Below are 57,671 nucleotides of genomic sequence, written 5' to 3'. Positions count from 1 at the left end.
TTGCCTTTGTCCGGCATTTGCCGGCACATCCCATTTTCGCCGCGCGAGAGCCGGCATCGACCGGAGGACTGAAATGACCCGCACCATCGTCGCATCCGCCACCAAGGAAATCATCATCGGTTTCGACCAGCCCTTCTGCGTGATCGGCGAACGCATCAACCCGACGGGCCGCAAGAAGCTCGCCGCCGAAATGCAGGCCGGCAATTTCGAGACCGTCATCAAGGATGCCCTGGAACAGGTCGCCGCCGGCGCCACCATGCTCGACGTCAATGCCGGCGTGACCTCGGTCAACCCGAACGAGACCGAGCCGGGCCTGCTCGTCCAGACGCTCGAAATCGTTCAGGGCCTCGTCGACGTGCCGCTGGCGATCGACAGCTCCGTCACCGCCGCTATCGAAGCCGGCCTCAAGGTCGCCAAGGGCCGCCCGCTGGTCAATTCCGTCACCGGCGAGGAAGAAAAGCTCGAAGCCATCCTGCCGCTCGTCGCCAAGTACAATGTCCCGGTCGTTGCCATCTCCAACGACGAGACCGGCATCTCCCAGGATCCCGACGTTCGTTTCGCCGTCGCCAAGAAGATCGTCGAGCGCGCCATGGATTACGGCATCAAGCCGCATGACATCGTCGTCGACCCGCTGGTCATGCCGATCGGCGCGATCGGCTCGGCCGGCCTCCAGGTCTTCGCCCTGATCCGCCGTCTGCGCGAGGAGCTGAAGGTCAATACCACCTGCGGCCTCTCCAACATCTCCTTCGGCCTGCCCCATCGCCACGGCATCAATGCCGGCTTCATCCCGATGGTCATCGGTGCGGGCATGACATCCGCCATCATGAACCCCTGCCGCCCGCAGGAAATGGAAGCCGTCCGCGCCGCCAATGTCCTCAATGGCACCGACGAGAATTGCTACAACTGGATCAAGACCTATCGCGACTACAAGCCCGCCGAAGGTGGCGGCCATGCAGCCCCCGCCGCAGCCCCGGCCTCTGCCGCCACCGGCGGCGGTCGCCGCGGCGGTCGCGCGGCACGTGTCGGTGGCGGTGCGCCGACGGAGTGATGGGAAAGACCGGTTGAGGCGCCTCTTCTCCCCAGCGGGGAGAAGGTGGCGCGTAGCGCCGGATGAGGGGGTATACCCCCTCCACCAACAAAGAGGGAAACGTCCCTCGAAACCGAAAGACCCTGATGACCGAGACCGCAGATCCCCTCGTCCTCTTCATGACCTCCGGCACCGCCGGAGTTCGTTGTGTGAAGGCAGGTATTCCGCTGAAAGGTAAGGACAGAGCACTGGTCCACGCGCGGGATCCGCTATGCTGAAGCAATTTCTGTATACGACACTATTTGCGGTTATCGTCGTTGCCGTTCTCAGACTGGGCGCGTTTCCGGACAAGCAGCAATTCGCGCAAGCGAGCCAGTCACTGCAGGCGTTTTTGCTTCCTGCCATCCTCCTCGTCGTCACGATCGGCTTGGCATTGGTTGTGATCGTGGCCAAGGCACCCCACTTGGCGACCGCGAGGCGGATCAACCAATTTACTTGGATTTCCGGAGCTGGGCTCGCGGCTGCCCTGATTGCCGCGCTCGCCTATATCAAACTGGCGCCCTGAGAGGACGCGGATAAAGAACATGACAGACGCCACCAACCAAGACCCCCTCGTCCTCTTCATGCCCTCCGGCAAGCGTGGCCATTTCCCCGTCGGCACTCCGGTGCTCGAGGCAGCCCGCACGCTCGGCGTCTATGTCGAGAGCGTCTGCGGCGGTCGTGCCACCTGCGGGCGCTGCCAGATCGAGGTCCAGGAAGGCCAGTTCGCCAAACACGGCATCACCTCGTCCAACGATCACATCTCCCCCATCGGCCCAAAGGAAGAGCGCTATGACCGCGTTCGCGGCCTGCCCGAGGGCCGTCGCCTCTCCTGCTCGGCCACCATCCAGGGCGATCTCGTCGTCGACGTGCCCCAGGATACGGTCGTCAATGCCCAGGTCGTGCGCAAGGCAGCCTCCGACCGCGTCATCGAGCGCAACCCGGCCGTCCATCTGTGTTATGTCGAGGTCGACGAACCCGACATGCACAAGCCGCTCGGCGATCTCGACCGCATGAAGGTCATGCTGGAAAAGGACTGGGGTTATACCGATCTGCAGATCGAGCCCTATCTCTTGGCCCAGGCGCAAAAGATCCTGCGCAGGCAAAATTTCACCGTCACCGCCGCGATCCATCGCGACAGCGTCACCTCGCGCCCGACCGTCATTGCGCTCTGGCCCGGCCTGCACAACGAAGCCTATGGCATCGCCTGCGACATCGGCTCGACCACGATCGCCATGCACCTCGTCTCGCTGCTCTCGGGCCGCATCGTCGCCTCCTCCGGCGCGTCCAACCCGCAGATCCGCTTCGGCGAGGATCTGATGAGCCGCGTCTCCTATGTGATGATGAACCCGGATGGCCGCGAGGCCATGACCAAGGCCGTCCGCCAGGCCGTCTCCGATCTCGTCGACAAGGTCTGCACCGAAGGCGGCGTCGCCCGCACCGACATCCTCGATGCCGTCTTCGTCGCCAACCCGATCATGCACCACCTCTTCCTCGGCATCGACCCGACCGAACTCGGCCAGGCGCCCTTTGCGCTCGCGGTATCCGGCGCCGTCTCCTGCAAGGCTTCCGACATCGAGCTTTCGCTCAATCAGGGTGCCCGCACCTATCTGCTCCCCTGCATCGCCGGCCATGTCGGGGCGGATGCCGCCGGCGCCACCCTGGCGGAAGGCCCGCACCGCCAGGACAAGATGATGCTGATGGTCGATGTCGGCACCAATGCCGAGATCGTGCTTGGTAACCGCACACGCACGGTTGCCGCCTCGTCGCCCACCGGTCCAGCCTTCGAAGGTGCCGAAATCTCCTGCGGCCAGCGCGCTGCCCCCGGCGCCATCGAACGCGTCCGCATCGACCCTCAAACCCTCGAACCCCGCTTCAAGGTGATCGGCGTCGAGCAGTGGTCGGATGAGGAAGGCTTTGCCGAAGCGGCGGAAAAGACCGGCATCACCGGCATCTGCGGCTCGGCGATCATCGAAGTCGTCGCCGAAATGTACCTCTCCGGCGTCATCTCCGCCGATGGCGTCGTCGATGGCGCGATGGCCGCCAAAAGCCCCCGCATCCTCGAAAACGGCCGCACCTTCTCCTACCTGCTGCATGACGGCGCCCAGAAGATCACGGTCACCCAAAACGACGTGCGCGCCATCCAGCTCGCCAAGGCCGCGCTTTATGCCGGCATCAAGCTCCTGATGGAAAAGCTCAAGGTCGAAACCGTCGACACCATCCGCTTCGCCGGCGCCTTCGGCTCCTTCATCGATCCGAAATACGCGATGGTCTTGGGCCTCATCCCCGATTGCGAACTCTCTGACGTCAAAGCCGTCGGCAACGCCGCCGGCACAGGCGCCCTCATGGCCCTCCTCAACCGCGACCACCGCCGCGAAATCGAGGACACCGTCACCCGCATCGAAAAGATCGAAACGGCGCTGGAACCCCACTTCCAGCAACTCTTCATCGACGCCATGGCGCTGCCGAACAAGGTCGATCCCTTCCCGAAGCTGGCGAGTGTGGTGACGCTGCCGGAGCGGAAGGTTCTGGCGGAGGGCGATGGGGACGGTGGCGGGCGGAGGAGAAGGAGGAGCAGGGAGTAAGAGGCGAGGTCGCTCTGTTCTGACTGGGGCGTTGGAGGCTTGAAGGATATAGCGGAAAGCAAATCATGCGGCTTTGAGCCTCTAGATATCAAGTTCGCTCGCAACGCCCCTTTGGGCGCTGTAGTCAGCCGCTACGCGGCTACCAGACAGGGCTGGGATAACGCTCCGAGATTCAATGAGCAGCATCGCCTTCGCGATGCCCCGGCGCCGTATCAGCAGATATAGCGAATTGCAAAGCGGCGACCTTACTCTGATACTGCAGGTGCAACTTTCAAAACTGTTGCAATCTCAGCTGGCTCAGTGCTCCACAACAATTTCTCGGATATCATTGTCACAACACATGGGGTTCGTGCCGATGACTGACATCTATGACTTCGCTAATCTCTCGCCGATTGAATTCGAGGGGCTTTGCATCGATCTTCTGGCTGCGGAAACAGGCCTGCGCTTTGAGCGTTTCGCGGAAGGCGCTGATGGTGGAATGGATGGTCGACATTCGCGTGCCGACGGTGACATCATTTTGCAAGCAAAGCACTACAAAGCCAGCACGTGGTCAAGCCTCCAAACCTCAGCAAAGAAAGAGTCTGTTAAGGTCGCTCAGCTCAAGCCAGTCGAATACTACTTTCTTACCTCGCAGCCACTCACCCAGCCACGTAAATCCAAATTGGCATCTTTGCTGAACTACTCGTCGGCGACGGCGTCGCGAATTTGGGGGCGCACTGAACTCAATGCACTGCTTCGACGGCATTCACAGGTCGAAAAGCGAAACATCAAGCTCTGGCTATCGAGCAGCGCGGTGCTCCAGAGGTTGCTAAATAATGATATTGCAGTTTTCTCTGCGGCCGACGATTACCAGTTGGAGCGAATCCTCAAGGTTTATGTCGCTAATCCCAGTTTGGCGGCGTCAATTCGTATCCTTGAGGACAGACATTGTCTGATTATCTCGGGGCCGCCAGGCGTTGGCAAAACCACGCTATCGCAAGTTATTGCCGCGGACTACAGCGATGACGGTTGGGAGTTCGTGGCTATTGGTTCCATCGAGGACGGGTTTCGAGCCTTCAGAGCCGAAGCGCAGCAAATTTTTGTATTCGACGACTTCCTAGGCAAGATCCAGTTGGACCAGGCCGCGCTTGCACGCCAGGACAGCAAGATTGTCCGCTTCATGGCAATGATCCACCGAGACAAGACCAAGCGTTTCGTTCTGACAACTCGAGCCTATATCTGGGAGGCCGCATTGACCTTTTCAGAAGCTTTGGATGAGAGCCGTGTTCGGATGTCCGAGTTTGTTCTCAATCTAGCCACCTATACGCGCGAGCTGAAGGCGCGCATTCTTTATAATCACCTTTACCACGCAAATATTGATCAGCGCTCGATACAGGCCCTTTTAGCCGGGGATACCGTTCGTCAGATCGTTGATCATCGCAACTATATGCCACGCATCGTCCAGTGGATGACGGACGAGATAGGTCAGCGCGGAATACTACCAGAGCAATATCCAGCTCATTTTCTGGAGACCTTGGAAAGGCCAGACAAAATCTGGGAAAAGGCCTTCAGGCATCACATCAGCGAAAGGGCCAGGGCAATGTTGTACTCCCTCTATTACTGTGAGGCCGAGGTATGGCGTGGCAACGGTGCTTCCGTGAAAAAACTTCGTCCTTTCTTCGAGAACGCCGTGGTCCGTTTCGGGGTTATTTCGGAACAAGGTTTGCGTGAGACCATGTTTGAAGAAGCGATCCGGGAAGTTAAATCCTCGTTCGTGGTAATTGACGATGACCGTGTCAACTTCATCAATCCTTCCGTCCAAGATTTCCTATCGCGAGAGGCAATGGACGCGAATGTTCTGAAGGTGATGGCTGGCTCATTGCCTCGATGGCAGACTGCTGTAAAGTTCTGGGATTTGGTCAAGACTAACGGTTCAGCACCTATGAAATTGGAGGTTGCTGTACTGTTGCTTCAAAACATCGCTGCCACCCGGTTAACAAGTCAGTTGCCGTTACATGAAATGGCAGATCTGGTTGGTGACCTGATCCTGTTAACTGGCGACCTCGAAATCTGCCGAAGGTTGCGGCGGTCCGATTTGTCCAAAGCCTATTGGATAGATCCTGTAAAGCTACCCCAACTTGCTGAAGCGCTGATAGATGGACGATACAGCCATCTGCCACATGCCAGATCCTTTGGCCGGTATCTGCGCCGCGAAGTATACAGGTTCGTATGCGAGGATCGAGACTACGCAATGGAACTTGAGGAACTCGCCAAGCTTGCTCAAAGCCTGAATACCGCCACACTGGATATGCCCGACGTCTTTATGGAGCGATTTGAACAGGCCGTCGAGGAAGCGGTCGATGCTCTCAGCGTAGACACCATTCCACGAAGCACCGACCCCGAACAGGAGATCGCGGACTGGCTTACCCATATCGAAGCGATCGAGAATTATGCGCCGGTTTCGGTACCTTATTCGAAGAAACAGGAATTCACCGAACGGCTTCAACAACTGGAGTGGGCAAGCGAAATGCGCAACCGCGAAGAAAACGAGAATGCCAAACACGCGTATCGCTCACGACATTCAACAGGGCCGAACATTCCGAAACAAGACTTCTCCAATTCTGATTTGGCAGCAATGTTTTCGTCCCTACGAAAGCTAGAATGACTGGCTGAGAGCCGCAGTGAACAGTTCCAATGCTAATTGAAAGTGAAGCCAAAACGAATTGTAGCGTCCGGGACTGTTCAAAAGCAGCTATTAGGCTGATAGTTACTCACACCTTCACCCCAAAATCCCCGAGGGATCCACCACCATCTTCGCCAGCACCTCCGGCGTGGCCCCGCGCACCGGGCCAAATTGCTTCACCTTCAAATCCTTGAAGCCGCGAAAGGCCAGTATCCGCCGCCGCAGCACCTTCACCCAGCCTTTGCCGTAGAACCATTTGCCTTCCAGCATCACCCCGTCCGCCGCCTACTCGCCGGTGAACTTCGCATCGAAGATCGACTTGATCCACTCATATTGCGGGCTGACACGGCCGAAACCGCCCGTCGAGCCATAGACGGCATCGTCGCCCCAGTCGTTGACCCCGGCAATGGCCCAGCCCTCGTCGGTCTCGATCCAGAGCGAGCCGCCGCTGTCGCCCGAGCCCAGCACGCCCTCATACTCATCCACCGGCATGGGATCGCTGTTGTCGAAGACATTGTTGGCGCCATCTTCGCTGTCGAAGTCGACCAGCAGCTGGTTGCCGCCTTTGCCGTCGGGGGCCGGATCCTCGACCACGTCGATGATGTTGCGCGCCGCAGCAGCATCCTCGCTCTTGTAGTATTTGTCATCCTGACCGACCGAGCCGATGCCCCGCGAGCCGAAGCCGACCATGGTGGCGACTTTTCCGAGTTCATCCTTCCCGCCATAGAGGAGCGGTGGCGTATCGCAATCCTCCACCGGTCCGTTCAGTTCCACGATGGCGAGATCATAGCCCGGCGTGTCGTCGCTGTTTGCGTCGTAATTGGGATGGATATGCACGGCCTTGCCGGAAAATTCGGTGCCGGCGCGGGTGTAATAGGTCCAGTTGTCCGGGTCGTTGCCGGTGCCGAAGTTATGCGCCGCGGTCAAAACATAGGCTGTGCCATCCGCGTCATTGCCGATCCAGGTGCCGGAACCGCCGATCTGCTCGCCGTCGTAAAAGCTCATGATGGCGCAGAATTGCGGCTCCATGGCGAGCGCCTTGGCCGCGCCAAATCCCTCGCCTTCCGCCCCGACCGCCCCCCCCTGAGCAGCCCAGGTGCTGTCGAGAATGATCACCGCCCGGGCTGGACCGGCCGCCGCCAATCCCATGAGCGCCGTGCCGGCCAGCACCGATAGGATCCTTGATGTCATGCCTCTCGCCTTGGGTGTCTCACTGGGCATCTGTGCCATGTTCCGCTGTGGTTGGTCTTTGAATTGCAGGGTTGCGTAGGGGTATGCCGGCTTCGCGCGAGACAAGGCCGACCGCCGCGACCACCGCTGCCTTGGAGAAAGGAACGGCTGTCGAAGGTGATCGTCTTACCCGCCTGGCACGCAGCAGGTGCCGCGACACACCCCACGCAATAGCATCGAATCGTCTCTGTTAATTCCAGCTGAATGCCGAGGAGTTTTCACCCCGCGGATTCATCCTCTTGGGTGACTATGTTTGGGAACAACAGCCGTCGAGGCCCGGCACCATGCGGTCGAAAAGGCACGGCTCTTCCCCAACAGGAAACGATGGCGTTCGGCGCCCCCCCCTGTGGCCGAAACGCCGCCCATCATCCGCCTCTGGGATCACCGAGAGAGCGGCATACGCGACGGCCCATTCTCCCCCAGTGTGGGGGAGATGTCGGCGCAGCCGACAGAGGGAGGTACCCCACGGCAAACGCCCTGCCCCCGTCGCCCTGCTGCAATCACCGCCGCCACTCGCGTCAAAGCCCCGCCGCAAACCGCCGCGCGGCCGCCGCCAGAAACTCGGGCTCAAACCCGGAAAACCCCACCACCAGCCCTCGCCGCTCCGTCGGCCCGGCATAAAGCGGCGACAGTGCCTTCACCCCGAAACCCACCGCCCGTGCCTCATGCGCCAGCGCCACATCGTCTTCCGCGCCGTCGAGCTCCGCCACCAGATGCAGCCCCTGCTCCGGCACGCTCACCGTCAGCCTGTTCGAGCGCAGCGCCGCGACCAGCGCATCCCTCGCCGCCTTCACCCGCTTGCGCGCCCGTTTGATATGCGCCGAAAAATGCCCGTCGCGCAGGAATTCGGTCAGCGCATCCTCTGATAGCGTCGAGGGAAAGCGATCCGTTAGCCGGCGAATGGTCAGCACCCCCTCACGCAAGGCCCGGGGCACCACGAGATAGCCGAAGCGAAAGCCCGGCAGCAGCGTCTTGGAAAACGTCCCGAGATAGATCACCCGTCCCTCGCCATCGATGCCCTGCAGGGCGCTCAAGGGCGGCCCGGCAAAGCGGAACTCGCTGTCGTAATCATCCTCGATGATATAGGCGCCCGTAGCCCGAGCCCAGTCGATGAGCGCCAGACGCCTGGCCATCGAAAGCGTCACACCCAGCGGATATTGATGCGACGGCGTGACATAGACCGCCTTCGCCGCAGGCGCAGCCGCAATCCCTGCGGCCACATCGATCCCCTCGCCATCGACGGGAACCGGCGTCACGCAAAGCCCCGTGCCCTCGAACAGTTCGCGGGCGGCGGCATAACACGGGTCCTCGATCCAGACGGGATCGCCGGGTTTGAGCAGCGTCCGCACAGCCAGATCCAGCCCCTGCTGCGTGCCCGCCGTCATGATCACCTGATCCGGCTCGCAAGTCACCCCTCGCGCCGCCTTGAGGTAAGCCGCGACCTCGACACGCAGCGCCAGGCTTCCGGCCGGGTCGTTGTAATGGAAATGCCGCGCCGATGGCTGGGTCAGATGCCGGTTCATCAGCATGCGGAAGATGCGGAGCGTCGTCTCGTCCGCCGTCGAGCAGCCGAGAGCCCCGGGCAGCGGCGGCTTTGCCTCCTCGGCCTCGATCACCTGCGGCTCGGGCGGTGCCGGCAACCGCGGCACGGCCTCGGCCACATAGGTCCCCGCCCCCACCCGCGCCTCGGCAAAGCCGTCCGCCACCAGCATTTCATAGGCCGCAACCGCCGCCCCGCGCGAAATGCCGAAGCGACCGGCAATGTCCCGCGTCGTCGGCAGCTTGTCGCCGGGCTTCATCTGGCCGCTCTCGATCAGCCCGCGCAGCGCGCGATAAAGCGCCAGCCGCCTTGGGCCCTTGGCCGGCAACATCGGCGTGCTGGCAGACCAGTCGGAATTGGTTCGCAGTTTTTGCGTCATGGTGGATCTTCTTTGGACCAATTGATCCGATTATCCCTGCCGCATCAGCCGCAAGGAGGCAAGCATGAACGACAGACCCGACCCGCAATCCTTCCCCGTCACCCCGCGCAACCGGGCAAAGCGCCTGCATGAGCGCGCAGCCTACGACCGCGAGGTCGTCTATGCCGTGCTCGATGCGGCTCTCCTCTGTCACGTCGCCTATGTCATCGACGGCCAGCCCTATTGCACGCCGACCATCCACTGGCGCGACGGCGACTGGCTGTTCTGGCACGGCTCGTCGGCGAGCCGCATGCTGAAGACCCAGAAGTCCGGTATCCCCGTCTGCCTCACCGTCGCCCATCTCGATGGCCTGGTGCTCGCCCGCTCCGGTTTCCACCACTCCGCCAACTACCGCTCCGCCATGTGCTTCGGCACCGCGCACATCATCGATGACCCGGAGGAGAAGGCCGAGGCCTTGGATGCCGTCGTGGACCGCTTCTATCCCGGCCGCACGGGCGTGTTGCGCGAAAACGACCCGCAGGAAGCCAAGGGCACCATGGTCATCGGCATGCGCATCGAGGAGGCCTCGGCCAAGATCCGCTCCGGCGGCGTCTCCGATGACCCCGCCGATGTCGACTCACCGGTCTGGGCCGGCGTCATCCCCGTGGAAACGCGCCTGCGCGCCCCCGAGATCTGCCCCAAGGTGCCCGGCGGTGTCGCCTATCCCGACCACCTCGCCCATTTTCAGGAAGGCCGCCGGCTGGACGAGGTCCTGGCGGAAAGCCAGGCGCTTTATGAGCAGCTCGGCAGCTAAAGGTCGGGCCGTCAGAAGAAGTCCCCGCGGGCACGATCCTTGACGTCTCGGACGACCGAACGAGATGGGATTGTTTCTGTCGGACCTGGACCAGCCCGCGAGCGCCCTCGTGCTTTATCCGGTAGGCTGGCGGTGTGGTGCCATTCGGGCCCGCGCCGCCACGGCCGCGCATGCTACAGGAACAAGGGAATGGCTGAGATCGCAGACCGGAAATGGCTCGGCATTCTGCTGGCGCTCGCCAGCTACGCGCTCTATACGCTCCACTATGCCACCATGAAATGGCTCGGCGGCGACTACTCCCTCTGGCAACTGATCTTTCTGCGCAGCGCCGCCATGCTCGCGATCACTCTGGTCCTGGGGCGAAAGGCGACGCTCCGGGCTTTTGCGGCGAGCCCGCACAAGCTGCCGACAGCCATCCGTGGCGCCCTCCAGTTCCTCTCGGCCCTCTGTTTCTACAAGGCGGCGAACGCGCTGCCTTTGGCCGATGTCACGACACTCTATTCCACCGCGCCTTTGATCATCGTTGTGTTTTCCATGCTCCTGCTCAAGGAGAAGGTGGGGCTCGCCCACGGCCTGGCTGTCGCGCTCGGTCTTGTCGGCACCGTGGTTGCAGCCGGACCGAGCATCGACACTGCCGGGCTCCCGGTTCTCTATGCGCTCGGCTCAGCCCTGTTCTGGGCCTTGACCGTGGTGCTCACGCGCAAGAGCGGCGCGCGAGAAAGCACCGATGTCCAGCTCTTTACCACCTCCCTGGTCTTTCTCGTGTTGAGCCTGGGTTTCCTCGAATGGCGCTCGCCGGTATCCTTGGTCGACCTGGCTCTGATGGCGGCCATCGGCCTGCAGATCTATCTGGCACAACTCTGCTTCTTCGAAGCCTGCCGTTTCGCGCCCGCGTCTGTCGTCGGCCCCATGGAATATTCAAGCCTGGTCTGGGCAGCCCTGTTTGGTTACCTGCTCTTTGCCGACATTCCGACGATTCCGGTCTTTGCCGGTGCCGCACTCGTCATCATCGCTGGCCTTCTGCTGACCCTGGGCCTGCCGTCGAACCGCAAACCATCAGCGATGGCGGCCAAGACCGAAGCCCTGGATGCCGAGGCCTGAAACGACTTATCTGGAACAACCTGGAATCTGCGCGCAATAGTCTACACGCCACTCCGCCCGGTAGAACGCCAGTTGTCCGGCCCAGCCGCACCAGCAGAACGCTAACACGCGGCGAAGATACTGGGGCCGCTCGGCCTCGCCGGCTTGACCCGCCTTCCCTTTCTGTATGAAAAGACAGAACAACCAGAGGGAGAGTGCGGCCGATGTGTACGCTCTATGTCGTCACCCATCCACAATCCGTGCACCATGTCGAAGGCCGCGTTGGCGGTTGGTACGATACACCGCTGACCGATCTCGGCAATCGCCAGGCCCTGACGATCGCGGCCCGCCTTGGTGAACTCACGGCTGGCAGGGCCGCAACCTTGACCTCATCGGACCTCCTCCGATGCCGCGAAACCGCAGGAATCATCGGTCGTCATCTCTCCCTGGCGCCTGACCTGACGTCTGATTTGCGTGAAGTGAGCTGCGGTGTAGCCGAGGGTCGACCACAGGCTTGGCTCACGGACCGCCGTCGGCCTGTCCCTGCCCACGGTGGCCTAGACGATACCGGCGGCATCGAAGGCGCCGAAACGCGGCGGCAGGCTGGCATACGCATTTACCGCGCCATGAACGCGCTGCAGACTGATGCGTCACAGACCCACATCGTCGTCACCCACGGCTTCGCACTGACCTTCGTCATCGCTTGGTGGATCGGCATGCCAATCGAAAGCCTCGGGCGGGTGAATTTTCCCGTGTCCTCGGGCAGCATCACCCATCTGGCCGAACACGCGTTCTGGAAGAGCCGCGCCGTCGTCACGCTGGGCGAAACGGACCATCTCGCCGGCCTCTAGCGGCCGTTTTGCCCTCTGCGCGATCTCTGAGGTCCTGGATCGCGTTCGAGGTCTCTCCCAATTCAATCCGAATGCATGTCGATCTTCCCTAGATCCACTCAAGGAGATCGTGATGCTGAAGTCTCTCTTATCGACAGGCCTTGCCTGGCTGTCGATTGTTTCATTTGCCGACGGCGCCGACCAGGTCGGCTTTCGCGACGTCAAGATCGGCGAGGGCAGCCCTCGCCCGCTGCATCTCGTCATCTGGTATCCGACCGCTGACGAAGGCACGGTCGAAACCGTTGGCGAAAACAAGGTCTTCTTCGGCAATGCGGCGAGGCGCGATGCCGCTCCAGCGCTAGGCGAACACCCCCTCATCGTCCTCTCCCATGGCTATGGCGGCAGTTGGCGCAATCTCGGCTGGCTTGGCCACGCTCTCGCTCGCCAGGGCTACATCGTAGCCGCACCCGACCACCCAGGCACAACCACCTTCGACCGAGACCCCGCGCGTGCCGCAATGCTGTGGGAACGCCCGCATGACCTGAGCCGCGTGATCGATGCGCTGACAACACAAACCGGGCTCGCGGGCGAGATCGACAAAAAGCGCATCGCCGCCATTGGACATTCCCTCGGTGGATGGACGGTTGCTGCGCTTGCAGGCGCCCGGTTCGAAACGCGGCGCCATGCACACGAGTGTGAGGCTAACAGCAGTCCCCGCGCCTGCGCCCTGTCTGGCGAACTGGGCCTTACCAATCGGCAACTGGAGCAAGACCTGGCGGATCCGCGCATCCGGGCCTTCGTCTCCCTCGATCTCGGTTTGGCGCGGGGTTTTTCGCCGCAAAGCCTGGCAGAGATCAAGGCTGACGCTCTGGTCATCGCGGCGGGCACCGATATCGGGGACATGCCGGCAGAACGCGAGAGCGGCTACCTCGCACAAGCGCTACCAAAGCAATCCTCCACCTATGTGACGATCCCCGACGCCATGCATTTCAGCTTCATGCAACTCTGCAAGCCCGATGCGGGGGCGCTGATCGAAGAGGAAACGCCCGGCGACGGGATCGTCTGCAAGGATGGCGGCAGCCGCAGCCGTGAGGAGATCCACGGGCAGATCGCATTCGTCGTCACCGGCTTCCTGGCAGAAGCCCTTTCGGCCAATCCATAATGCATCCGTGAACGGAGTTGGCGCAGCCTTTTGGCGCAGCGCCAACTCCTGATCCACTATTTCGCAGAAATCCACCCCTCGAGCTTCGCCCGTTGATCCTCCGAAAACGCATGCGACTTGCGTGTCGCCTCGTCGAAATGCACCACCACGGTCTCTGCCGAGGCACACAGTTTGCCGTTCTGGAACACCGCCTGTTGCATGGTTACCGACGACCGCCCGACGCGGACCACCCGCGTCCCGATCTCCACCGTGCCTGGCCACAAGACCTCGGCGATATAGTTGATGTCGAGCTTGGCGAGCACGAAGGAAAAGCCCTCGTCCAGCAACGGATCCTGAGGGTTGTAGATCAGCTCTACCCGCCCCGTTTCCATGAATGTGGCAAAGACGGCATTGTTCACATGCCCCTGCCGGTCGGTATCGCCATAACGCAGCTTGTCGTAAGCCTGGCCCGCAAAATCCTGAAGCGTCAGGCCCTTCGTTTCGTCCACCATACGCGCTGAATTCCTGCTGCCTACTGCCTACCGGCTGACAAGCCCGTTCGGCATTTCCCTAATTCTATAAGTTGCCAATCGCTGACCGTTTACGCCGCCATGCCGATCATCTCGGAAAAGGCATAACGCACGCTGTCGGCCACCGCCTGGATCGTCTCCGATGTTTCCTTGCCGGTAAGCAGCCGCACCTCGAAGGACCCGAGCTCCGGCAGCCCGTGCTTGGACCCGAGCGCCGTCATGTCGTCGGTCAGGTAGCTGCGCGGAAGCGGTGCCACCGCAAGATCGGCAATCACGGCCGCACGCTGCGCCATGGTGTGAGCCGAGAGATAGGCGATGCGATACGGCCGCTTGTCCTTGTCGAGCCTCGCCAGCGCATCCGCCCGCCAGCAGCAGCCATCCTCCCAGATCGATACCGGAAGCGGATCGCGCAAATGCGCGGTGCCGCATTTGGCGCCCGCCCAGACCAGCTGCTCCTGGTGGATCACCTCGCCCTCATGCACGACGGCGCCGGGCGCGCAATTGATCAGTGTCAGATCGAGCCGCTGCTCTGCGAGCCGCCGCCGAAGCGCGCCCGAGGTGTCGACCGTCAGATCCACCATGATCAGCGGGTAGAGCTCGGCAAAGCGCCTCAGGATCGTCGGCATGAAACGCTCGCCGATGTCGTCCGGCGCACCGAGCCTGACCACCCCCTTCATCTCGGGCATGCGAAACCGCCCCACCGCCTCGTTCGACAGGGCGAGCATGCGCCTTGCATAGGGCAAGAGCACCTCGCCGCTCTCCGTCAGTGTCACGGAGCGCGCATCGCGCAGGAAGAGCGTCACGTTCAGCTGCTCCTCGAGCTTCTTGATTTGCATCGAGACCGCCGACGGCGTCCGGTACACCCGGTCGGCGGCAGTGGTGAAACTGCCGGTTTCGGCAATCGCCACGAAGGTCCGGAGAACATCGTTGTCGAGAAGCGGAAGCGGCTGGCGCAGCATGAGCGTCATGACGATAGACCTTCAACAAAATTGAACGTGAGAACGATACTATTGCGTTTGATTGAATGTCAATCGGGGTGCATCCTTCTCTTCAGACGACCAGAAAGGAGGATCACCCGCCATGTTTCGCAACCCGCTCCAGATCTTGCAGCTGACCTGTGCCACGCTCGTGGAGGCATCCCGCCGCCGCGCCATGCGTGCCGCCGCGTGCCGCACGCTCGCGCCGCTGGGCCCCGCCCTGCGCGATGATCTCGGCCTCACCCACCATCGCCAATACATCAACTTTCAGAATGACAAGCATCAGAAACATTCGTTTGAGTGATTGATGGGCGTGAGCGATAGAGAAGACAGGCCCCTGCCACCGATGAAAGGCATGGGATGACGAAGGGGCCACACAACCCAAGAGGATAACGACCATGACCATGGTTTGCTGTGATTCACCGACCACCCCGAGCGCCACCGCCGCCCCGACGCTGGCCGGCATCGCGAAGGCGGCGGCCGGCCGCCTCGCAACCAGGTTTGACGTCCTGGCATCAACGCTCGCCGACCACCGCCGCCGGCGTCTGGAGCTTGCAGCCCTCGAAGCCCTTCCCTTCGACCTGCGCAAGGACCTCGGCTGGCCTGCGCACGACACCAGCCGCTGACCGCCCTGGGGCTTCCCCTGGCCCCGCCCCATTTGCGACGCCATCGCCCCAGCGCGTCGCAAATGGGGCAATGGCTATTCTTCCGCCGCCTTCTGCAGTCCTCGGCAAAGCCATGGCATTTCAATCACCTGCAAGCATTGCCCCCAAACTAGCCCGCTGCACGGCGTCGCAGCCTGAAAAAAGTCGGAAAATGTCGTTCTTTAGCGATTGCCGATACGGTCGCGACGCGCGATAGGATGACAATGTCGTAAAACGACAATCGCGCCGATCAATTCAGGCGGAGCATGCCATCAAACAAGGGAACGGCAGCCACACCACGGGGCAACATCATGAGCAAGCAGCAGCCACAGACCAAGAAGCGATCGATCGTCTTCTTCCTCGTCCCGCATTTCACCCTTTTGCCATTCGCCGGCGCCATCGAGACGCTGCGCATAGCAAACCGCATGCTGGGTTACGCCGCCTATGAATGGCGCCTCGCCTCGGTCGATGGCCAGAAGGTCTATTCCTCCTCCGGCATCGGCATCGAGGTGAATTCCTCGCTCGCCGACGAGCGCCGTTTCCTCGGCGGCGAAAACCGCCCGAACATGGCGATCGTCTGTTCCGGCATCTATGTCGAGGAGTTCAACAACAAGTCGGTCAATGCCTGGCTGCGCGAGGCCTATAACCGCAATGTCGCCGTCGGCTCGCTCTGTACGGGCGCCCATGTGCTGGCCCAGGCCGGCCTGCTGAACGGCAAGCGCTGCGCCATCCACTGGGAAAACCTGCCCGGCTTCTCCGAAACCTTCCCGCAGGCGGAAGTCTATGCCGACCTCTACGAAGTCGACGGCAATCTCTACACCTGCGCCGGCGGCACCGCCTCGCTCGACATGATGCTGAACCTGATCGGTCAGGATTTCGGCGAAGGTCTCGTCAACCGCGTCTGCGAACAGCACCTGACCGATCGCGTCCGCTCCGCCAACGACCGCCAGCGGCTTCCGCTCAGAGCTCGCCTCGGTGTGCAGAATTCCAAGGTGCTGCAGATTATCGAGCTGATGGAAGCCAATCTCTCCGAGCCGCTGTCGCTTCTCGAAATCGCCGACGACGCCGGTCTGTCCCGTCGCCAGATCGAGCGCCTGTTCAGACAGGAAATGGGCCGCTCGCCGGCCCGCTACTATCTCGAAATCCGCCTCGACCGCGCCCGCCACCTGCTGGTCCAGTCCTCCATGCCCGTCGTCGAAGTCGCCGTCGCCTGCGGCTTCGTTTCCGCCTCCCACTTCTCCAAGTGTTACCGCGAACTCTACAACCGCTCCCCCCAGCAGGAGCGCGCCGAACGTAAGCTCACGATGTCGAGCAACCGGACGGGCGTGGTGGTGTGAGCCGCAACGCACCAAGGGCGCCGCAAGGTTGAGCCCTCCCCCTTGTGGGGAGGGTTTGGGAGGGGGCTTTACCCGCAGCGTCCACGTCTAACACGATCGTGCGCCAAGCCAAGCAAACCACGTCACCCCTCATCCTGAGGTGCCCGCGAACGCGGGCCTCGAAGGATCAAGGCCAGGAGACCAACCCACCCGCCCTCGTCCTTCGAGGGTCGCTCCGCTCACACCTCAGGATGAGGGCTGGCAATTGGTGCCCCTCCTTCACAGCGGGTGACGGTTTTCGGCAAGCACTCATTAATCGCTGTTCACCCGTGGATACAAAATCTGCTCGCAAAGCGAGCGGAAGCATCACCTCACGCCCCTCACTATCGAGCGCACTTGACGAGATCCACCGTAAGATCTATATCTCACACAACACACGTGAGATAGGTGACGCAAGTGAGAATGTTCTTGATCGAGATTTCCGATAGCCCGGTATTGGCCGGCGCGGTGAACGGAAAAATTGCTTTCGCAGATATGATCAGGAGGCTTCCCCAGACGCAGGCGCAACCACAGCCTCTGTTTTTGGATTTTTCGGGAATTGATGTCGCCACCGCGAGCTATCTTAGGGAGTCAGTATTTGCGCTCAAGGATTATCTTCGTGCGAGAAATTCGTCATACTATCCCGTCGTCGCGAACGCGCTTAGCGAAGTATGGGACGAAGTTTCGGTCATTGCCAGCGCCAAAAATGATGTGATCGTCGCGTGTGAAGTTGGCGATAGTGACGACGTACAAAACATTGAATTGATAGGTAATCTAGATCCGAAACAGCAGATGACATTTGAAATGGTATTGAAATTCGGAGAGGTCGATGCCAATTTTTTGATGAAGAATTTCGGGGATGCGGAAAGGACAAAAAATACAACGGCGTGGAATAATCGGCTAGCAAACCTAGCCGCGCGCGGCGTCGTAAGAGAGCATAGCAGAGGTAGATCTAAATTTTACACGCCAGTAGTCACGGAGAAGTCGAATGGGAATTGAATTCTTAGCTCGAACTCGAGCGACTATTCTGAAATACATAGATCGCAAGCGTGCGGAGCTATCAACTCCGGATTTATTCACCCAACATCCAGATAGCAAACCCCGATGTGCCTTGATAAATCTCAAGGACGGAGTTGTGCTGAATGAGGGCGAACTATTAATTATAGAGCTAGGCAGTAATTCGGTCACTGTGCGGCGCCAAAACAAAATCGTTGGCGACTATCACTCCCCCTCCTCGGACGTGTTAGCTAGCCTTGAAAGCAGCGGCGGGACTGCAGGTGGCGTAGTCCGACGAGTTATGAAGCTGGCTGGAAAAGCGGAGGTCTCGCTTTGCTAGACCCTCGGAGCACAGACGTACTCATACGCTCGCTTTCAGACGATCCCTATAGATACCCGCGGGCTCTAGGATGTATGAATTGCCCGTCACTTAGGTTTTGCGGGGGCTTGGCTGTAAGAGATTCAATCTGGGACTGTACTGACCTTTGTTGCGGCGAGCCCGACTCATGTTCATCTGTTTGCGTAAAAAAGCCAGCGGTGTACATTGAACAGAACCGAGAGATTACCGGATTTGACCTTTCAAATATTCCGCGAGTTTTAGGTAATTATCGCCAAGGCGATTATCAGGTTGTGCCAATGATCTATCATGGTACAAGCCGCCACCGAGCCGCGTCGGGCAGCGTATTCGCATTGCGGCTTCATGATGTCGTGGATTTTTCGCAGGCCAAGTTGCGGTATTCAACACGAGAAGCCCTTACCGCCGCATTTAAGATTGATGTGTCAGCGAAGATCGTACTTAGCGGCGTCGACCACGACGAACGGATTGAGCCCTGGTGGACGCTGCAAGATCGTCGAACCTCCATTTTGGATGATCTGCGCGAATTGGGGATTGATTTGGTTACGGCTCCCAATTTCAGCTTGTTGCTAGATAAACCCAGAACAGACGATCTGCACGCTATCAAGCGGATAGCCATAGTCTGGAGAGAATTTGAGCAAAGCGGTATTGCTTGTGCTCTCCACGTTAACTCGCGGACGCTGCACGACTTTGAACGGTGGAGCAGATTTATACAAGAACGTGATGAAATTGGAATCATCTCCTATGAATTCATTACCGGAGCAGGCAAAAGGGCTCGGCGCCAGTTTCATATTGACGGATTGAGCCGCATTGCGCAGCAGTCAGGCCGTCCTTTGGATATCGTCGTTCGTGGCGACCCAGATGTCGTTACACAGCTTCGACAAAGTTTCCGGCGTGTGGTTTACATCGACACAATGGCATACATGAAAACGATAAAGCGCCGGCGTGCAAGCCGTTCAGGAAACGCGAAGCTGGGCTGGCACCCAGTGAAGACGGCGACGCCCGCAGAGTTAGATGACCTCCTAGATCACAACTTAAGCGAACAGACACTCTTTCTTCGCGACCGCTTTTATGATCAAGCTAAAGCCTCGATCTAAAGGTGTCCCATAGAACGTCTTACACTTGAGCTAGTCGAAGATCTGTCGTTGGCCCTACACTGCGGGGAGTTCAACCCAGAAGAACTTCCCGCGTGCAAAGCGGAGAGTCTTGTTGCATATCTAGAGCTTGCACACGTTTTCCCCGAATTTACGCTGGCGGGCAGCCGCTCATCGTGGCTCGAAGCCCCTCTTTTTTGTCGCTACATAACAGACCGTGATAGAGCTTGGTTTGTTCAAGAGCCTTTTACTCATGGCTATGTCCCAGTTTCTACCATCATCAAAAAACCTTACATCTGGATGGAGCTAATCAACCGCATCAATCGCGTCGGTGCGCAGGCAGGTTTCAGCTATGATCACACTGGGAAGTTCGTGGCCGCTATTGGCGAGCTCTGGTCAAACATCATTGATCACAGCCAAAAAATCGACACAGGATACATCGGCCTTAAGCTAACCCCGGGCTTGTTCGAGTTTGTTGTTGCGGATCACGGCGTAGGCATCCTTGCTAGTCTGAATTCGAACCCGAAGCATGAAAGCTTAAGAGACCACGGGCGCGCCATAGAACTAGCGCTCTCGGAAGGTGTGTCCCGATACGATGATCGTGAGGGACACGGATATGGATTTCGTCCACTGTTTACAGGTCTGGCAAACATAGCGCGCGATTTGAGATTCCGATCAGGGGACCACGCAAGAGTGATTACTCGCGTCGATTCTGGGCAGCCAGAGGCTAGGACATATCAACTGGCACCGCTAACCGGATTTTTTTGCTCCGTGACCTGCACTCTGTGAGTGCGCCTCAATTGGCGGGTGATCGATTAACAGCCTCCCCTCACACCAAACTCCAGAAAAACCTCACCGACACAAACAACAAAAACACCGCAAAACCGATCTCCAGCTGCCGCTTGTTGAGGCTGTGCGCCAGCTGCGCGCCATAGGGCGTGACCAGCATGGCGATCGGAAAAATCACCGCAAAGGCGATCCAGTTGACGAAGCCGGTGGAAAAGGGCGGCAGGCCGGGTTCGCCCCAGCCGGCATAGATGAAGCCGAAAAAGGCCGGGATCGAGATCAGCACGCCGACGCCCGAGGAGGTCGCGACCGCCTGGTGGATCGGCCGGCCAAAGAGCGTCATGAAGGTGTTGTTGAACACGCCGCCGCCAACCCCCATCAGCCCTGAGAACAACCCGATCGCCGAACCGGTGAGGAACCGCCACGGCTGGCCCGGCAGTTCCGTCCCGAGATGCATCCGGTTGGAGAGGAAGGGCATGCGCGCCGCCAGCACCAGGCCCATCACCGCGAAGAACAGCCTGAGACCCGCGCTCGAAACATAGGCGGCAACGACGGTCGCGGCCAGAGCCCCGAGCGGCACCGCGATCACCCAGCCCTTCAAGAGCCCCGTATCCACAGCGCCGCGCGTCTGATGCGCCCGAAACGAGCGGATCGAGGTCGGCACGATCAGCGCCGTCGAGGTGCCGACGGAAAGATGCATGATCACCTCTTCCGGGATCCCGGCATAGCCGAAGACCTGGTAGAAGACCGGCACCAGCACGGCACCCCCGCCAATGCCGAAGACGCCGGCAAGCAGCCCCGCCACGGCGCCGGCCGCCGCCAGCATGGCGGCAAACATCAGGATATCGGCAATCGGCGGCATGGGGGCACTCCGGGAAACAGCGAGCCGGCTTGATGCGGCCCGAAGACGGCAGGATCAGGCGCCCGCTCGGCTCCACGATGTGTAAGCGAACAGGACGACGGACACCCAAAAGCCTCTAGGCCCTGCCCGCCCCACCCGCAAGCCCGCCACAGCCCCAGTCAGTACGGCGCTGCAAAGTCCTGCCCGCGTCCGCTGGTGTCCTTCTCGGCCCCCTCGTCCCGCTTTGCACCGCAGTCAGATCGCCAAACGCGACACTCCGCTCTCCCCCCGTGTGGGGGAGATGTCACGCAGTGACAGAGGGGGGTACCAAATGCTCTGCCGGCAAACCTCCAGCGATCAATCTACAAATCTCAGCGGCAGTTGCGCTTGTCGAGATAAAGCGAACAGTCCTTGCCCGCAGGTGCCGCTTGTGTCGCCGCCCGGCGGGGCTGGACCGGAACCGGATCGCTCATGCCTGAATTGCCGCTGTCCACCGAAAGCGGCAGGATCTGGCCCTCTTCCGGCATCGCGCCGGCCACCTGCGTTCCCTGCGCCACCGCCTGCGGGCCGCGCGGCCCCGTCACGATTTCAGTCGGCTCGTCGAAGCCGATCCCGTCGACCACAGGCTGGCTGGTATTGCCCTCGGCCATCGCCATAGCGCCGTTCGAGGTGACCAGATGCGGCTGAACCCCGACCGGGCTTGTCGCATCCGCATATGTGGCATCCGAGACCTGCGGCGCAGCGCCGATGCCGAGTTCGCCGTCGATGTTGACGCCGCCTTCCGGGATGACCATGGCGCTCGTCCTCTGGTGCGCGCCCCCACCATCGACCGTCGGCTCGGCCGTCGCGAGATAGTCGATCCCTTGGCTGCCGCCGTTGTTTGCACCAGCCGGCGGTGCGAAGGCGGCCGCTTCGGCCTGCGGGTCGCCGATCCGCCCGACAAGCACGCGCCCATCCCGCCTGGAATCCACCCGGCCGACCAACTCGTCACCGGCACGCGGCCCACCGACATCGGCAAGCGGAATGCGATCGCTGCCGGAACAGCCGCCAAGCAGGAGAGCCGAAAACGCGACCACCGTCAGCCGGCGGCCAAGGGACGAAAACACGATACTCATTTCACCCTCGATGGCCCGGAATGGGACAACTTGGGGTATCCTAAGTCATTTCGACTTAATGCGCCATGAACGAGGTGGACTGGAAACCGCCGGAAAGCAAAGGGCCGGCGGATTGCTCCGCCGGCCCCGTCTCTTGTGTCTGGTTCCGCCGTCAGGCCGCCCGGCGGTGACCGCCCAACACCTGGTTCGCGTTGACTTTCAGCCGCGAAAGCAGCTGGCGCAGGTTGTAGCTCTCTTCCGCCAGCGACTGTCCGGCGGCCGAGGTTTCTTCGACCATGGCCGCGTTCTGCTGCGTCATCTGGTCCATGTGGTTGACCGAAGTGTTGATCTCGGCAAGCCCCGTCGCCTGCTCCTTGGCCGCGGTCGCAATCGTGTTGACGCTCTCGTTGACGCGGTTGACCAGCGCCTCGATCTCGATGAGCGCCTCGCCGGTCGAGCGGACAAGACCCACGCCGGTGTCGACTTCCGCCGCAGACGCGCTGATCAGCGTCTTGATCTCCTTTGCGGCATTCGCCGAGCGCTGCGCCAGTTCCCGAACCTCCTGGGCAACAACCGCAAAGCCACGACCCGCTTCACCCGCACGTGCTGCCTCGACGCCGGCATTCAGCGCCAGCAGGTTGGTCTGGAAGGCGATCTCGTCGATCACGGAGATGATCTGGCTGATCTTTTGCGATGAGCCCTCGATCCGGCCCATGGCATCAACGGCATTGCGCACAATCTCGCCGGAGCGGTTGGCGCTCGACTTGGTCTCCGCCACCATCTGCCGTGCCTCGTTGGCGCGTTCGGCCGCCGTGCGCACGGTTGCGGTAATCTCGTCGAGGGCTGCCGCCGTCTCTTCGAGTGCCGCCGCCTGCTGTTCGGTGCGCTTCGAAAGGTTGTTGGTCGCCTCGCTGATATTGCCGGCCGAGGACGTCACGATGTCGCTCGTCTGGTTGATCGCCGCAATGACGCTGCCGAGCGACTCGACCGCACGGTTGAAGTCGTCGCGCAGCTTTTCGTATTCCGAGCCGATCACGCCGATCTGCACGGTGAGGTCACCTTCGGCCAGCCGCTCGAGTGCAAAGCCCAGAGCGTTGATCGCATGGTTCTGCCGTTCGGAGGCTGAGCGCAGATTGAGTTCGTTGCGTTCGCGCTCGCCGTTCAGGTTCGCCTGCTGCTCCACTTCGCGGTCGCGCAGCTCGATGCGATCGCGCACGCTGTCACGCAGCACTTCCAGCGTCTTGGCCATGCCGCCGAGTTCGTCGCGACGGTTTGTGTCGGCAATCTCGATATCGACCTTTTCTTCCGCAATATCGCTCATGGCGGACTTCAGACGGTTGATCGGATTGACGACGCTGCGCACCACGAGATAGGCGAAGAACAGCATGCCGGCTCCGGCAAGCGCGATCAGCACGCCATACTGGATCGCGGTCCCGCGGAACAATGCAGCCAGATCGTCCGAATAGACGCCGGTACCGACGACCCAGCCCCAGGGCTGGAAACCGATGACATGCGAGAGCTTCTCGACCGGCTCCTCGAAGCCCGGCTTCGGCCAGTAGTAGTCGACAAAACCTTCCTTGCCGGACTTCACGGTATTCACGAATTCGACGAATAGGAACTTGCCGTTCGGGTCCTTGTTCTGGCTCAGATCCTTGCCGTTCAGTTCCGGCTTGATCGGATGCATGACCATCGCCGGCTGCATGTCGTTGATCCACATGTAGCCGTCGGGCTCGTAGCGCATCGCGCCGATGACGTCCTTGGCTCGATCCTGAGCCTCCTCGCGCGTCAGCGTGCCTTCCTGCTCCATCTTGTAATACTTGTTCAGGATCGCGATCGAATTGTCATTGATCTGCGCCAATCCCAGACGGCGCTCGTGGACAAGCGAGTCATAGGAATGAAATAGGCTGTAAGTCAGCGCTCCCACGAGCACCGCCAGAGCGAGCGCGATAAGTGCATAGAGCCGCACTGACAGAGACATCGATTTCATTGCTCCACCCCCATAGTGTTTTGAGTGGCTAAAATTTGATATTTATCAGTTCGAAAGTCCTGAATGCCGGCCTATGACTTCTGAGGGGCATTTTTTCGCCCGTAAAATCTAGTAGTGGTGCTTCTCCACGCAGTGGCTTTCCTAGGCCCCGCACCCTTGGAGAATCGAAGATTCATGACCCTAGACAGCAACACGCCCACCGGGGAACTCACCTTGAGAACGCTCGCCATGCCGGCAGACGCCAACGCCGCCGGCGATATCTTCGGCGGCTGGGTCATGGCACAGATGGACCTCGCCTGCGGCATAAGGGCTGCCGAGCGTGCCCGCGGCCGCGTCGTGACGGCTGCGGTGCAGGAAATGGCCTTCGCCATGCCGGTCAAGATCGGCGATACACTCTGCGTCTACACCGAGATTGCCCGCGTCGGGCGCACCTCCATGACCCTGAAGGTGGAAACCTGGGCCCAGCGCTACCTCACCCATGTCATGGAAAAGGTGACGGAAGCGACCTTTGTCATGGTGGCTCTCGACGCCTCGGGAAAGCCCACCCCCGTGCCACAGGCCTGACGGAAAAGGTTCACCGCGCGTCCATGCCGCGGAACAGCGCCTCAGAGCGCCGGCGCAACCGTCAATGTGGTCTTGAACACGGTGCTACTGCTGACCATCGTCATCCCGGCCTGGCGTCTCGGCAAAGTCCAGGACGCCCCGGCACATTAAGCCGGCGGCAGGCAAGCCAGATCGCGAGCATGGCGCGGTCCAACACCGCGCCATCTCTGTCATGCGCGAAACACGAAGGCCGCACCCGCAGCAATCAGCGCAAAGCCGATGACGTGATTGATCGTCAGGCTCTCCTTCAGGAAGAACACCGAGAAACCGGAAAACACGATGAGCGTGATCACCTCCTGGATCGTCTTGAGCTGGGCTGCCGAATAGACTTCGGCCCCGATCCTGTTGGCAGGGACCGCCAAGCAGTATTCGAAGAAGGCAATGCCCCAGCTGGCCAGGATGGCCACCCAGAGGGCGGAGGTCTTGTATTTCAAGTGGCCGTACCAGGCGAAGGTCATGAAGATATTGGACAGGGAAAGAAGCAGGATCGGCCAGAGCGCCGCGGGGGAAAAGCTGGGCATGAGACACTCATAAGTGAGAGGAGCGAGATCAGGGCATCGGGCGAGTCGCCCCTTGACCTCTGGATACCAGAATTACCCGGAATTGACTCGGCGAAGTGGCCTTTGAGCTCAACCGTCAAATGGCCGTCCGGACCTGCCGCTCTCACAACCTGAGGAAGGACTAAAGCACCCGCCAGATCGTGCAAAGCCTCACTTATTTGAGGCAAATGCTCCCCGAGCAACCGACCGCCCCTTCCCGGCCCCGTCTAGTTAAATTGTGCAAAGAGACCGTAACATCCCGTTAAGTTGCTCATGTTATTGAGGATTATTGCGATCGGTATGGGTTTTGTTTTATGTGGTTGACCAGAAGCGTAGAGAGCGGAACGCTGCCGGCGGTTCTGCAAGCTCAGGTGGCGGATATCGCCGCCGGCCATCGTTCCAGCCTGATCCTGAACCTCATCACGCTCACAGTCTGCGTCATCATTCTCTATGGCCAGGCCACGATCCACTGGGGAAACTTCGCCTGGTATGGCACGGCCGTCATGGTGATCGCCGTGCGCGCTTATGGAATTGGCGCACTGGCGCGGCGCGGCATACTGACGTCGCGTCCAAACGCCAGCCTGAAGCTCCTGTCCTCAGGTGCCTTCGTGCTCGGCCTGGTCTGGGCTGCGCTGCCGTGGACAATCACCAACTTTGAGCCGCTCGGCCAGCATGCGGCGGTGCTGATGGTCATGGGCGGCATGGCCTCGGCATCCGTCATCAAGCAGATCGGTTACACGCCGCTCGCACTGAGCTTCTCCATACCCATTCTCGTGTCCCTGATGGTCAATCTCATGACCTATGGCCGCCTCAACGAGATGCTGGTCGGCATCTGCCTCAGCCTCATGGTGATCGTTTTCATTCGTCGCAGTCTCTGGGCTGAGCGCATGTTTGTCGGCAGCCAGATGGCGCGCCATGAAGCCACGGCGCTCGCCGACAGCCTGACACGCGCCAACAGCGACATCCTGCGTCAGAATTCGCGCCTGGAAGCGCTCGCCAACCGTGACACGCTCACCGGGCTTGCCAACCGCATGTTCTTTCACGGCCGCCTCGCCGGCGATCTCGCCCGCGCGTCAGTGATCGGCGAGCAGGTTGCCCTCGTCATCTTCGATGTCGAGCGGTTCCAGTCGATCAACGATACGCTGGGCCACAGTGCCGGCGACGCTCTGTTGCGCGAAATCGCCGCGCGTCTGTCCTCGGTGATCGAAGACGGCAGCCTGATTGCCCGGCTGGGTGGCGACGAGTTCGCCGTGATCGTCAGCGGCGCGGCCGCTCTCGAGCGGGCCCGCGGCCATGCCGCCGCCGTGCTGGAGGCCAGTCGGCAGCCCATCCACTGGAACCAGCGCCAGGCCGTGGTCGGCCTCAGCGTCGGCCTGGCGGCCTACCCCGATCATGCCGAAAATGCAGAGGAACTGCTCGCCTGCGCCGACATGGCGCTGTACGATGCCAAACGCGGGGACCGGCGTCAGTTGCGCGAATTCGATCCCGATCTGCGCCGCAACGCAGAGCGAAAGCGCATCATCGAACAGGATCTCGATCGCGCCATTCAGAGCGGAGCGCTCGGCGCCTGGTTCCAGCCGCAGGTTGATCTCTCGACGCGCCGGATCACGGGGTTCGAGGCGCTGGTGCGCTGGCAACACCCGCAGCTCGGCTTCATCTCGCCGCCGGAGATCGTCAACGCCGCGCGCGCCGTACACCTGTCCGAGCAACTCACGGCCCGCATTGCCCGCGACGCATGTCGTCTTGCCCGTCGACTGCCGGAACTCGGCCTGACCGATGTCACGGTGGCACTGAATGTCTCGCCGCGCGAGTTTGCCCTCTACTCGGTGGCCGATATGCTCCAGCGGATTACCGGGGAACATGAGGTCGCCCCCGCACTGCTCGAAGTCGAGATCACCGAAGAGGCCATCCTCGACCCGGCGCTGGCCGACGCGCAATTGAAGAGCCTGGAAGAGGCCGGTTACAAGCTCGCCGTCGATGATTTCGGCATGGGCCATTCCTCGCTGGCCTATCTGATCGGCCTGAAGGTCGACCGGCTGAAGATCGATCGCAGTTTTGTCAAGGACGTGACCCGCAGCGAGACCAACCAGAAACTCATTGCCGCCATGGTGAGCCTGGGCCAGTCGCTGTCGCTGGAAATCGTGGTCGAAGGGGTCGAAACCCCCGAAGACGCGGCCATCCTCGCCCGTCTCGGCTGCAGCACCGCCCAGGGCTACCTCTTCGCCCGCCCCATGCCCCCGAGCGCGCTGGAGACCTGGATCGCCGACCACCAGTCGACCACACCGCTGAAACGCAAGAGCAAGAGCCAGCATCTGTCGGTGGCATAACCTCCAAACCAGCTGGGTGCAGCTCCCGTGAGCCCCGCCTGCTCACGGGGAGCGACAAGCTTCATCGCCAGACAATGCACGAGCGTCGGCCAAAACAGCCGGCGCCGTGAGCGCTGCATCATGCCTGCGCCTCAAAATGTCATAAAGGTTACATTTGCCTCTGTAATAACGCGCGGCAACAGAGATTTTTCCTCTGTTTCATGACGTTTGCATTTTACGGAGCGATAATAATGTCACAAAAAGTACATTTTAAGGCAGGAAATATTGCCCGGCGCAGCAGCACGTCGATCCTTGCGATCGCGGTCTGCTGCGCCGCCATTTATGGAACGGCTGCTTCGGCGGGCGCGGCAGACGGGACCTTTCGTCTCATTACCATCAATACCTGGAATGATCGTTTTGCCAGCGATCTCACCCGCATCTCCAACTTCCTGAAGAACGGCAACTACGACGTCTTCGCCTGGCAGGAACTGCGCGCCAACAGCGCCTACACCGCTCAGATCCCCGGCATTCTGCGCAATGAAGGTCTCGGCGAATACACCAGTACGCAGACCGGCGACACAGGCATTACCACTCGTCTGGCTGCGACTCCTGGAAGCGTGTCCGGTAGCGGCACCCAGGGCAATCGTTTCGCCTATGTCACGCTCGGCGAACAGAACAAGCTGCCCCAGACAACGCTTGCTTCGGTCCATTTCGACTATGCCGACCAGTCCACGGCACGCATCTCCGAAGCACGCAATCTGGTCAACTGGTCTCGCACCATCGACGGTCCTGTCATCGTAGCCGGCGACTTCAATGCCGGAGATGTCTCGGAGCGCGGCCTCCACCATGTCGACCAGCAGAAGCTTCTGCTTCGGGACTACCTGAAATCGAACAACAGCTTCTACTATCGGCTGTTGACGGAATATGCCCTGGACCGGGCAGCGCTCGACGCCTTCATCGCGGCGAACCGAGGTCAGACTCTGACCAATCAGCAAATTCCGGATGGGATGTTCGCACCGGAAACCTATCCCGTCGCCGGCAACACGCCGCAGACCCTCAATATTCTGAAGAAGCAGTTCATGCTCCTGCAGAACCCCTCGGAGCGCGAGCCGTTCAATCCCCATCCGCTCAAGGACGGCAGCACGACCTGGCCAAGCGCAGGCGAAGACCAGACGAATACCTGGGCGAGCTGGGACCGCGGCAAGATCGATCACTTCCTGGTTTCCCGTCCCTATGGCAAGTGGTGGAAACTGGCCGATGATCCGACGAACCCCTATCTCGGGGTCATCGACAAGGTCGCCTACTCAAATGATGGCAAGACGCCCCTCAGCGACCATGAGCTAACCGCCCATGACTTGAAATGGGTTGGCCCGGCGATCCAGAAATACACAGATGCGCAAGGCACAACTGGGCAGAACCGCCTGGTTTGGGGCGCTGCCGCCAACGTCTTCGCCGAGAAGGGCAAGGTGTTCCACCTGACGCGGAACAACATGCGCACCGATCTCTATCTCGGTCAGATCGCCGACGACAACGGCATGCCAAGCTTGTCCGGCCTGACGCTCGCCGAAAAGAAGACGCTGCTTGATTGTGCCAGCACCGACAGCCGCCTGCGTCAGGCGATCCTGGACTACTGCATCGACGATCACAGCTTCATTGACGAAACGCTGATCACCGACGGCGGAACGGTCATCGTCGACGAGGATGCCGCACTCGGCAATGCCAGCGCCAGACTTCGTCTGGCCGACGGCCGACTGCAGGTGGCGGGTCTCGGCATGAAGTCTCTGGTCCGAGACATCAGTCTGGAAGGCACTGGCGGCACCATCAGCATCGCCGAAGCACAAAACGAAGTGCGTCATCAGGGCGTGATCTCCGGCACGGGGGCACTGATCAAGCAGGGCGCGGGCGAACTCGACCTCCGCGGCACCAACACCTATACCGGCGAGACACGGATCGCAGCGGGCCTCCTCTCGGTGAACGGCTCCATTGCATCCTCGTCACTGACCACGGTGCTCGCCGGCGGGACCCTCGGGGGAGCGGGAACGGTCGGTAACGTCAGGATCGCCAGCGGCGGGGTCCTGGCTCCGGGCAACTCCATCGGCACGCTGAAAGTCAACGGGAATGTCACCTTCGATCCGGGCTCGACCTTCCGGGTCGAGGTGGACAGCAACGGCAACACCGACAAGTTGGTGGCGACAGGTGCCATCGCCCTCGGCGGCCAGCTTTACTTCGTTCCGACCAGCGGCAATTATTTGCCGGCGACCGATTACGACATTCTGACGGCCGGCAACGGCATCACCGGCACGTTCTCCTCCGTCGGCACCAGCGCCGCCTTCCTCGCACCCAACCTCACCTATGGGGCGAATGGCGTGAAAATGCGCCTCGATCGCAACAGCACCGCCTTTGCCGATATCGCCTCCACTCGCAATGGCCGCAGGGTTGCGCCTGTCGTCGAAGGCTTAGGAACCGGAAACGCTGTTTACGACGCGATGATCACGCTTGATGTCAGGGCGGCAGACGCGGGCCTGCGCCAGCTCTCCGGCGAGATCTATCCCTCGCTTGCAGGTGCCTTTGCCGAAGAAAGCCAGTTTGCCCGCAACGCGGTGACCGGTCATCTCCGCACTCTCGACCCAAAAACCTTCGCAGATCCGGTTTATCAGCCATGGATCAGTACCTTTGGCGCGCGCGGCAGCACGCAAATGTCGGGCGTTGCAGATCTCGATCGCAACTCGGGCGGTGCTTTCTTTGGTCTGGATGCCCTCGCCTCTCCGTCCACGCGCCTCGGCGTCATGATGGGGTATGGCAAGACGGCTGTGTCGAGTGGCGGTTACAATGCCTCTGCGGACGCCGATACGGTGACGCTCGGCCTCTATGGCGCGACCGTTCTCGATCGCCTGCGGCTGAGCTACGGCACCTCGGCTGCCTATGGTAAAGTGAACGTATCGCGCAATGTCGCCTTCGGTACGCTGACGGAAAGCCTCGCCTCCGACATCGACGTTCTGACACTGCAGGTCTATGGCGAAGCCGCCTACGGCTTCGAAATGCCCTATGGCACGATCGAGCCCTTTGCGGGGCTCGCCCATGTCCACGTCGATGCAGGCAGCTTTGGTGAACGCGGCGGTGCCTCAGGCCTCCATGGCTCCGGCTTTGATGTCGACACGACCTTCACGACGCTGGGTCTGCGGGCCGGAACCGAGGTCATGCTCGGAGATCAGCAGGTGCGCCTGTCCGGTGAAGCCGGCTGGCGTCATGCCTTCGGCGATACACCCCAGGCGCAGCTGGCTTTTTCCCGTGGCAACGCCTTCGCGGTCGAAGGGACCGGAGCCAACAGGGATGCGGCCTTTGTCAAGGCAGGTGTCGGCTTCGATCTCAAGCCCGGCGCAACGCTTTCGCTGGACTATGTCGGTGCTTTATCGGCGGATGGTGGAACCCATGGCGTGAATGCGGGCCTGAAGGTCCGGTTCTGAGCGCAAGTCTTTACGACAGCCGAACGGGAACAGGACGGAGCGATCCGTCCCGTTCCTGTGTGCTGCCGATGAGATCCATTGCCGCCATCCTGCCGGCGCGATAGCTTCTAACCCGGGATCGGCCGGGGAATGGGATTTGACTTGATAGAGTCCATGGACAAGAAGACGCGGCGCCAGACCGCGCTGCTGCGCCAGTTGGAACTGGCGCGCTATCTCTCGCTTGAGGATATCGCTCGGCATTTCGACGTCACCACGCAGACCGCCCGGCGCGATGTCCAGGAGCTCGAACACCTGGGCAAGGTCCGACGGCTGCATGGCGGTGCGACGCTGGCGCAACCGATCGATCCGCTGGTTCTGCGCGCCCGGCGCGTTGAGAACGCCGAAGCCAAGGAACGGATCGGTGCCGCGGTCGCCGAGCGCATCCCGAACGGCTCAGCCCTCTTCATCGACACCGGTACCACCTGCGAGGCCGTCGCCCGGGCCCTGCTCGGTCACCAGGGTCTGCGGATCGTCACCTACAGCCTGCGGGTCGCAACCCTGCTCGCCGAAGGCAGCGATTTCACCGTGGCCGTACCGGGCGGCTTCGTCCGGCCCGTCGATGCAGGCGTCTTCCGTGCCGAAACGCCGGAATTCATCGGCCGGTTCAAGTTCGATCACGCGGTGATCTCCGTGAGCGGCATCGACACCGCCGGCGACATCGGCGATGACGACCACGCCGAAGTGGCAGCCGTCCAGGCCGCCATGCGTCAGGCAGAACGCACCATGCTCGCCGTCGACGCCAGCAAATACGGCCGCCGAGCCCTGGTGAAACTCGCCAATCTCGCAGATGTCGACGAACTGATTTCCAACGCCCCACCGCCCCCGCCGATCGACCGCCTCATCACCGCAACTGGCCCGCAAGTGACAGTTGCTATTTGAGCGACGTGAGAGACAGCGCACCGATCGTCCCGACCGCGCCACCTGCGCCCGCACCCGCATTATCTCGGCTGGCATCGCGACAACGTGTTCAAGCACTGACGTCTCCATACTCCTGCCACCACGCTGGCAACAACCAGCTCCAAACGTTGCGTTTTTGTTCTGATTATCACAGCCCCGCCCCTTCCCTTTGCCGCCGCCCTTCTCCATATTCCGGGCATGGCCAGATCTCCCAAATCCTCCGCCCCCTCTGATCGTTTCGAGGAAGCCCCGCAAACTCCGTTCGAAGGCGCGCCGCTCTCCGGCTCCGTCTCCGACTGGGTGAAGCAATTGGAGGCCGAGGCCGAGGCCTCGACGGTCGAGAGCCAGCGCGAACTGGCCTCCAAGGCCGGCAAGCACCGCAAGAAGATCGAGGTAGAGGCGCGCAAGCACGCCGAGAAGGTGGCGCTCGAAAAAGCGCAGAAATCCACCACGGCGAAAAACACCACCGCCTCCAAAACCTCCCGCGGCGTCTCGATCGGCGCCTCCTCGGACCCGAAGACCCGCGCCGCGGCCGGCCTCAATCCGATCGCCGGCATGGACGTCTCGCTCGAGGAAGCCCAGTCGCTCGCCACCGGCGCCGTCACCGCCACGGTCGAGGCCCTCTCGAAGCTGATCGAGAGCGGCAATCCGCTCTTCAAGAACGGCGAGCTCTGGGTGCCCCACCGCCCGCATCGCCCGGCGAAATCCGAAGGCGGCGTCGCCATCCGCATGGCCTCCGACTACAAGCCCGCCGGCGACCAGCCGACCGCCATCCGCGACCTTGTCGAGGGCCTGAATTCCGGCGAGCGGTCCCAGGTCCTGCTCGGCGTCACCGGCTCGGGCAAGACCTTCACCATGGCCAAGGTGATCGAGGAAACCCAGCGCCCGGCCGTCATCCTGGCGCCGAACAAGACGCTCGCCGCCCAGCTCTATTCCGAGTTCAAGAACTTCTTCCCCGACAATGCGGTCGAATATTTCGTCTCCTATTACGACTACTACCAGCCGGAAGCCTATGTGCCGCGCTCGGATACCTTCATCGAGAAGGAGAGTTCGATCAACGAACAGATCGACCGCATGCGCCACGCCGCCACCCGCGCCATCCTGGAGCGCGACGACTGCATCATCGTCGCCTCCGTCTCCTGCATCTATGGTATCGGCTCGGTCGAAACCTACACCGCCATGACCTTCCAGATGCAGGTCGGCGACCGCATCGACCAGCGCCAGCTGCTCGCCGACCTCGTCGCCCAGCAATACAAGCGCCAGGAGATCAACTTCGTCCGCGGCTCCTTCCGGGTGCGCGGCGATACGATCGAAATCTTCCCCGCCCACCTGGAAGATGCCGCCTGGCGCATCACGCTGTTCGGCGACGAGATCGAGAGCATCACCGAATTCGATCCGCTCACCGGCAAGAAGACCGGCGAGATGAAGTCGGTGAAGATCTACGCCAACAGCCACTACGTGACCCCGCGCCCGACGCTGAACGGCGCCATCAAGTCGATCAAGGACGAGCTCAGGCACCGCCTCGCCGAGCTCGAGAGCGCCGGCCGCCTGCTCGAAGCCCAGCGCCTCGAACAGCGCACGAAATACGATATCGAAATGCTCGAAGCCACCGGCTCCTGCGCCGGCATCGAGAACTATTCCCGCTACCTCACCGGCCGCAAGCCCGGCGAGCCGCCGCCGACGCTCTTCGAATACATCCCCGACAACGCCCTGATCTTCATCGACGAGAGCCACGTCACCATCCCGCAGATCGGCGGCATGTATCGCGGCGACTTCCGCCGCAAGGCGACGCTCGCCGAATACGGCTTCCGCCTGCCCTCCTGCATGGACAACCGCCCCTTGCGCTTCGAGGAATGGGACGCCATGCGCCCGCAGACGGTCGCCGTCTCCGCCACCCCCGGCAATTGGGAGATGGAAGCGGCCGGTGGCGTCTTTGCCGAACAGGTCATCCGCCCCACGGGCCTGATCGACCCGCCGGTCGAGATCCGCTCGGCCAAGACCCAGGTCGACGACGTGCTCGGCGAGATCCGCGAAACCGCGCAGAAGGGTTACCGCACCCTCGTCACCGTGCTCACCAAACGCATGGCCGAGGACTTGACCGAATACCTGCATGAACAGGGCGTGCGCGTCCGCTACATGCATTCCGACATCGACACGCTGGAGCGCATCGAGATCATCCGCGACTTGCGCCTCGGCGCCTTCGACGTGCTCGTCGGCATCAACCTGCTGCGCGAGGGCCTCGACATCCCCGAATGCGGCTTCGTCGCCATCCTCGATGCCGACAAGGAAGGTTTCCTCCGCTCGGAAACCTCGCTCATCCAGACCATCGGCCGCGCCGCGCGAAACGTCGACGGCAAGGTCATCCTCTATGCCGACCAGATCACCGGCTCCATGCAGCGCGCCATGGACGAGACCGCCCGCCGCCGCGAAAAGCAGATGGCCTACAACATCGAACACGGCATCACGCCGGAATCGGTCAAGGCCCGCATCTCCGACATCCTCGACTCGGTCTACGAGCGCGACCACGTCCGCGCCGATATCTCCGGCGTCTCCGGCAAGGGTTTCGCCGATGGCGGCCACCTCGTCGGCAACAATCTCCAGGCCCATCTCAACGCGCTGGAAAAGGACATGCGCGACGCCGCCGCCGACCTCGACTTCGAAAAGGCCGCCCGCCTGCGCGACGAAATCAAACGCCTCAAGGCCGCCGAACTCGCCGCCATGGACGACCCGATCGCCAAGCAAGAGGCGAAGGCGGTGGAAGGCGGCAAGGGCCGCAACACCGGCCCCACATCGATCTCCCCCCTTGAGGGGGAGATGTCCGGCAGGACAGAGGGGGGTACCCCAACCTCAAGCGCACCCCGCATCTCCCCCTCCGGCCGCAACAAATCCGGCGCTCCGCAGGGCAAGGGCAGCTATTTCTCCAAACCCCATCTCGACGACATGGGCGCCGACGGCGCGGTCCCCATGCCGACATCCGGCGCGGGAAGCTCCTACTTCCGCAAGAACACTCTCGACGAAATGACCGTCGGCCGCACCGAAAAACCGGTCACCGGCAAGATCCCGGAAAAGCCGAAGCCCGAGCCGGCCCGCAGCCCGCTCTCCCCCCCTGTGGGGGAGATGTCGCCGCAGGCGACAGAGGGGGGTACCCCAGGCTCAAGGGTTTCCGACGACCCCCGCCCCATCATCCGCGCCCGCGCTGGCGCCGGCTCCTACGAGGATCCGATGGACCTCAAGCGCAAGGGCCGCACCAAGGGCAAGACGGGACGGCCGGGGCGCTGACCCCTCCTTCTCCCCGTTTACGGGGAGAAGGTGCCCGAAGGGCGGATGAGGGGCATCCCCTCCCCCTTGTGGGGAGGGTTAGGGAGGGGCAGAGTGCAACTTCAACGGACACCACTCGCGGATCCCAATGCAAGACCTCGCAGCCCTGCTTTCTGATATCCTCAGTTACATGACCGCCGGCTGGCGCAGCCGCTCCCGCAGTGTGAGATGGCTTGTGCGGGGTGTGGCGGTGGCGCTGGTGGTCGGGTTGGTGTGGCTGTTGTCGCGGACATAAGCAGATATCCAAGAACTCACGACAATCTATTCTTTAGGTGTGAAGGCAACCAACCAACTACGACGATCCCGTCGCGCGGGCTCCAAAAGAAGTATATTCGTAAGCAGTAGCGCTCCTCGCGAGAATTTCCCTTTTGCACATGGCCGTGCAGGAACTCTTTTTTTCCTCCCCACTGGACATAATATTCGTCGCCATATTCTCTTGCCCTACTCTCACTAATGGAACCGCTCATATCAAGGTGTTTTTCACGCAGAATTTGCTCAAATTCATCTTTTCTCATCTGCCCCAAGCAGACTTGACGATACTCGTTTGCAAGCAAGGATAAGGTGTCACATACGATATTCAGATCCTCAAAGACGGCTGATTTCAATCCCCGCTGCACACGTGAATGTAGAATCAACTTACCTGCAAAATTGGTTTCGACCCACTCGGGGATGTCCGAGTAGCTGCTTGGCCGCTCCCCAATCTCCGCAAGTTTTCCCGCTGAAACCAGCCGAGCTTCCAAAGCTTCAATACGACTCTGTGCGGCAAGTAATTGCGACCGATAACTATCACGCTGCAGCTCCACCTCTGCTCGAAGCTCTTCTTCTTGAACAGCAAGCGAAAACGATTGTTCCGCCTGAGTTTCGGCAGCCATTCTAGCTCTGCGCTCGGCGGAAATAACCTCCTCCGCTTTGGCGCCTCCTGCTCCAGTTAGAGAATTAAGGTGTACCATGGAAGCGGCAAGCCGAACATCGACAAAGCTCGGGACCCTTTGAGCAAGGTCCTTTCGCTCTACTGAAGCCTGAAAACATAGCTCCTTGATCCAGTACTCATACCCGCCATGCTGAACATCTGACGCACTTACTAGCTGACGCCGCAGCACCAATGGGTGCTGCGACTTGTCATCAAAGTCAGAAAACGCGGGGCGGTATATGCGCAAACCTCTATCGAATACAGACAGCTCTCTACCGATGACTGCGGACAATAGATAAGATGCCTGTGGAGTGATGGTGTAAACGTGCGCGACTCCACTCATGCTCTTCGCCAGCCGATCCGCATCGACAAGCGTTCGATTACCCTCGTCACTGGAGATCACTACGACGTTTCGCCATCTTGCGGGGTTCTTGATTAACTTAGTTAGGAAGCCCACGTCCGCTTCAGTTTCGATCTTTGCGGCTACAGACTTAAGCGACACACCGTACTCCGATAAGCCGATGCTCTCCACAATCGCGCGAACCCCGCGCGGGACGGATCGCTCAAAGTCGAAATCGTAATTGCGAGAGTAGCAGTACAACCGGCACCCTAGCAGCACCTCGCTATCAAACATCCCAACGCTGAGTTCCACGACCCAAGAGCGCCCTGGGGTCCCTTCATCGGGCTCGCTGAAACGCACTATCCAAATTGATCCCGCATCGGTTGCAAGCGACGACGTCGTGACACTGCCGTCAATGTTCTCGTAAGATTCCAATAGTTTAAGGTCTTGAGGAAGGCCGCTAATTTTACGAGAAACATAGCGCATGATGTGATGCCGCACATTCTCGAATGTCTCAATCGGAGTGGCCTTCTGCTTTACGCATCCGCCTGTCGCAAGCACTAGGCGCGACTTAGTAACCTGAGCCACTGAAAGCATGCCAAAGACCTCCTCCATCATTGGGAGAAAGAATAATGCTATTCAACCCAATTGCGAGCCGTTCCATTCTTGGCGGGATCAAGGATCGGCGACTTTTTTTGTTCTCCAGTGCATCGTGTTTCGGCAGACAGTGGAACTTTCTGCCTTTGAGGTTCTGGCAAGGGGGATGAATTCCAAAAATCCTCCAACAAAATCAAACCCCCACACATTTTTTCATCCCCGCCCATTTCCACCCTCTTATCCTAATCCCCGTCCCGCCCTCGGATACACCTGACGATGCGATGTCAGGCGAGGCGGGGCCGGCGCCGGGGTGGAGGGTTGTCGCAGACCTGAAGTCCCGGCCCGCTGCAACGGTCTCCCTCCGGACGAAGGGCTTGACGAGGGTGATGGGGTCGGATGTCCCCAGAACCTGGATACCCTGATCGGAAGGACGTGCCTCAGAGGCACACAGACAAGGCGCCCGCGCTGTCGCGAACACCCAGACAGCGGGGCGAAACAAACGGCGGGGATGAGGACCGAGGTCGCCAATGACCATGGCCGCATCCCCCGGGCGAGGGTCCCGGTCGGAATGGTGCACCATCCGGCGGGAACCTCCCGGGCCACCGGCCAGGCTCTGGCAGACACTTCTTCGAGGGGACTCTGTCAAAGCCGGACCCTACGCCCGGTCATCCTCGGGCCTGACCCGAAGACCGTCGCCGCCTTGCCAGAGAGACGCATGCAGCGGGAATAGACGCCGAACGAGGCGCCGGAAGGAGCCACATAAACTACTTAGACAGGTTGCTTCTGGCGCCTCGTCCGAGACTTGAATGCCCCACCCGGAGGATGAAGATCCGACCGGTGGCGAAGCATGCGAGGCTTTATCTCCCCCCTTGAGGGGGAGAACGGAAAATCGAAGGCTTAGGCGAGCGCAAGCCGCCTAAACTTCAGATTTTCCAAGAGAGGGGCCCAGTTTCGTGGGCACTCCCCTGACCGAGCCCCCCTCTTGCGATTTCTGATGTTTGGCCCTGATCGGGCCAATTCATCGAAATCGCTTTCTCCCCCGCAAGGGGGGAGATGGGCCCCGCCCCTTCCGAATTTCCCTATTTCGCCAATTCCCTCATCACCGAAAGGAGCCCGACATGCCAGACCGACAAACCCGAGATACCCCCGGCCCCGAACCACTCACGCTGCGCCTGCTGCGCGAAACCTTCGACAAACGCGGCCTGCCGCGGCGCTGCCCACGGCGCCAATGCCGGCGCAGCCGATACTGCAGCGGCCCAGCGCTTCGGCCTAACGACCCGCTGAACGCTGACGAAAGGCTGCCACCTTGCGCCCTCCGCGCCAAACCCGAGGCACGCCGGCAGTTCCAGGCCCTGGCCGCCGACCTGCTCCCGCCCCTGGACGACAGCACCGCCCCCGGCACATGGCCCGAGGACAGAGAGGCGGCCAATCACCTGCGCCAGGCGCTGGCGATCGTTGCGCGCATCCACACCCGCCCCGGCCCGCATCCGGCGAGCGAAAGGGCGGCGCTCGCCGCCTGGCATGCCAGCGACCCCGCCCCGGAAGTGACCGCCCTCTGCGACCGCCTCTGGCGCCAGCCCGAGCCCGAGAAGCGCCCGGCCGCAAATCCCCCCGCCGCCGTCCGGCCCGTGGCGCAGGATGCGTCATGCCAGGCTGCCCAGGGACCGCACGCATGACGCCGCACACCCACCTCCCCTTTGAGTGGGGAGGTCGCCGCAAAGCGGCGGGTGGGGGCGAGACGAGGCTGGGCGACAGCGGATCTCCGGACAGGTGGTCACCCCACCCCGGAGCTGCGGCCCGACCCTCCCCCTCAAGGGGACGGTGGCACCCGTCGAAGCACGAGGCCTCCACTTTCCCCACCTGTGGGGGAGATGTCGGCGCAGCCGACAGAGGGGGGGATGCCGCAGGCAAGGGCACCCGCGATCAGGGCCGGCGGGTTAAGCCCTCCCCACACCCGTGGGGAGAGTTGTGGGGAGGGTTTGGGAGGGGAAAAGCTTCTCTACTCCGCCGCCTTCGGCAGATCCTCGGCCTCGATCTCGGCCGGCAACGGCTCCATCTCGTAGGAATAGCCCTCGAGCATGGAATAGGCCCGCTCGATCGCGGCGATCTGCGCATCCGAAGCCTTGATCGCATCGGTGATCGATTGCGCCCGCGCCCGCAGCATCGAGCCGAGCACGTCGGTGTCGGGCCGGCGGCCGAGCCGGTCGAGATGCTTGCGCACGCGGGCCCGGTGGCGCTCCAGCTCGAGAATGTGGAAGCGGCATTTGAGGATGTCGTCGGTGAGCTTGCGGCGCAGCCCGGCGACCGGATCGAAACTGCCCGGCTCGCGCTCGTCGAGGATCATGTCGTTGATCAGCGTTTCCAGCACCATCAGCCCCTTGAGGTCGGCGGGCTCGGCAAGCTGCGGATCGTAACCGGTGTCGTCGAACACCCGGCGGCGCACGGGATCCTTGAGCAGCTCGTAGCAGGCGGAGATTTTGGCAAAAGCCTCGGCATCGCCGCCGGCATCCGGATGGGCGGTCTTCGCCACCTTGCGATAGGCGGCCTTGATGGCGGCCTCGTCGGCATCGCGGGCCACGCCCAGGAGCTCGTAAGGGTCGATCACTGCGGCACCCGTCTTCGCCATACTCATCCACTCCCGCGCCCAGCCACCTCTCCCCTAAACCCGGATGGCGGCTGCTTCAAGACGGAACACGTCTCTGTCCCCGGTCGCGATTGTGGCGGCGGTCAGGCTCGGGCTGCACGACCGGGCTCGGCATGGAAACGGTACCACCCCTTAATTCCCAAGGATTTCAGCCCGTTGAGACGATTTTGTCGGCCAGACTGTGACTTTTCGTACTTGCCAAGATTCCGAAATGACCCTACCTCTTTCGACGTTCGGGCACCACTGATCCCGGAGACTGGACTGACTTGTATCGACCGCCCGCGCGGTCATTGGGGGCTTTCTCCCGCCGGTAGACGTTCTTTCCCCGTTATCGCGACCACTCGACGGTTCCGTTTCGGCGGAACTTTACCTTGCCGCTTCCGGTCCGCCGGCCGCGGCGCAGACGACAACACGGGAATAAGGAACTCTCCCATGGCCACCAAGGGCACCGTTAAATTCTTCAACCAGGACAAGGGCTTCGGCTTCATCACCCCGGAAGGCGGCGCAAAGGACGTCTTCGTCCACATCTCCGCGCTGCAGGCATCGGGTCTCCAGACCCTGAAGGACGGCCAGCAGGTCACCTTCGACACCGAGCCGGACCGCATGGGCAAGGGCCCCAAGGCCGTCAACATCCAGGCTGCCTGATCAAGATTTCGAATGGCGTCCCCCGGGACGCCATTTTCGTTTCCAGGACCAGAAAAACGCCGTCCAGAAAAACGCCGAAATGCCGCGCTAGGACTTACTCCGCAGCGGCAGAAGCGCTGGACGTACCCTGTGTCTTAGGCCCGCTGGCAATGTCGACCGCCGCAAAGGCCTCGGCGATCAGATCCGGCGAAACACCCGGCTTCGTCGCCTCAGACGACAGGATCTGCCGGTAGCGGCGCGCCCCGGCATAGCCCTGGAACAGCCCGACCATATGCCGCGTCACATGGTTGAGCCGTCCGCCCGAAGCGATCACCCGCTCCGCATAACCGATCATCGCATCACGCACCCGGTCCCAGTCGACCGAAACAGCCGCTTCGCCATAGATGCGGGCATCGACCTCGGTCAAAAGCGTCGCATTGTGATAGCTCGCCCGCCCGAGCATCACCCCGTCCATGACGCTGAGATGGGAAACCGCCTGATCGAGATCGGTGATCCCGCCATTGATGCCGAGGAAAACACCGGGATTTTCCCGCTTCATCCGGGTGACGAGTTCGTAATCCAGCGGCGGAATTTCCCGGTTTTCCTTCGGCGAAAGCCCCTTCAGCCAGGCCTTGCGGGCATGGATCCAGATCGCCTCGGCGCCCGCCCCGATCATCCGGGCCAGAAAATCGGGCAGCACCTCCGACGGCTCCTGCTCGTCCACCCCGATCCGGCACTTGACGGTCACCGGCACCGTCGCCACCTTTTTCATCGCGCCCACACAGGCCTCGACCACCTCCGGCGTCTGCATCAGGCAAGCCCCGAAGGTCCCCGACTGCACACGGTCCGACGGGCATCCGACATTGAGGTTGATCTCGTCATAGCCGTAATCGGCCGCGATCTTCACCGCCTCGACAAGCTTTGCCGGATCCGACCCGCCGAGCTGCAGCGCCACCGGATGTTCGGCATCGCTGAACGACAAGAGCTTCTCCCGCGGCCCATGAATGATCGCATCGGCCACCACCATCTCGGTATAGAGCAACGCGCGGGCCGAAAGCTGGCGATGGAAGAAGCGACAATGCCGATCCGTCCAGTCGATCATAGGTGCAACGGCAAACACCGCCCGCCCATAGGGGGCGGGACCGGGAATGGCGCGGGTCAGGAAGTCGGGTACCGTCGTCATGGCCGCGCCCATAGCACGCTTTTGCCGTAAAGGACACCATCGACCCACAAGGCTTCGGATCAGCTTAGAGGCGCACAATTTGAGGCGCTCGGCGCTTCAACGCGCCAAACGCAGCCTCACTCCCCGGCTGAGAACTGCAGCGGCCATTCGGATGGCTCGCTTTGCACGCCGTCGCATTCGATTTTCTCGCGATACTCCATCAGCTGGAATTCGAAGGTCTCGCCCGGCGCATCCATCAGGCGGAAAACCTGATAGGTGCCGCAATCCCCCTCGCCGCGCCCGAGCGAGGTCGAGAGAAACACGCCCTTCTCGGCAAAGACCTCCGGGTTCATCATCTGGGCATTGTTCTCGCCCTCGAGCGCCGGCGGATTGGGCAGGCTCAGCATCGTCGCCCAGTCGGAAGGCGGATCCTGGGTGATCGCGAAGATGCTGGTCCCCTGGTACGCACCGAGGAAACACGGTACTTCCCAGAGAATGAAACTGCCGGACAGGCCATAGCGCTGGCCGGGATAGGCCAGCGTATCAGGCTCGCTGCATTGATCCGGCGCATAGGTCGCAATCTCGCGCCGCACGGCAGCAGGTACCTCATTTGTCGAAGCAAGCAGGACCGGCGGCGCAAGCGGCAGACCGACAGGTCCGGTATAGGGCGACGCACCGCCCGCGGCGGCGCCCTCATCGGAAACCTGTTCGGCAGGCGCCGCAGCCGTCTCAGGTTCAGATCCTCCAGGGCAACCGATCACTCCCTTGGCGCCCGCAACAAATGGGGGAAGATCCGGCCGCACCACGGTCACCGTCGCCTTGCCGATCGTCTGCAGCGAGCCGGTGACAACGGCCTCCTCGATCCGCACAAGCACATGCGTCTCATGGTCGACACTGGAATAGAGCCGGTAACCGAGCCGCGACGGCGGATCGAAATCGCCGCGTGCACTTTCATTGAGCGCGATCTTTTCCTTGCCGATTTCGACGACCGCCTGCATCTCGACGCCATCCTTGTCGTAGGGCATGTAGATCAGATAGGCGTATTTGTCGGTGTCGGGATCCTTGTTGCTCTGCCAGAAGGCGAGATGGCAGGTGCTCAAGCCGCCTTCGATCTCGTGTTTCCCAAAAAGCTTCAGATCGATGGACGGCTCCTCCGCGCGAACGGAAGAAGCGGCGGTCGCAAGAAGCGAAAACGCCAGGCACGGCAACAACAGAAATTTCATGATCCCCCCGGATCCCGGATCACACGTCTGGCCCCAGCGGCACGGCGATCCCCGATGGCGAGGCTAGCGGGCGAGCCTGATTTGCACAAGCAGCCTGAGCGCGTGTCGGCTTCAGAGCAGGCCGAGTTCCGCGAGTTCCCGCTTCAGATCGTCGGGCATGTTCTCGATATTGGCGCCGGAGGCTGACAGGTCGCGGGGCGCCGCATCCGCCTCCAGATAGCGCCAGCCCTGGAACGGGCGGCGCGGTGCCGGCGCCACCTCGATGACTTCGGGTCCGAGGATCAGCTCACAGCGCGTAATGCCATCGCCACCGGTGAAGGTCTTGATATCAAGCAGCTTCTGACGGGCCGAAAGCTGGCCCTTGATGATCCAGTAGAGCGATCCGCCATCAAGCAATTCTTCCGTTCGCTTCGGGACCATGCGGGTGACATGCGAGGAATGCGGCTCCAGACCCGCTGCAACCGCCACGAGGCAGCGTTCGGCGACCCAGTCGCGCAGATCATCGATGGAGTCGGCTCCGACGCAGAGCTTGAGGAGATGCAGTGCCATGACATCCGAGATAGCCTGTCCCTGCGGCGGGTCAAGGGCCGGGGTGTCGCAGAGGTGATGTGCTCAACAGATTCGGTGGCGTAAGGGCCGCGGGGAGAATGTCTCACATGCTGTTGAGAATGAAGCCCTGGAAACCAGCACGAATCTGGATCTGGAGTGCGATCTCGATTGCTCCTCGGACCGATCTCCAGCTCCTTTACGCAACGCCGGATTGAAGCATTGCCACTTCGTTTACCCCCCCAAACAGATGCAACCTTATAGTACAACACGATTACGCCAAAAACCACCAAAGCATAATCCAAAGCCACCCTGCAATTCACGCAGTCGTTTAAAATTCTCTTATCAATAAAATCATTAATTTTGCTTATCAAGACGAATATTGCATGCATCATCCCTACTCTAATTCTCAGAGGTTTCACGAATCTGCTTTGTACGATTCAGACCGACAGACCGCCGAGAATTCTCTCACGACTCTAAAAATCTATAGACTGCGAAATACATTCCGAGAATTCCGAGGCATATCCAAACAAGATCCAACAGCAGTCTGCAGGCGTAACAGTTTTCAAAGAGCTTCCCATCCAGAGAGGCTCTAAGCTTGCTCAGCAAGACAATCATCGCATGCATCAGTTTTCACCGAAGATCGAGTGACTCCGTATCAACATTCGACAACGTTGACGGCCAACCCGCCGAGCGAGGTTTCCTTGTATTTCTCGTTCATGTCGTTGCCGGTCTGGCGCATGGTTTCGATCGCGGCATCCAGCGGCACGAAATGCTGGCCGTCGCCCTTCAAGGCCAGGGACGCGGCGGTGACGGCCTTGACGGCGCCGAGCGCGTTGCGCTCGATGCAGGGTACCTGCACGAGGCCGGCGACCGGGTCGCAGGTCATGCCGAGATGATGTTCGAGCGCAATTTCGGCAGCATTTTCAATCTGCTCCGGCGTGCCGCCCATGACCGCAGCCAGACCGGCGGCGGCCATGGCCGAGGCCGAACCGACCTCGCCCTGACAGCCGACTTCCGCGCCAGAAATCGAGGCATTGTGCTTGATGATCCCGCCGATGGCTGCTGCCGTCAGCAGATAGTCCCGGATGCCTTGCTGGTCGGCATCGGGATGGAAATGCAGGTAGTAGCGGATGGTCGCCGGAACGACACCGGCTGCCCCATTGGTCGGCGAGGTCACGACACGGCCACCGGCGGCATTCTCCTCGTTGACCGCCATGGCATAGACGGAGAGCCAGTCATTGGCGAGAACGGGATTGAGGCGGTTGGAGCGCCATTCTTCCTGCAGCTTGTCGTGGATCGATTTGGCCCGGCGGCGGACCTTCAAGCCACCCGGTAGCTGGCCTTCCTGGCGCAGACCGCGATCGATGCAGCTCGACATGGCATCCCAGATCCGGTCGAGACCGGCATCGAGCTCCTCGGGGCTGCGGACCACTTCCTCATTCGCCCGCTTCATCTGGGCAATCGACAGGCCTGAGGACGCAGCCATGGCCAGCATCTCCTTTGCCGACGCAAAGGGATAGGGCACCTTCTGGCTAGAGGCCTGCTTCTTCTGCTTCTGCATGGCGAGAAGCTCGGTATCGGTGACGACGAAGCCGCCGCCGATGGAATAATAGATCTGGGTGAGCAGGACGCGCCCGTCCCTGTCGAGTGCAGACAGTCGCATGCCATTGGCATGGCCCGAGAGGGGCGTCTTCTTGTCGTAGACGAGATCGTCCTTCGGCTGGAAGATATAAGGCGGATGGCCGGGCGGCGTCACGCGGCCGGTCCGTTCGACCTCCGCGATGATCGTCTCCATGCGATCGGGATCGACACGATCAGGCGCCTCCCCCATCAGGCCGATGATGACGGCATTGCCGGTGCCGTGACCGATGCCGGTATAGGCGAGCGATCCATGCAGACTGGCCTTCAACGCGGCGACATGCGTACCTGCCGGACGTGGCCACTGGTCGGAGAGAATGAGCTCGAGAAACCGGTTGGCCGCCGTCATCGGACCCATGGTGTGGGAACTCGAGGGGCCGACGCCGATCTTGAACACGTCGAAAACCGAAAGAAACATGGGGCTCCTCGCATGCGGGATAAGAAAGCACAAAGGCTAGGGTCGAAACCCAATCAGGATAGTGGTTATGCAAGCTCACTCTTGTGACTGAGCAGGAGGAAAGGTGCAGGAAATGCTGATCATTTTCAAACCTTTCCGACGCCCGCAGGCACAAGAGCGAGCTTGTCCGAAGGATTGGCAATGATGGGCCGACTGATCGCAATCAATGCTCGACAAGACCTATGGGTCTTGCCTTGCGCTTGTTTGCTTCCATTCAATCCCATCATCGCCAACAGAACCGCTATCCTGGTTGGGTTTCGACCCTAGAGCATCGCGTAACACGAATGCTCCTTGCAATCGACATCGGCTTTCATGGCCGCGACATGGTGGAGATGGTATCGAAAGCGCCGAAACGCAAACAGCGCGGCCGTGAGGACCGCGCTGTTTGATCAATCGCCTGTGGCGGATGTCAGATCGTGCCGAAAAGGTAGGCCAGGCACATAACGCCGGCAAAGCCCATCAAGGCACGGAATGTGACACCCCAGCACGACTTCTGGAAACTGCCTTCCATGAAAACTCCGTGTGAGAACACATTCACAGGAAAGCCGTCCCCCGACCGCTTTCTGACGCCTGATCTATTAAAATCGGAGCCGGTTCGCAACTGCAAAAATGGCAAAAGGAAGGCGCAGATTGCGTAGCAGGCATGCACAGGCTGCATGGATTGTCGAAATTTCAATGAGATAGCGGAACTGTGGATTTCGGACCACCGGCAAAGCCCCGCCCCAATTCAGGCCAATATCTTTCAATTGGTTAATTCTGATTGTGGAGAAGGCGCTCCACGGGATAATGCCGCACGCCATCGGACCTTGAGGGATTCGCTGACATGACCATCGTCGACTACTGCGCCATGGCGCTCTTCATCCTGCTCTGGGTGGCCTATGCGCGCATCACGGGCGAGCAGGTCATCTGGCAACGCACCAGCCTGACCAAAGCCATGGCGGAGCGGCGGCGCGAATGGATCCTGAATTCCATGAATCGCGATCTCAAGATGATCGATACCCAGATCATGGGCGGCCTGCAGAATGGCACGGCTTTCTTCGCGTCGACGACGATCTTCGCCATCGGTGGCTGCTTTGCGCTGCTCGGGGCGACCGAACAGGTCGATGCGATCCTGAAGGACATCCCGTTTATCGTGCAGGGCGGCCGGGCGACATTTGAACTCAAGGTCTGCGGGCTGATCGCGCTGTTTGCCTATTCCTTCTTCAAGTTCGGCTGGTCCTACCGTCTGTTCAACTATTGCACCATCCTGTTCGGCGCGATCCCGATGAGCGAGGAGGCCAAGAAGGACCCGAAGCGGGCCATGGAGGCGGCGGAACGCACGATCCAGATGAACATCATCGCCGCCAGCCACTTCAACATGGGCCTGAGAGCAATCTTCTATTCCATCGGTTATCTCGGCTGGTTCGTGAGCCCCTGGGTCTTCATGATCGCGACCGTGCTGGTCTTCATCGTGCTGTTGCGCCGGCAGTTTTTCTCCGAGGCGCGCCTTGCCCTCATCAACAGCAGCGATACCTGATCACGGGGCGTCGCTGGCCAAGGCCTTGAATTTGCCGTCTTTGGTGACGACCCCGCCGAACCGCAAGGCGATGACACGGACGTCGCTGAAGAGCTGAAGGAAGACGACGTGGCAGACCAGACCGATCCCCGAGCCGCCCCGCCCCGACCGCGCCTGCTCGCGCTCGACGCGGCCCGCGGTCTCGCGCTGATCGCCATGGCGACCTATCATTTCAGCTGGGATCTGGAATTCTTCGGCTATCTGGCGCCCGGAACTTCGACACAGGGCTTCCTGAAGCTCTATGCCCGGATGATTGCATCGAGCTTCCTCTTCCTTGCCGGCTTCAGCCTCGTGCTTGCCCACTATCCGAAGCTCAGACTGCAGCCCTTCCTGCGACGGCTGGGCGTCATCGTCGCTGCTGCAGCGGCGATCTCCGTGGCCACCTACTGGTTCACACCGGACAGCTGGATCTTCTTCGGCATTCTGCATGCCATCGCCCTTTCGAGCCTGATCGGCCTCCTCTTCCTGCGCGTGCCCCCGCTGTTAACGCTGGTGGCCGCCGGGATAACGATCATATTGCCCGAACTGCTGCGCTCGCCGACCTTCGACGCGCCCTGGTTCTTGTTCCTCGGTCTGTCGGAGACGCTGCCGCGGTCCAACGACTACGTGCCCCTCCTGCCCTGGATCGGTGCGCTGCTGACCGGCATCGCGGTTGCACGCCTCATGGTTGACCGCCACCGGCTCGCATGGATCGACCGGCTGCCGGCGGGTCCGCGCTGGTTGCGCTGGGGCGGCCGCCATTCGCTCACCGTCTATCTGCTGCACCAGCCGGTGCTGATCGCCGGACTTTACCTGTTCAGCCTGGTCGTGCCGCCACCGGCGGCCGATCCCATCGCAGGCTATATCGGCAGCTGCGAGGCCAGTTGTCTCGACCAGGGGAACGAAGCTCAGCTCTGCCAGCGCTTCTGCGCCTGCACGCTCGAGCGGCTCCAGGCGGAGAACCTGTTCGAGCCACTCCAGTCCGGCGCAATCTTGGGCGATCAGGATCAGCGCATACAGACTCTGGCGCAAGAGTGCACGTTGACGAGCCAGTCTGCACCATAGGATCAAGTCTCGACGAGAGGACGCATAGGATCGAGATTTGGCAGAGGGGGGAGTTCTTCAATGAATGCCTACCGTACGAAGCCTCTGAGATATCCCTGGCCACCCCTGCTCTATTTGACGGGCATTCTGATGGCCATCGTCGCCGGCCGCATGGCGGCCCTTCAGCCCATGCCGTCGCCGCATCCGCTTCTCTTGCCTTCGATCGGGTTGACCATTGCTCTGTTTGCGGTCAGCCTCGACATATGGGCCGTGCGCACGCTGATGGAGCGCCAGACGCCGGTGCTCGACACGGGATGCGCCCGTCACCTCGTGACCTGTGGCCCCTTCCGCTTCAGCCGCAATCCGATCTATCTCGGCTACACGCTGTTCACGCTGGCGCTCGGTCTGATGTCGGGTAACAGCTGGTTTTTCGTCGCGGCTTTCGTCTCTGTCACGGCCACACGGCTGGTGGCGATCCCCAGCGAGGAACGCCACTTGGAGGCCCGCTTCGGCTTCGACTATGAAAGCTACCGCAAGCGGACGCGGCGCTGGATCTGATTCGGATGAAGTGTGCGCGCTTGTCTCAGGTGCCGACGCCGATTTCGACCAGGCGGGTGAGACAGGCCTCCTCGGCCTGATCGAGTTCCGACAGGGTCTCGTCGATGTCACGACGCTTCTGCCGCAGGTCCTCGCGCTTCTCGTCGATCTTCTTCATCATCAGCTTGAGCTGCCCGATTTCGCCCGGGGGCTCCTTGTAAACATGGACGATTTCGCGGATTTCGGCGATCGTGAAGCCGATACGGCGGCCGCGCAGGATTTCCTGCAGCAAACGGCGATCGGCAGCGCGATAGAGACGCGTGCGGCCCCGACGCTCCGGATGCAGCAGACCTTCGTCCTCGTAGAAACGCAAGGTGCGCGTCGAAACACCAAATTCACGCGTGAGCTCTGTTATGCTATAAAATTTCTTCACGGCCATCCGATCCTGTCTGACCGTGCATGATATTGACTTTTACGTACAAGTCAATTTTTCGCCTGCCGGGCAGCGGTGCCTTAACAAGCGCGCCCCGCATCCGCTGTGCCGCTTGTCACATGAACCACCAGGTCGCAAGGCCGAGGAACGAGAAGAAGCCGGTCATGTCTGTGATCGCGGTGACGAAGACCGCGGATGAAACGGCGGGGTCTGCCCCGGCGCGGTTGAGGATCAGCGGGATCGTGATGCCCGCCATAGCGGCTGCGAACATGTTGATCAGCATGGCGGTGGTGATGAGACCGCCGATCGAGATATCCTGGAACCACAGACCGGCGACAAGCCCGACCGTACAGCCGAAGACGACGCCGTTGATCAGACCGACGCCGGCCTCGCGGCGTACGACCCGGAACGCATTGTGGATGTCGAGATTGCGGGTCGCGAGCGCCCGCACCGTCACCGTCATCGTCTGAGAGCCGGCATTGCCGCCCATGCCGGCGACGATCGGCATCAAGACCGCCAGCGCAACGATCTCCTGGATGGTTGCCTCGAAGAGGGAAATCACCGAGGCCGCCATGAAGGCGGTGACGAGATTGACGGCAAGCCAGGGCACGCGCGAGCGCGAGGTTTCGATGACCGTGTCGGAAAGTTCTTCATCACCGACACCGCCAAGGCGCAGCAGGTCCTCTTCGGCCTCCTCCTGGATCACGTCGACCACGTCGTCGATCGTGAGAACGCCGACCAGGCGCTCGTTCTCGTCCACGACGGCCGCCGACAGAAGGTCATACTGTTCGAAGAGCTGGGCAGCCTCCTCCTGGTCCATTTCGGCCGGAATCGGATGGTTGGTCGGATGCATGATCGTTTCGATCTTCACCGCGCGTTTGGTGCGCAGGATCGCATCGAGATTGACGGCGCCGAGCAGCTTGAACGTCGGATCGATGACGAAGATCTGGGTGAAGCTCTCGGGCAGATCTTCCTCGTCGCGCATGTAGTCGATCGTCTGGCCGACCGTCCAGAAGGGCGGCACGGCGACGAACTCGGTCTGCATGCGCCGTCCTGCCGAGCTTTCGGGATAGTCAAGCGCCCGGCGCAGGCGGACCCGCTCGGTAAATGGCAGTTGCGCGAGGATCTCCTCGCGGTCTTCGTCGTCGAGGTCTTCGAGGATGTAGACGGCGTCGTCCGAATCGAGATCGCCGATCGCCGCGGCGATCTGCTCGTTCGGCATCTGGTCGACGATCTGCATGCGGATCGCTTCGTCGACTTCGGTCAGCGCCGTCATGTCGAAGTCGTCGCCGAGAAGGCGGATCATCGCAAGACGCTGGTCGGGCTGGATCGCCTCGATCAGGTCACCGAGTTCCGATTCGTGCAGCTTGGCGACGTTCTGGCGCAGGAAGAGCACGTCGCGATCGGCGATCGCCGCACCCACCATCGTCAGGAAGTCGTGACGGATGGAGCCTTCCTCGTCGTAGATATCGTCATGAAGCTCGTCTGCCACCGGGCGGTCGAGGTGCTCGTCTTCGTTCTCAGTCATTTGAACCTCACCTCCTGGCGGGATGCCTCGACGCCCGGAGAATGGCCGCAAAAACCTTCAAGTCAACAAGCAGATAGCGGAAAATTGCCAAGCCCTGTGCAAAGCCCTGCCGGGCCTGATAGCCTGGCCGGGGACACGGCAGTCCACCGCCCATCTCATGCTTCCAGACACGAGCCCATCATGACCCGCCTGACCATCCGCCGCTATCCGGACCCAGCCCTGAAAACCGTGGCGGAAGCCGTCGCCGATTTCGGACCCGCACTCGCCACTCTTGCCGACGATCTCTACGAGACGATGAAGGCTGCTCCCGGGGTCGGCATCACCGCCCCCCATTGCGGCATCGCGAAACGGCTGACCGTGATCGAGCTCCCCGAGCTCGGCGGGCGGCGCGACTATGTCAATCCGGAGATCCTATGGTCCTCGCCGGAGATGATCACCCAGACCGAAGGCAGTGTCTCCATGCCGGGCCTCACCGACGAAGTGACGCGACCGAGGGCGATCCGTATTCGCTACCAGACCCTGGATGGCACGGTCGCCGAGGAGGATCTCGAGAATTTTGCCGCGATCTGCATGCAGCATGAGATCGACCAGCTCGATGGCGTCTTCTGGATCCAGAAATTGTCGCGGCTCAAGCGCGAACGCCTGCTCAAGAAATGGGAAAAGTCGGCGCGCTGAGCGCCACGTCGAACAAAGCCAGTCACCGGGCGTTATCTCCGTCAGACAGAGACATGAAGGAGCCCTCCATGGCCAAGGACGACCGCAAGACCGAGTTTTCCCGCGAGGACGACTACCGCGACTACGATCAGCGCAACATCGGAGACGGCTGGCCCTATGCCGACGGCCCAGGGGCCACCGCTAGCCCGGTCGAGAATCGCGGTTACGGCGAGACCGGCGCCAACTTCGACCGAGACCGCAATGAGGGTTTTCGAGTGGATACCGTTGACGCGGAAGGCTTCGAGCCTGACGTCGCGACGCCGGTTCTGCCCACCACGCACGGGCGCGAAGACGACGATCAGTTGGAATCCGATATCGCGACAGCACTTGACGGGCTGGACGACACCCTGCTGGCCGGTCTCGACATCCATGTCGACGGTCATGTCGTGACGCTGCGCGGCTCGGTCGACACGGCCGAGGAGCGACGCATGATCGAGTTGAAGGTCTTGGGCGTGAAGGGCGTCAGCGACGTCAAGAACTTCATCACCACGCTCGGCGTCGACAGTCACATTCCCAGTGACACCAACTGAGAAGTCGTTGAAATCACGGCAACAAAAAACCCGGCACGAAGGCCGGGTTCTTTTTTGGTGCGGTCGAGAAGACTCGAACTTCCACGGGTTGCCCCACAGCGACCTCAACGCTGCGCGTCTACCAATTCCGCCACGACCGCATCGTGGTAGGCGCCGAATTGCTCCGGCGGGGCTGCATGTAGCAAAAGCCTCTGGGGTCCACAAGCCCGGCGTGACAGATTTTTGAAAATTCGTCATGCCCGGTGGAAAAGCCGGGCAGACAGCAGCGCGGACTGCCCTTGAAACCCCGGGCTTTTCTTGCCAAATACAGGGAAAACAAGGCTTTTCGCCAATCCACAGCCGAAGGCAGAATTCATGCTCCGCACCGAACTCGACCACGCCATGCATGCCAGCGAGGGCTCGCACCCGGTGCGTTGGCGGGTCTCCGACGGGCTCGTCGGCTATGAGGAAGCAGTCGCCGAAATGGAGCGGCAGGTGGCGCTGATCGCCGATGGAAAGGCCGATGAACTGGTCTGGCTGGTGGAGCACCCTCCCCTTTATACGGCGGGTACCAGTGCCGATTCCAAGGATCTGATCGAGCCGGACCGATTCCCCGTCTTCGCCACCGGCCGCGGCGGCGAATATACCTATCACGGGCCGGGACAACGGGTGGCCTATGTCATGCTCGACCTGAAGCGCCGGCGACAGGATGTGCGCGCATATGTGGCAGCGCTCGAGGAAGTGGTGATCCGCACGCTCGACAGTATGAACGTCAAGGGCGAACGCCGTGAAGACCGAGTCGGTGTCTGGGTGCGCCGGCCCGAAAAGCCGCTTTTGCCGGATGGCACGATGAGCGAGGACAAGATCGCCGCACTCGGGATTCGCCTGCGCCGCTGGGTCAGCTTTCACGGCCTGTCGATCAATGTCGACCCCGATCTTGGCCATTTCACCGGGATCGTGCCCTGCGGGATCTCCGCCTATGGCGTCACCAGCCTCGTTGACCTTGGCCTACCCGTGATGATGGCCGATGTCGACATGCGGCTGCGGGAAGCATTCGAGGACGTGTTCGGTCCGACAGCGCCGGACCAATCCGCATGAGCGCTCAGGCGCGCCCCATCACCGGCCCGTCGAAATCGCCGCGCCCGCTGTGACGCTCGTCCCGGCTTTCATAGATCTCGATCTGCCGCGAGATCTTTTCGATCAGTCGTCCGCATTCCCGATGCGCATCCGTCAGGCGCTGAAGTTCGAGCTTCAGGGCTTCGAGCGGCAAATCGCCGGCTTCCTGGACCGGCCCGGATCCCACACCCGTCATCAGCCACATCGGCGAGACACCAAGGATTCCGGCCAGATCGATAAGGTTGGAGGGGCGCGGCTCCGATCGGTCGGCCTCCCAGGCAAGCAGGTTTTCCCGTTTCACGCCGATCCGGTTTGCCACGTCGGCGAGAGACAGACCGGATGCGTCACGGGCGGCCGACAGGCGCCCTCCCAGCGTATCGTCGCTCGAATCGGTCATCCGGGGGATGGGTCTGCCTTTGGGCATGCGTGCTCTCCTGATCGTTCAGAGCCGCCGGGTTCGTTGAAACCGGCGGGAGGAACCGCTCCGCTCTTAAACGTACCTTAGCACGGACAAGAACCGAGGGGCTTTCTGCAGACGCCACTGACAAGTGCGAAACCGCCGTCACCCGAAACCAGCAGACGCTGCGCAAACGCTCAGAAAACGCGCAAGGTCGGAAAAGGTTCCAAATCTCTTTTGCTTGATCACGCGCCTGCGCCGTGCATGGTCTGCTCAATCCGTGCCCTTCGTCATGCATGAGTCTCCCCGCCATGAACAACGCCTCTTCCACTCCCCTCCGCGGCATGGTCCTGATGGCGGGCTGCATGCTGGTGCTCCCGGTGATGGACGCCATCGCCAAGTACATGGCGACGGTCGAAGGCATGTCGCCGGGCCAGGTCACCTTCTATCGCTTCTTCTTCCAGCTCGCTTCGGTCCTGCCGGTGCTTATCGCGCTGAACGGCCTTCGAGCCTTCTCGGCCAAACGTCCCTGGATGAACCTCCTTCGCGGCGCCATCCACGGTGCGGCGAGCCTGATGTTCTTCATGGCCGTCAAATACATGCCGCTTGCCGATGTCTTCGCCATCTATTTCGTTGAGCCCTTCATCCTGACGGCCATGTCGGCACTCTTCCTCAAGGAGAAAGTCGGCTGGCGCCGCTGGCTGGCAATCGCTGTCGGCTTTGGCGGCGCCATGATCGTCATTCAGCCGAGCTACCAGGTCTTCGGTGTAACGGCGTTGTTGCCGGTCGCCTGCGCCTTTCTCTATGCGCTCTACATGTTCCTGAACCGTGCGATCGGCGAGGCCGACACGCCGATAACCATGCAGACCATGGCCGGGATCGGCGGAACCCTGTTCATGGGCGCAGCCCTGCTCATGGGAACGGCAGCCGGCGAGGCTGACTTTGAGATTTCGTTACCGTCATCGTCCCTGGGCCTAGGATTGTTGATCCTGCTCGGTGCCATCTCGGGCTACATCCACCTGCTGGTCGTGCGTGCTTTCCGCATGGCGACGTTGTCCGTGCTGGCCCCCTTCCAGTATTTTGAAATCATCGCGGCCGTCGCACTCGGCTATGTCCTCTTCGACGAATTCCCGACCCCTTCGAAATGGCTCGGCATCCTGATCATCGTTGGATCCGGCCTCTTCATCCTGTGGCGGGAACAGAAGCGTGCAGCGCCAAAACCTGAGATTGTCGAAGCCGGCTGACGCCAGTCTGGGATACACGGCATTTTAGCGATTTCGTCGACGAAATTCTAACGCCTCTCGCCTAGTTTGGGTCTGCATTTCAGCACCTTCGGGAGAGAGTTCTTGGCGACGCATCAGGCCGCAGTGTTTCTGGCCGCCTTCAATCTCGGCCTGCTGTGGCTCCTGATGGCGGCACCGCTGGGACGCAGAACGATCCGCGTCAGCCGGCTCGTGCATGAGAGACCGGAAGAGGTCTGGAACGTCACACGCCCTGCCGGCAACCAGACGGCCTGGCACCCCAATGTGATCTCCGTCACCCCCGTAGACGGCAAGCCCGATCTCGTGGAGTTCGCCTACCGCCATCTCGACCGTTACGGTCAGCCGGCGCGTCGAACCATGATCGTCGACCGGACCGCGATGACGGCAACCGGCAGTTTTTCCTGCGATCTCAGGGTCATCGGCGACAGCACGCTCGATCCCTCCTTCTGGGAGGGCTATCGCGAGAGCCGGAAGGTGGAGCGAACCCCGTTGGGCAGCCGGGTAACCTTCGTGCAGACCGACAATTATCGCGGCCTCGCCTTCTACCTGTTCCGACGCATGGCTCTCGCCCGCGAACTCGCCTCGCTTCGCGACCATATCGAGGAGCGGCCCAGTTCCAGCCTCCTGCATTTCGAGCATCCAGCATGGCAGACGGTCCTCGTGATCGTCTCGACCCTGATGCTCTGGCCGTTCTTCGGCCTGACGGCGACCGGCCTGATGATGTCCGTTTTTCTCACTCTGGTCATCCTGCTGCATGAACTCGGACACATGGTCGCCTACCGGGCCTTCGGTCACCCGAGCGCCAGGATGATCTTCGTGCCGCTTCTCGGAGGCGTCGCCATTGGAGGACGGCCCTACAACAGCCATTTCGAGATCGCGACCTGCGCCTTGATGGGCGCCGGCTTCTCCGCCCTGCTGGTCCCAATCCTGGTTGCGGCCCATCAGTCGGTGGCAGGCATCCCGCACCCGGTCGGCATGGATGGTCCGGCGCTGGTCTTTCTCGTCATTCTCGGCGCCTTCAATCTTCTCAATCTCCTGCCGACCTACCGATTCGACGGGGGGCAGGTTCTGCGCCAGGTCTTTGAGGGGCAGAGAGCGCTGGCGATCACCAGCTTTATCGTGACGGGCGTGATCCTCTGGGTCGGATGGCGGATCGGCCTCCAGGCACCGATGCTGATCGGAGGGCTCGCCATCTTCATTCTGCTGAGCATGATCCGGACGAAGTCGGTGAAGCCGCGCGAGGCGCTCCTGCCGATGAACGCGTCGGAGCGCCTGATGACCGGCTTCGGCTATTATGCGGCACTGGCCATGCATGCCTATGCGGTGATTTACGCCTGCGACCGCCTGTTCCTGTGAGTGATGAGAGCAGGCGCGCTTGACAGAGCCACGCCGTCGCGGTCCAAAAGCCGCATGGACACAGAAAACAACACGCTCGCTGCCGGCTTTTTCGACGTGCCGGACAACATGGTTGCAACCATCGTCACCTGCCTTGAAATGAAGGCGAAGCCGGCTCCCCGGCCCAACCCGCCGGCGGAAGGACTTTCGGTCGAACGATGGCCGAAGCCGACGATCGATGACTATCGCGCACTCTATAGCCGGGTTGGCGAGGACTGGCTCTGGGTCTCTCGCGCCGTGATGGCCGAAGACGCGCTGAAGGCAATCATTGAGGATCCACTGGTCGAAATCTACACGATGGCCCGAGATGGCGAGAGGCTCGGGCTGCTGGAGCTCGACTTCCGCGAACCCGGCCAATGCGAGCTGGCCTTCTTCGGCCTGGACCAGAGCCTCATTGGCGCCGGCGCCGGGCGAATCCTGATGAATGCGGCGATCGAGACGGCCTGGGCGAAGCCGATTACGCGCTTCTGGGTGCATACCTGCCATCTCGATCATCCGGCAGCACTGGCCTTCTACCAGCGCTCCGGCTTCACGGTGTACAAGCGCCTGGTCGAACTCTTCCAGGATCCCCGGCTGACAGGCAGGTTGCGGCCGGAAGCAGCACCGCATTTCCCCGCGATCCGAACCAAATAGGCAATAAAAATCAGACTTTTGAGAAATTTGGCGCGAGCTCTTGAGCCCGATGGTGCTGCCGTGCCAAAGTCGCCGCCAACGATTTGTCAGGGAGAAAAACCATGGATGTTCGCGCCGCCGTTGCCGTGCAGGCTGGAAAGCCGCTTGAGGTCATGACCGTTCAGCTCGAAGGCCCGCGCGCCGGCGAAGTGCTGATCGAGGTCAAGGCCACCGGCATCTGCCACACCGACGATTTCACGCTTTCGGGCGCCGATCCGGAAGGTCTGTTTCCGGCGATCCTCGGCCATGAGGGTGCAGGCATTGTCGTCGATGTCGGCCCGGGCGTCACCTCGGTGAAGAAGGGCGATCACGTCATTCCGCTCTACACGCCGGAATGCCGCGAATGCTATTCCTGCCTTTCCCGCAAGACCAACCTGTGCACGGCGATCCGCTCGACCCAGGGCCAGGGCCTAATGCCGGATGGGACAAGCCGCTTCTCGATTGGCAAGGACAAGATCCACCACTACATGGGCTGCTCGACTTTCGCCAATTACACGGTCCTGCCGGAAATCGCTGTGGCCAAGGTCAATCCCGAGGCGCCCTTCGACAAGATCTGCTATATCGGCTGCGGTGTGACGACCGGCGTTGGCGCCGTGATCAACACGGCCAAGGTTGAGATCGGCTCGACGGCCATCGTCTTCGGTCTCGGCGGCATTGGTCTGAACGTGCTGCAGGGTCTTCGCCTGGCGGGTGCCGACATGATCATCGGCGTCGACATCAATCCGGACCGCAAGGCATGGGGCGAGAAATTCGGCATGACGCATTTCGTCAATCCGAAGGAAGTCGGCGACGACATCGTTCCCTATCTCGTCAACATGACGAAGCGCAATGGTGACCTGATCGGCGGCGCCGACTACACTTTCGACTGCACCGGCAATACCAAGGTCATGCGACAGGCACTCGAATCGGCGCATCGCGGCTGGGGCAAGTCTGTTATCATCGGTGTGGCCGGTGCCGGCCAGGAGATTTCAACCCGTCCCTTCCAGCTCGTCACCGGTCGCCAGTGGATGGGCACCGCTTTCGGTGGCGCACGCGGACGCACCGACGTGCCGAAGATCGTCGACTGGTACATGGAAGGCAAGATCCAGATCGATCCGATGATCACCCACACCATGCCGCTCGAGGACATCAACAAGGGCTTCGACATGATGCACAAGGGTGAATCGATCCGCGGCGTCGTGGTCTATTGATGCCTGTGCCTTACACTGTCGACGTGCGGAGGCTCGACGAGTTCTCCGCCGCAGACCTCTACGAC

The 57,671-nt window shown here is 61.3% G+C and carries 51 protein-coding genes and 1 tRNA gene (1 of these 52 only partly in view); 32 read left to right on the top strand and 20 right to left on the bottom strand.

Translation table 11 applies throughout. The annotated features are described in order from the left end of the window. Positions 1-73: 73 nt before the first annotated feature. The 4 genes from H6M51_RS11005 to H6M51_RS10990 all read left to right on the top strand — a co-directional run bounded on the left by H6M51_RS11005 (position 74) and on the right by H6M51_RS10990 (position 6,295). Positions 74-1,048, top strand: coding sequence for a methyltetrahydrofolate cobalamin methyltransferase (locus H6M51_RS11005; protein WP_185809891.1), 975 nt, complete (start codon positions 74-76; stop codon positions 1,046-1,048). Positions 1,049-1,298: 250 nt separating this feature from the next. Continuing rightward, entirely contained in the window at positions 1,299-1,592 is a 294-nt protein-coding gene (locus H6M51_RS11000) for a hypothetical protein (protein WP_185809890.1), read from the top strand. 19 nt (positions 1,593-1,611) lie between these two features. Next, on the top strand, positions 1,612-3,651 hold the full coding sequence (locus H6M51_RS10995; RefSeq protein ID WP_185809889.1) for an ASKHA domain-containing protein: 2,040 nt from the start codon (positions 1,612-1,614) through the stop codon (positions 3,649-3,651). Between the two features lie 175 nt (positions 3,652-3,826). Next, positions 3,827-6,295: a restriction endonuclease gene (locus H6M51_RS10990; RefSeq protein ID WP_185809888.1), complete on the top strand. Its 2,469-nt coding sequence runs from the start codon at positions 3,827-3,829 to the stop codon at positions 6,293-6,295. A 114-nt stretch (positions 6,296-6,409) separates the two neighbouring features. Here H6M51_RS10990 and H6M51_RS10985 read toward each other — a convergent pair whose 3' ends face one another. From H6M51_RS10985 to H6M51_RS10975, 3 genes are all read right to left on the bottom strand, one after another. Further along, positions 6,410-6,583, bottom strand: coding sequence for a hypothetical protein (locus H6M51_RS10985; RefSeq protein WP_185809887.1), 174 nt, complete (start codon positions 6,581-6,583; stop codon positions 6,410-6,412). Positions 6,584-6,598: 15 nt separating this feature from the next. Continuing rightward, positions 6,599-7,504, bottom strand: a complete 906-nt coding sequence (locus H6M51_RS10980) for a trypsin-like serine protease (protein ID WP_185809886.1) — start codon at positions 7,502-7,504, stop codon at positions 6,599-6,601. Positions 7,505-8,061: 557 nt separating this feature from the next. After that, positions 8,062-9,462: a PLP-dependent aminotransferase family protein gene (locus tag H6M51_RS10975; protein WP_185809885.1), complete on the bottom strand. Its 1,401-nt coding sequence runs from the start codon at positions 9,460-9,462 to the stop codon at positions 8,062-8,064. 64 nt (positions 9,463-9,526) lie between these two features. Here H6M51_RS10975 and H6M51_RS10970 point away from each other — a divergent pair, with 64 nt between their 5' ends. The 4 genes from H6M51_RS10970 (at position 9,527) to H6M51_RS10955 (ending at position 13,327) form a co-directional block, all read left to right on the top strand. Then, positions 9,527-10,255 carry a pyridoxamine 5'-phosphate oxidase family protein gene (locus tag H6M51_RS10970; protein WP_185809884.1) on the top strand — a complete coding sequence of 243 codons (729 nt, stop codon included), beginning with the start codon at positions 9,527-9,529 and terminating at the stop codon, positions 10,253-10,255. 189 nt (positions 10,256-10,444) lie between these two features. Continuing rightward, on the top strand, positions 10,445-11,356 hold the full coding sequence (locus H6M51_RS10965; RefSeq protein WP_185809883.1) for a DMT family transporter: 912 nt from the start codon (positions 10,445-10,447) through the stop codon (positions 11,354-11,356). A 203-nt stretch (positions 11,357-11,559) separates the two neighbouring features. Further along, positions 11,560-12,186, top strand: a complete 627-nt coding sequence (locus H6M51_RS10960) for a histidine phosphatase family protein (RefSeq protein ID WP_185809882.1) — start codon at positions 11,560-11,562, stop codon at positions 12,184-12,186. A 112-nt stretch (positions 12,187-12,298) separates the two neighbouring features. Next, the gene (locus H6M51_RS10955) at positions 12,299-13,327 is read left to right on the top strand and encodes an alpha/beta fold hydrolase (protein WP_185809881.1); all 1,029 of its coding nucleotides are present in this window, start codon (positions 12,299-12,301) and stop codon (positions 13,325-13,327) included. 56 nt (positions 13,328-13,383) lie between these two features. Here H6M51_RS10955 and H6M51_RS10950 read toward each other — a convergent pair whose 3' ends face one another. Next, a complete protein-coding gene (locus H6M51_RS10950; protein ID WP_185809880.1) occupies positions 13,384-13,818 on the bottom strand; it encodes a thioesterase family protein in 435 nt (144 codons plus the stop codon). 89 nt (positions 13,819-13,907) lie between these two features. Continuing rightward, positions 13,908-14,804, bottom strand: coding sequence for a LysR family transcriptional regulator (locus H6M51_RS10945; RefSeq protein WP_185809879.1), 897 nt, complete (start codon positions 14,802-14,804; stop codon positions 13,908-13,910). Between the two features lie 112 nt (positions 14,805-14,916). On the opposite strand from H6M51_RS10945, the gene H6M51_RS10940 reads away from it, so the two are divergent. From H6M51_RS10940 to H6M51_RS10915, 6 genes are all read left to right on the top strand, one after another. Further along, a complete protein-coding gene (locus tag H6M51_RS10940; protein ID WP_185809878.1) occupies positions 14,917-15,117 on the top strand; it encodes a hypothetical protein in 201 nt (66 codons plus the stop codon). A gap of 94 nt (positions 15,118-15,211) precedes the next feature. Beyond that, entirely contained in the window at positions 15,212-15,439 is a 228-nt protein-coding gene (locus H6M51_RS10935) for a hypothetical protein (protein ID WP_185809877.1), read from the top strand. A 329-nt stretch (positions 15,440-15,768) separates the two neighbouring features. Then, the gene (locus H6M51_RS10930) at positions 15,769-16,794 is read left to right on the top strand and encodes a GlxA family transcriptional regulator (protein ID WP_162547954.1); all 1,026 of its coding nucleotides are present in this window, start codon (positions 15,769-15,771) and stop codon (positions 16,792-16,794) included. Between the two features lie 447 nt (positions 16,795-17,241). After that, the gene (locus H6M51_RS10925) at positions 17,242-17,811 is read left to right on the top strand and encodes a hypothetical protein (RefSeq protein ID WP_185809876.1); all 570 of its coding nucleotides are present in this window, start codon (positions 17,242-17,244) and stop codon (positions 17,809-17,811) included. Between the two features lie 534 nt (positions 17,812-18,345). Next, on the top strand, positions 18,346-19,260 hold the full coding sequence (locus H6M51_RS10920; RefSeq protein WP_185809875.1) for a DUF4417 domain-containing protein: 915 nt from the start codon (positions 18,346-18,348) through the stop codon (positions 19,258-19,260). 48 nt (positions 19,261-19,308) lie between these two features. Next, entirely contained in the window at positions 19,309-20,046 is a 738-nt protein-coding gene (locus tag H6M51_RS10915; RefSeq protein ID WP_185809874.1) for an ATP-binding protein, read from the top strand. 40 nt (positions 20,047-20,086) lie between these two features. Here the strand turns inward: H6M51_RS10915 and H6M51_RS10910 are convergent, their stop codons facing one another. From H6M51_RS10910 to H6M51_RS10900, 3 genes are all read right to left on the bottom strand, one after another. Next, the gene (locus tag H6M51_RS10910) at positions 20,087-20,905 is read right to left on the bottom strand and encodes a sulfite exporter TauE/SafE family protein (RefSeq protein ID WP_185809873.1); all 819 of its coding nucleotides are present in this window, start codon (positions 20,903-20,905) and stop codon (positions 20,087-20,089) included. Positions 20,906-21,255: 350 nt separating this feature from the next. Then, positions 21,256-21,999 (bottom strand): hypothetical protein, encoded by a 744-nt coding sequence (locus tag H6M51_RS10905; protein WP_185809872.1) that lies wholly within the window; start codon positions 21,997-21,999, stop codon positions 21,256-21,258. A gap of 151 nt (positions 22,000-22,150) precedes the next feature. After that, positions 22,151-23,965 carry a methyl-accepting chemotaxis protein gene (locus tag H6M51_RS10900; protein WP_185809871.1) on the bottom strand — a complete coding sequence of 605 codons (1,815 nt, stop codon included), beginning with the start codon at positions 23,963-23,965 and terminating at the stop codon, positions 22,151-22,153. Between the two features lie 174 nt (positions 23,966-24,139). On the opposite strand from H6M51_RS10900, the gene H6M51_RS10895 reads away from it, so the two are divergent. After that, complete coding sequence (locus H6M51_RS10895) at positions 24,140-24,529, top strand: acyl-CoA thioesterase (protein ID WP_162547959.1); 390 nt, start codon at positions 24,140-24,142, stop codon at positions 24,527-24,529. 209 nt (positions 24,530-24,738) lie between these two features. Here H6M51_RS10895 and H6M51_RS10890 read toward each other — a convergent pair whose 3' ends face one another. Next, complete coding sequence (locus tag H6M51_RS10890; protein WP_162547960.1) at positions 24,739-25,089, bottom strand: DMT family protein; 351 nt, start codon at positions 25,087-25,089, stop codon at positions 24,739-24,741. Positions 25,090-25,421: 332 nt separating this feature from the next. On the opposite strand from H6M51_RS10890, the gene H6M51_RS10885 reads away from it, so the two are divergent. The 4 genes from H6M51_RS10885 to uvrB all read left to right on the top strand — a co-directional run bounded on the left by H6M51_RS10885 (position 25,422) and on the right by uvrB (position 35,092). Then, positions 25,422-27,434 (top strand): bifunctional diguanylate cyclase/phosphodiesterase, encoded by a 2,013-nt coding sequence (locus tag H6M51_RS10885; RefSeq protein ID WP_246780474.1) that lies wholly within the window; start codon positions 25,422-25,424, stop codon positions 27,432-27,434. A gap of 230 nt (positions 27,435-27,664) precedes the next feature. Continuing rightward, positions 27,665-30,877, top strand: coding sequence for an autotransporter domain-containing protein (locus H6M51_RS10880; protein WP_185809870.1), 3,213 nt, complete (start codon positions 27,665-27,667; stop codon positions 30,875-30,877). Between the two features lie 153 nt (positions 30,878-31,030). Beyond that, the gene (locus H6M51_RS10875) at positions 31,031-31,795 is read left to right on the top strand and encodes a DeoR/GlpR family DNA-binding transcription regulator (protein ID WP_185809869.1); all 765 of its coding nucleotides are present in this window, start codon (positions 31,031-31,033) and stop codon (positions 31,793-31,795) included. A gap of 216 nt (positions 31,796-32,011) precedes the next feature. Continuing rightward, the gene (uvrB, locus tag H6M51_RS10870; protein ID WP_185809868.1) at positions 32,012-35,092 is read left to right on the top strand and encodes an excinuclease ABC subunit UvrB; all 3,081 of its coding nucleotides are present in this window, start codon (positions 32,012-32,014) and stop codon (positions 35,090-35,092) included. A gap of 165 nt (positions 35,093-35,257) precedes the next feature. Here the strand turns inward: uvrB and H6M51_RS24845 are convergent, their stop codons facing one another. Together H6M51_RS24845 and H6M51_RS10865 are read right to left on the bottom strand one after the other, a co-directional pair. Then, positions 35,258-35,386 (bottom strand): hypothetical protein, encoded by a 129-nt coding sequence (locus H6M51_RS24845; protein ID WP_281418949.1) that lies wholly within the window; start codon positions 35,384-35,386, stop codon positions 35,258-35,260. Next, positions 35,383-36,978, bottom strand: coding sequence for a hypothetical protein (locus tag H6M51_RS10865; RefSeq protein WP_185809867.1), 1,596 nt, complete (start codon positions 36,976-36,978; stop codon positions 35,383-35,385). Before H6M51_RS10865 ends, H6M51_RS24845 begins: the two co-directional genes overlap by 4 nt. Positions 36,979-38,096: 1,118 nt before the next feature. Between H6M51_RS10865 and H6M51_RS10860 the strand changes: the two genes are divergently transcribed. Beyond that, positions 38,097-38,654, top strand: a complete 558-nt coding sequence (locus tag H6M51_RS10860) for a hypothetical protein (protein WP_185809866.1) — start codon at positions 38,097-38,099, stop codon at positions 38,652-38,654. A 323-nt stretch (positions 38,655-38,977) separates the two neighbouring features. On the opposite strand, the gene H6M51_RS10855 is transcribed toward H6M51_RS10860, so the two are convergent. Beyond that, positions 38,978-39,604: a J domain-containing protein gene (locus H6M51_RS10855; RefSeq protein WP_407073573.1), complete on the bottom strand. Its 627-nt coding sequence runs from the start codon at positions 39,602-39,604 to the stop codon at positions 38,978-38,980. Between the two features lie 450 nt (positions 39,605-40,054). Here H6M51_RS10855 and H6M51_RS10850 point away from each other — a divergent pair, with 450 nt between their 5' ends. After that, positions 40,055-40,267: a cold-shock protein gene (locus H6M51_RS10850; RefSeq protein WP_113378816.1), complete on the top strand. Its 213-nt coding sequence runs from the start codon at positions 40,055-40,057 to the stop codon at positions 40,265-40,267. A gap of 94 nt (positions 40,268-40,361) precedes the next feature. Here H6M51_RS10850 and dusA read toward each other — a convergent pair whose 3' ends face one another. From dusA to H6M51_RS10830, 4 genes are all read right to left on the bottom strand, one after another. Then, positions 40,362-41,429, bottom strand: coding sequence for a tRNA dihydrouridine(20/20a) synthase DusA (dusA, locus tag H6M51_RS10845; RefSeq protein ID WP_281418948.1), 1,068 nt, complete (start codon positions 41,427-41,429; stop codon positions 40,362-40,364). A 116-nt stretch (positions 41,430-41,545) separates the two neighbouring features. Next, a complete protein-coding gene (locus H6M51_RS10840; protein ID WP_185809864.1) occupies positions 41,546-42,631 on the bottom strand; it encodes a DUF1176 domain-containing protein in 1,086 nt (361 codons plus the stop codon). Between the two features lie 111 nt (positions 42,632-42,742). After that, positions 42,743-43,180, bottom strand: coding sequence for a DUF1489 family protein (locus H6M51_RS10835; RefSeq protein ID WP_185809863.1), 438 nt, complete (start codon positions 43,178-43,180; stop codon positions 42,743-42,745). 655 nt (positions 43,181-43,835) lie between these two features. Next, positions 43,836-45,236 carry an L-serine ammonia-lyase gene (locus tag H6M51_RS10830; RefSeq protein ID WP_185809862.1) on the bottom strand — a complete coding sequence of 467 codons (1,401 nt, stop codon included), beginning with the start codon at positions 45,234-45,236 and terminating at the stop codon, positions 43,836-43,838. A gap of 862 nt (positions 45,237-46,098) precedes the next feature. Here H6M51_RS10830 and H6M51_RS10825 point away from each other — a divergent pair. From H6M51_RS10825 to H6M51_RS10815, 3 genes are all read left to right on the top strand, one after another. Next, positions 46,099-46,791 (top strand): DUF599 domain-containing protein, encoded by a 693-nt coding sequence (locus H6M51_RS10825; protein ID WP_185809861.1) that lies wholly within the window; start codon positions 46,099-46,101, stop codon positions 46,789-46,791. Between the two features lie 108 nt (positions 46,792-46,899). Then, complete coding sequence (locus H6M51_RS10820; RefSeq protein WP_348644455.1) at positions 46,900-47,874, top strand: DUF1624 domain-containing protein; 975 nt, start codon at positions 46,900-46,902, stop codon at positions 47,872-47,874. A gap of 60 nt (positions 47,875-47,934) precedes the next feature. Further along, positions 47,935-48,411 carry an isoprenylcysteine carboxylmethyltransferase family protein gene (locus tag H6M51_RS10815; RefSeq protein WP_185809860.1) on the top strand — a complete coding sequence of 159 codons (477 nt, stop codon included), beginning with the start codon at positions 47,935-47,937 and terminating at the stop codon, positions 48,409-48,411. Positions 48,412-48,436: 25 nt separating this feature from the next. Here H6M51_RS10815 and H6M51_RS10810 read toward each other — a convergent pair whose 3' ends face one another. Together H6M51_RS10810 and mgtE are read right to left on the bottom strand one after the other, a co-directional pair. Next, positions 48,437-48,829 carry a MerR family DNA-binding transcriptional regulator gene (locus H6M51_RS10810; RefSeq protein ID WP_185809859.1) on the bottom strand — a complete coding sequence of 131 codons (393 nt, stop codon included), beginning with the start codon at positions 48,827-48,829 and terminating at the stop codon, positions 48,437-48,439. 109 nt (positions 48,830-48,938) lie between these two features. Beyond that, on the bottom strand, positions 48,939-50,351 hold the full coding sequence (gene mgtE / locus H6M51_RS10805) for a magnesium transporter (RefSeq protein ID WP_185809858.1): 1,413 nt from the start codon (positions 50,349-50,351) through the stop codon (positions 48,939-48,941). 180 nt (positions 50,352-50,531) lie between these two features. Here mgtE and H6M51_RS10800 point away from each other — a divergent pair, with 180 nt between their 5' ends. Both H6M51_RS10800 and H6M51_RS10795 read left to right on the top strand, forming a co-directional pair. Beyond that, on the top strand, positions 50,532-51,026 hold the full coding sequence (locus tag H6M51_RS10800; protein WP_185809857.1) for a peptide deformylase: 495 nt from the start codon (positions 50,532-50,534) through the stop codon (positions 51,024-51,026). A gap of 68 nt (positions 51,027-51,094) precedes the next feature. Beyond that, positions 51,095-51,595, top strand: coding sequence for a BON domain-containing protein (locus H6M51_RS10795; protein ID WP_185809856.1), 501 nt, complete (start codon positions 51,095-51,097; stop codon positions 51,593-51,595). A gap of 55 nt (positions 51,596-51,650) precedes the next feature. Here the strand turns inward: H6M51_RS10795 and H6M51_RS10790 are convergent. Next, positions 51,651-51,735 (bottom strand) — tRNA-Leu (locus tag H6M51_RS10790). A 214-nt stretch (positions 51,736-51,949) separates the two neighbouring features. Here H6M51_RS10790 and lipB point away from each other — a divergent pair. Further along, entirely contained in the window at positions 51,950-52,672 is a 723-nt protein-coding gene (gene lipB, locus H6M51_RS10785; protein WP_185809855.1) for a lipoyl(octanoyl) transferase LipB, read from the top strand. A 4-nt stretch (positions 52,673-52,676) separates the two neighbouring features. On the opposite strand, the gene H6M51_RS10780 is transcribed toward lipB, so the two are convergent. Next, complete coding sequence (locus H6M51_RS10780; RefSeq protein WP_185809854.1) at positions 52,677-53,114, bottom strand: helix-turn-helix domain-containing protein; 438 nt, start codon at positions 53,112-53,114, stop codon at positions 52,677-52,679. A gap of 284 nt (positions 53,115-53,398) precedes the next feature. Here H6M51_RS10780 and H6M51_RS10775 point away from each other — a divergent pair, with 284 nt between their 5' ends. The 5 genes from H6M51_RS10775 to H6M51_RS10755 all read left to right on the top strand — a co-directional run. Then, positions 53,399-54,331: a DMT family transporter gene (locus H6M51_RS10775; protein WP_185809853.1), complete on the top strand. Its 933-nt coding sequence runs from the start codon at positions 53,399-53,401 to the stop codon at positions 54,329-54,331. Positions 54,332-54,433: 102 nt separating this feature from the next. Next, the gene (locus H6M51_RS10770; protein WP_185809852.1) at positions 54,434-55,705 is read left to right on the top strand and encodes a hypothetical protein; all 1,272 of its coding nucleotides are present in this window, start codon (positions 54,434-54,436) and stop codon (positions 55,703-55,705) included. Positions 55,706-55,759: 54 nt separating this feature from the next. After that, a complete protein-coding gene (locus H6M51_RS10765) occupies positions 55,760-56,377 on the top strand; it encodes a GNAT family N-acetyltransferase (protein WP_185809851.1) in 618 nt (205 codons plus the stop codon). Positions 56,378-56,478: 101 nt separating this feature from the next. Continuing rightward, positions 56,479-57,606: an S-(hydroxymethyl)glutathione dehydrogenase/class III alcohol dehydrogenase gene (locus H6M51_RS10760; RefSeq protein ID WP_185809850.1), complete on the top strand. Its 1,128-nt coding sequence runs from the start codon at positions 56,479-56,481 to the stop codon at positions 57,604-57,606. Further along, positions 57,606-57,671, top strand: the 5' portion of a protein-coding gene (locus H6M51_RS10755; protein ID WP_185809849.1) for a GNAT family N-acetyltransferase. Its footprint extends 387 nt past the window's final position; only the first 66 of its 453 coding nucleotides appear in the window; it begins with the start codon at positions 57,606-57,608; the stop codon falls past the right edge of the window. Before H6M51_RS10760 ends, H6M51_RS10755 begins: the two co-directional genes overlap by 1 nt.

Origin of the sequence: Rhizobium sp. AQ_MP (assembly GCF_014237835.1) — a bacterium.
Lineage (GTDB): Bacteria > Pseudomonadota > Alphaproteobacteria > Rhizobiales > Rhizobiaceae > Allorhizobium.
This window is presented reverse-complemented; position numbering and strand designations above follow the sequence as displayed.

Coding starts and splice junctions, on each gene's coding strand:
- H6M51_RS11005 (WP_185809891.1), top strand. CDS start 74: ATGACCCGCACCATCGTCGCATCCGCCACCAAGGAAATCATCATCGGT.
- H6M51_RS11000 (WP_185809890.1), top strand. CDS start 1,299: ATGCTGAAGCAATTTCTGTATACGACACTATTTGCGGTTATCGTCGTT.
- H6M51_RS10995 (WP_185809889.1), top strand. CDS start 1,612: ATGACAGACGCCACCAACCAAGACCCCCTCGTCCTCTTCATGCCCTCC.
- H6M51_RS10990 (WP_185809888.1), top strand. CDS start 3,827: ATGAGCAGCATCGCCTTCGCGATGCCCCGGCGCCGTATCAGCAGATAT.
- H6M51_RS10985 (WP_185809887.1), bottom strand. CDS start 6,583: ATGCTGGAAGGCAAATGGTTCTACGGCAAAGGCTGGGTGAAGGTGCTG.
- H6M51_RS10980 (WP_185809886.1), bottom strand. CDS start 7,504: ATGACATCAAGGATCCTATCGGTGCTGGCCGGCACGGCGCTCATGGGA.
- H6M51_RS10975 (WP_185809885.1), bottom strand. CDS start 9,462: ATGACGCAAAAACTGCGAACCAATTCCGACTGGTCTGCCAGCACGCCG.
- H6M51_RS10970 (WP_185809884.1), top strand. CDS start 9,527: ATGAACGACAGACCCGACCCGCAATCCTTCCCCGTCACCCCGCGCAAC.
- H6M51_RS10965 (WP_185809883.1), top strand. CDS start 10,445: ATGGCTGAGATCGCAGACCGGAAATGGCTCGGCATTCTGCTGGCGCTC.
- H6M51_RS10960 (WP_185809882.1), top strand. CDS start 11,560: ATGTGTACGCTCTATGTCGTCACCCATCCACAATCCGTGCACCATGTC.
- H6M51_RS10955 (WP_185809881.1), top strand. CDS start 12,299: ATGCTGAAGTCTCTCTTATCGACAGGCCTTGCCTGGCTGTCGATTGTT.
- H6M51_RS10950 (WP_185809880.1), bottom strand. CDS start 13,818: ATGGTGGACGAAACGAAGGGCCTGACGCTTCAGGATTTTGCGGGCCAG.
- H6M51_RS10945 (WP_185809879.1), bottom strand. CDS start 14,804: ATGACGCTCATGCTGCGCCAGCCGCTTCCGCTTCTCGACAACGATGTT.
- H6M51_RS10940 (WP_185809878.1), top strand. CDS start 14,917: ATGTTTCGCAACCCGCTCCAGATCTTGCAGCTGACCTGTGCCACGCTC.
- H6M51_RS10935 (WP_185809877.1), top strand. CDS start 15,212: ATGACCATGGTTTGCTGTGATTCACCGACCACCCCGAGCGCCACCGCC.
- H6M51_RS10930 (WP_162547954.1), top strand. CDS start 15,769: ATGAGCAAGCAGCAGCCACAGACCAAGAAGCGATCGATCGTCTTCTTC.
- H6M51_RS10910 (WP_185809873.1), bottom strand. CDS start 20,905: ATGCCGCCGATTGCCGATATCCTGATGTTTGCCGCCATGCTGGCGGCG.
- H6M51_RS10905 (WP_185809872.1), bottom strand. CDS start 21,999: ATGAGTATCGTGTTTTCGTCCCTTGGCCGCCGGCTGACGGTGGTCGCG.
- H6M51_RS10900 (WP_185809871.1), bottom strand. CDS start 23,965: ATGAAATCGATGTCTCTGTCAGTGCGGCTCTATGCACTTATCGCGCTC.
- H6M51_RS10895 (WP_162547959.1), top strand. CDS start 24,140: ATGACCCTAGACAGCAACACGCCCACCGGGGAACTCACCTTGAGAACG.
- H6M51_RS10890 (WP_162547960.1), bottom strand. CDS start 25,089: ATGCCCAGCTTTTCCCCCGCGGCGCTCTGGCCGATCCTGCTTCTTTCC.
- H6M51_RS10885 (WP_246780474.1), top strand. CDS start 25,422: ATGTGGTTGACCAGAAGCGTAGAGAGCGGAACGCTGCCGGCGGTTCTG.
- H6M51_RS10880 (WP_185809870.1), top strand. CDS start 27,665: ATGTCACAAAAAGTACATTTTAAGGCAGGAAATATTGCCCGGCGCAGC.
- H6M51_RS10875 (WP_185809869.1), top strand. CDS start 31,031: ATGGACAAGAAGACGCGGCGCCAGACCGCGCTGCTGCGCCAGTTGGAA.
- uvrB (WP_185809868.1), top strand. CDS start 32,012: ATGGCCAGATCTCCCAAATCCTCCGCCCCCTCTGATCGTTTCGAGGAA.
- H6M51_RS10865 (WP_185809867.1), bottom strand. CDS start 36,978: ATGCTTTCAGTGGCTCAGGTTACTAAGTCGCGCCTAGTGCTTGCGACA.
- H6M51_RS10860 (WP_185809866.1), top strand. CDS start 38,097: ATGCCAGACCGACAAACCCGAGATACCCCCGGCCCCGAACCACTCACG.
- H6M51_RS10855 (WP_407073573.1), bottom strand. CDS start 39,604: ATGGCGAAGACGGGTGCCGCAGTGATCGACCCTTACGAGCTCCTGGGC.
- H6M51_RS10850 (WP_113378816.1), top strand. CDS start 40,055: ATGGCCACCAAGGGCACCGTTAAATTCTTCAACCAGGACAAGGGCTTC.
- dusA (WP_281418948.1), bottom strand. CDS start 41,429: ATGACGACGGTACCCGACTTCCTGACCCGCGCCATTCCCGGTCCCGCC.
- H6M51_RS10840 (WP_185809864.1), bottom strand. CDS start 42,631: ATGAAATTTCTGTTGTTGCCGTGCCTGGCGTTTTCGCTTCTTGCGACC.
- H6M51_RS10835 (WP_185809863.1), bottom strand. CDS start 43,180: ATGGCACTGCATCTCCTCAAGCTCTGCGTCGGAGCCGACTCCATCGAT.
- H6M51_RS10830 (WP_185809862.1), bottom strand. CDS start 45,236: ATGTTTCTTTCGGTTTTCGACGTGTTCAAGATCGGCGTCGGCCCCTCG.
- H6M51_RS10825 (WP_185809861.1), top strand. CDS start 46,099: ATGACCATCGTCGACTACTGCGCCATGGCGCTCTTCATCCTGCTCTGG.
- H6M51_RS10815 (WP_185809860.1), top strand. CDS start 47,935: ATGAATGCCTACCGTACGAAGCCTCTGAGATATCCCTGGCCACCCCTG.
- H6M51_RS10810 (WP_185809859.1), bottom strand. CDS start 48,829: ATGGCCGTGAAGAAATTTTATAGCATAACAGAGCTCACGCGTGAATTT.
- mgtE (WP_185809858.1), bottom strand. CDS start 50,351: ATGACTGAGAACGAAGACGAGCACCTCGACCGCCCGGTGGCAGACGAG.
- H6M51_RS10800 (WP_185809857.1), top strand. CDS start 50,532: ATGACCCGCCTGACCATCCGCCGCTATCCGGACCCAGCCCTGAAAACC.
- H6M51_RS10795 (WP_185809856.1), top strand. CDS start 51,095: ATGGCCAAGGACGACCGCAAGACCGAGTTTTCCCGCGAGGACGACTAC.
- lipB (WP_185809855.1), top strand. CDS start 51,950: ATGCTCCGCACCGAACTCGACCACGCCATGCATGCCAGCGAGGGCTCG.
- H6M51_RS10780 (WP_185809854.1), bottom strand. CDS start 53,114: ATGCCCAAAGGCAGACCCATCCCCCGGATGACCGATTCGAGCGACGAT.
- H6M51_RS10775 (WP_185809853.1), top strand. CDS start 53,399: ATGAACAACGCCTCTTCCACTCCCCTCCGCGGCATGGTCCTGATGGCG.
- H6M51_RS10765 (WP_185809851.1), top strand. CDS start 55,760: ATGGACACAGAAAACAACACGCTCGCTGCCGGCTTTTTCGACGTGCCG.
- H6M51_RS10760 (WP_185809850.1), top strand. CDS start 56,479: ATGGATGTTCGCGCCGCCGTTGCCGTGCAGGCTGGAAAGCCGCTTGAG.